This is a genomic window from Oricola sp., assembly GCF_022763245.1.
GTDB lineage: Bacteria > Pseudomonadota > Alphaproteobacteria > Rhizobiales > Rhizobiaceae > Oricola.
Genome location: NZ_JALEGV010000041.1, coordinates 1 through 56734 on the forward strand (window position 1 = coordinate 1; position 56734 = coordinate 56734).

The window sequence follows — 56734 nt, forward strand, 5'->3', positions numbered from 1 at the left end:
ATTCGATCGACAGCAGGCCGCTGCCCTTGTTGATCGCCTCGATGGCGCCGTCATAGCCGGTCACGTCGATCGTGTTGACGGTCAGGTCGCTGCCGTAATTCAGGGCATAGATGGCGTGGTTGCCCTCCACCGTCCCGGTCGTGGTGATGGACAGCGCCCCGCTGCCGTAATTGCGGGCATTGACGGCATAATCGTCGGCATAGAGCTCGTAGGCTTCGATGGTCAGGTCTTCGCCATCCGCCCCGTTGCTGGCGAAGATCGCGTCTTCGCGCTTGGCGGACACAAACCCCGTGCTCGTGACGCTCAGCGAGCCGCTGCCGTCGTTGGTGGCGTTGATGCCGGTGTCGTCGGCGTAGATTTGGGACACGTAGGCGTCGGTGAATGTGAGCCCGCCCGTGCCCGAAAGCGTGAGCGCGTCGCCGCCGCTCGATCGGGTGTCGATGCCGAAGCCGTCTATGGTGGTGATGACAAGCGGCGCGCCGGTGAGCACCTGGGTCACGTCGGTGGCCGCGTTTTCAGCGCTGGAGCACAGATAGGTACTCGTGACGGCGGAGTAGTAGCAGCCGCCGGCCATTGCCCTGCGAGACCCGTATCCGGAGAGGAAAACCCCCGTCAAAGCCGTCGTCACGGCAACATGTTTGCGAAAGGAAGTCCGCCCCCCGCGGGTCACCTTCACCATTCCTCACCCCGAAACCTGTCGCCCAGCCGAATCGAATATCCGGTCTTGAACAGGCATAAGGGCATGTAAATCTTGCCCTTTCAACTGCAGATAGGCGGAAAACGCTCAAAGAGCCGGCATTGCCCTTCCCCAAGGGAGCAGCCCTCTCGCTCTCCCCGGGGCAAGGCGCCACGGATCCCGGGCGACCTGCGCGGCTCAGAAGCTGTGCTTTCGCGCGAGAACCGACCGGACCATCCCGGCGTCATATGGCTCCCCCAGGAAATCGAACAGCCGCCGCGCGTAGTCGGGGTTTTCCATCCATGCGTCATAGCTGAACAGAAGGGAGCGCTCGGACTTCAGCGCCCTGTTCTCCAGACGCCGGCGCGCGTTGTAGAGCACCTTTTTCGCATGCTCGGGATTCTGTTTGCCCCACCAATTGCTCTTGGAGGCGTCATCGACCGAGCGGATGTTGAAGATGAAGGCCGCACCTGGAAAGACGCGTTCGACGAAGTCCATATAGGCCTCGAAGGCATCGTCCTTCATGTTCTGGATCGTGTGGCGAATCTCCTTGAACCCGCAGCACCGCGTTCCGGCCGGCACGTTCAGGACATCTTTGAAGAATGCGTCGACCAGGGTCCGCTCCAGTTCATGCGGCCGATATTGGTCGGCCCCGAACATGGGGTTGGTCGGAACCACCCCCGCCTTCGCCCAGACGCGGTGCACGCGCTCCACGCCGGAGGCCGCGCGGTGGAGATGAAACAGCGCGCCGTCGTTTTCCCCTCTGACGCAATATCCGTCGATCGCGTTGAGCATGCCCTGCAGCAATGTCGAGCCGCTGCGGCCGAACGTGACGATAAAGACGAACGGAAATCGGGCGAGGCCATCGCTTTCGAGGTAGCTTTGTATGGTCATGTGAAGAAAATATCGTATGGTCCGTACATGAACTTGGAGGCCCGGACAAAGCGTTCCGGCGGGAGACCATACTGGCCCGAAACTCTCCGGGTTGGGAAGTAAAGTCTGAATCTATTGGATGTGAACATGCCCGATCCGCATATGGTGCCAACTCATAGTGAAGGCGTCTACTCCGAGGTTCTGGATGACGAGGCAGTCGTGTATGATCGCCATCGCAAGCGCACGGTCTATCTCAGCGAGACCGCGACGCTGATCTGGCACCTGTGCGACGGCAAGAGGACGATTGAGGACATCCTGACGCTCCTGATCGCGGAATATCCCGAATTCGCCTCACAGATCGAAAGCGACATCGTCGACGCCATCGCGCATATGTCGAGCGCGCGGATCATTGTTCTGAAGGATCCGGCATCCCAACCATCGCAGGCTGACGCGCAAAACTGATCGCAGCCCCCGCGTGATCCGCGCTAGTCAGTGGCGTCGGCAAGCCTGTTCCTGGCCCTTGCGAGGAGCCTTTCCGCCAATTTCTCGCCGAGAAGCTCCTTGAAATGGTTCTCCATTTCGGCCGCAGGCAGGCCAAGTTCGGCATGGCCGGTCGCATAGTTGAAGACTCGGTCTTCCCAACGGTTCGGGTAGGGCGCGCCGGCCGGTCGTCCGAACCTGTGTACCCAGCCGAGATACGGCAGACACAATGCGCGTCCACCGGCCTGTCGGAACTTCTCATGCAGATAGCCCTCTTCGCCGCCGAAGCCGCGAAAAGCAGGATTGAAGCCCGGCCAGGCCGCTTTTCGGCATGAGAAAAGACCAAGCCCATGCATCCCGATTTCAAACGGTTGGCGGCCAAGGTCATCGCGTGGCTCCGGCTTGGACCATTGGCCAAACATTCCGCCGCTCCAGACAGGGTTGAAATGCGTCGCGACCTTGGCCAGATCGTCGTACACCAAGGGCCCCTGCAGGAGGTCAACGCTGTCCGGATGGTCGGCATAGTAGTCGAGAAGCCGGCGGATTCCGCCCGGCACGACCAGGACATGACTGTCCATGCACAGAACATAGGGGCAGGACGCCTGCTCGAAAACAATGCCCTTGACGAAACCGCCGGACCACTCGCCGAACGGCACGTAGCGGAAGTTGTCGATTGGGCCCTCCAGTTTCTTGAGGGCCTGGCTGTGGGGTCCGTCGGGATGGTTGTCGACGACCAGGAACTCGACCTCATCGACGATCTCGGGATGGTAGAGGCGAAGCGCCTGAAGCGTGAAATAGACGCCATCATAGTCGTCATAGGTGGCCATGCCGATCGTCAGCTTCCGGCCCTCGAAGCGCCGTTCGCTCGCCTTGGGGATCGGCCGGGGCGGCTTCGGCGGGTTCTTGGGGCCCGGCAAGGCGGGCGCGTCAGATCCGAGAGCAGAGATGAACTTCCGGCTCTCCGATGCCGACCAACCGCCCCCGACGACCACCCGGAGCAGCTGGTCGAGCGTGCCCGCCAATTGGTCGAAGCGACCGTAGCGCAGGCTGACCGCCGGCGTCGCGAGTGCCATCGCCTTGAGTTGCTCAAGGCCCGCGTGCTCCAGATTCCTGGAATTGAGATTGGCCTCCATCAGCTTGGCCGCGCATTGCGCGGCGCTGAGCGGGCGCATGGACAATTCGGCTTCGGCGACAAAGTTCACGAAGACGATGAAGCCGCATTGCCTCGCCTCACGCGATGGCGGTGAGAGCGACGGGGCCAGGAGGAGGTTGTCATTAGCCTCGATCGCGCCAGCAGATTCGCTGATTGCGAGAGCAGCGACATGATCCCGCGTGCCGGGCTTGACGACGAGCGGCCGGAAGAACGGCGCTACCTCTCCCGTCCCGTTCAGCCCGACAAGTTCGTCCGAAAGATAGTCGAAGCCGTTCGAGGCCAGCCAGGCGACGAGCGACGTCTTCCCCGCACCACTGCGGCCGGCCACGAGAATCGTCCTGTCCCGCAACCCCACGGCCCCGGCGTGAAGCGCGACACCGCTTTCGAGGTCAAAGACGAGCGCCCGAACGATCTCTTCCATAAGCCAGGTGAGCGCCTCGCCCCGCTTGAGATCATGACGCGGCGCGGCAAAGGGCGACGTCAGATGGTAGTTGCCCGGCACGCTTTCAGTCAGCACGACACGCGGGGTTCCAGCCCCGATCGCCGGACCAGCGCCTCGCCCGAAAAGCAACTCGATGTCCTGACCGAGGGACGCCGGGTATTCGACGCCGACCGAACGGTCGAGCAAGACGAAAGCCGTTGTGTTCCCGGTCGAGGACATCGGATGCATCGTGCCTTAGAGATCGATCTTGGAGCGGATCGATGAAACGGTCACATCAGACGGCATCGCCCTTACGGCGGCTCTGTCGTTGTCGTCGACTCCTCTGTCGTCGTCGGCTCTTCGGTCGTCGACGTCGTCGTTGTCGGATCCTCCGATGTCGTGGGGTTTGGCGTTGTCGGGCCAACCGGGGAAGCGTCGGCGTGCGCGGGAACGGCGATCAATTGGACAACGGGCTTCGTCCATGTCTCGGGCAGCGCGATCGTCACGGCAGCAGCGCCGGCAGCCCCGCCAAGCTTCAATACTCTACGACGTGTGGGATTGTTCTTGTCATTCATGATTTGACCGCCCGTGTCCTATCAGTGAACTGTTTCCCTGGCATGAACGCCAAGCTCTATCTGTAGTAATTCCCCTGGCCCGCAGCCAACAGATAGTATCAGGAACTCTAGAGAGCGCACCCGGGGACTTCAACCCGAATCTTGTCATGCAAGTAATTTCCCTGGGCGATTAATGGCGACAGGCTTCCGCGACCATCCAGCCAAATAAACACGCGCGCTGTGTTCAGTCGCCCTTGTAACGCATTCATGCGCGGGTCGCGGAATTTGCGGCGAAGGATCGATCCTTTTTCAGCATTTCCCGTAACACTGACCGGCGCCATGTGTGGATCGTCCGTGAGCGCTGCTGCATGGCGACCACCACCGTCCCGCTGATCAGCCTCGGGATCAGATTCCCGCGATCGATCGGCCCGAGGGCCTGCGCAATCTCATGGCATCGACGGTCTTCATAGATGTGTCCCGCAATGTTCAGCGCTGCCACGATCGCGAACCGGGTGCCCGTCTTCTCCGCGATGTCTTGCAGACGCCGTTCGTCGGCAGCATCGGTCAGGTGTCTTGCGGCCTGGACAATGTCGGTGACCTGGCGAAGCCGGTCGAACTGGTGCGCCGCGCCGTGAACCGCCGCCACAGTGAGGAGGGGCGCCGGCGCAGAGACTGAATCGGGATCGTCACCCTCGACAATGTCCGAATATGTCAGTCTTAGCTGCGTGCCCAGGCTCCGCGAATGAATGAGATCGCTATGCACCTCGATGGCCATGTGGGGGTAATCGGGACTGTAGAACTTCCACTCGCGCGCCGACGGGTCGATTTCGCCATCCGACCGGAGCCCCCGCGCGAGGAGGCCGTCGCGCACCCAGTCCAGCCCCGAACCGCGCGCCAGAAAATCGATGTCGGTATACGTCCTCAGGGACGGTTTCGCATAGAGATGCCGAGCGAAGACCGGGCCCTTGACGATGGTGGCGGGAACGCCGGCGGCGTTGACGCCGTCCATCACCGACACCGCCATTTGCCGCAGCATGAGACACAGGCCGATGGCGGCGTTGTGCCGGGACACCGCGGCGTCGAACATGGCCTGTGCCGCCGGTTCGTCAGGCCGTTGCAGATTGGCGAGAACCGGACCGAGCACGCCGTGCCTTTCGGCAAGCACAAGGAGGCGATTCAACCGTCCGGCACCCATGCCGACGCCCGGTGACGGGTCCTGCCTCTCGGGATCGGAAAGGAGGATCAGCCGATCCACGATCGATCCGTGCCTTCGATACTGTGCCATCAGCCACCCTTGACCATCGAATGCCGGCCATCCTGTCCGCAAGGGCCGCGAAATGCACGATCGGACCGCGCCGATCCAAAGGCAACCCTTTATCAGACGGGCGGAGTATAGCCGAAGATCTCGACATCCCTGCGATAGAGCCTCGCGACCGCGGCGCAAGTCTCCTCGTCATAATAGTCCTGGAACGTCGCCGGGCGCGGCGAGCTATGCTGTTTGCCTCGGCCAAGGGACAGCCATGTCCGCGAAGGCGCTCCGGACGTCTGGTCCCGGGAGGCGTTCACATGCGGCAGCTCATTCAGCGGCATGCCCAGCCTCTGGCAGACGCTGTTGAAATCGGCTTCAAGGTTCTCGAAGCGTCCGACAAAATCGACCATCGGGCGTCCCCCGGGATCGCAGATGAAATCGCTTTGCGGTGCCACGAACCAGTGCCTGTCGCGCCAGATCCGGCCCCTGAATTCGCGCAGGACGAATTCACGGAAGCTGATCCTCTTGTCGAAACCCAAATACCGATACATGGAGACCACGCGCGCCCATGGATCGCGCACGAAGGCGAATTTGAAATAGGCCTCGAACTGCTCCTGCGTCATGTGATTGCAGGACACATATTCATGCCATTTGAGATGCGCGAGCCGCGGCGGACCGCGATCCGGCCGGTCGTTGCGCCGCAGCAGCAGGGCCTCACGCGTCTTCCAGGTCAGACCGAGCTGCGTGAGAAAGACGTGCTCGATGCTCTGCCCGGCCGTCTTGGGAATGTGAATGAAGACGCATCTGTGATGGTGAGAGATCATGCCGCAGGAGCGTCACATCAAGAGCCCCGATCTCCCCTCTCTATCGCCACCGTCCGGATGGCGCGATTGATCATGGCAACCGTCCATCGGGCATAGGCGCTACTGGTTCATCTTGGTCAATCACGTTCGGTGCTCCTTCGAGTGTAACACCGCCGATCGAGGAACCGAACAAGTATCGAAGGAGGCGACCGGCCCGCCTCGTCAGGCGACCGTGTTCCTCAGGATGTGGATGGCGCAGGCCTGTGCGTCGTTTCCCTTGTTTCCGCCCATGATCTGGGCAAGCCCCGTCTCCGCCGACCGGATCTGGCGCTCTCCGGCCGTGCCCCGGAGCTGCTGGACGATCTCGTAGATCTGCGCCAGGCCGGACGCGCCGGGAGGATGACCGCGTGCGAGGAGACCGCCGCTCGGGTTGATCGGAATGCTTCCGGTCAGCGCGGTTTCTCCGCTGGCGGTGAAGGCGCCGCCTTCGCCCGCGGCGCAGAAGCCCAGCGTCTCGCAATGGACGATCTCTGAGATGGTGAAGGCGTCATGGACCTCGACGAGATCCACCTCGCGGGGCGAGATCCCCGCGGCCGCATAGGCCGATCGTGCGCAATGCCGTTCGCTTTCCCAGAAGGTCATGTCGCGCAGGGGCTCGTAGTCGCCGGAAGCCAGGACCGAGGCGGCAATCTCGACACCCTCGGCGCTGCGGGCCTTCAGCGAAGCGCGCGAACAGACAACGGCAGCAGCGGCGCCGTCGCTGTTGGGGCAGCACGAGAACAGCGTCAGCGGGTCGGCGATCATCGGCGAGGCGAGCACCTCGTCCAGCGTCACGGGCTTGTTGAACTGCGCCTTGGGGTTCAGGGCGCCATTGTCGTGATTCTTCACCGAAACCTGCGCCATCTGTTCCGGCGTGGTGCCGTAGGTCGTCATGTGGCGGTTGGCGATCAGTGCGAAGGTGCCCGGAAAGATGTCGCCGAGCTGGGCCTCGACCTGCGCGATGCCGGCTTCGAGCACGGTGCCCTTCGGCATGACGGCCTTGTCCACGCCGAAGGCGAGGACGACGTCGTGAATGCCCCAGGCGACGTCGCGCCAGGCGAGGTGCAGCGCGGTCGCGCCTGTGGCGCAGGCGTTCTCGACATTGACGACGGGTATGCGACCCATGCCGAGCTGCATGAGGACCGACTGGCCGACCCCCGTCTCCTTTTGCACCAACGCCGCCATGGCCGATCCGCAATAGGCCGCCTGAACGTCGCGCGGAACGACCCCGGCATCCGCCATCGCGTCCTGCACGGCTTCGACGCCGAGATCGATCAGGCTGCGGTCCGGATGCTTGCCGAAAGCCGTCATGCCGACGCCGGCGACGAAGGCGCTGCTGGGTGCGGAGCGCGTCATGAACGGCTCTCCTGCACAGCGAAGCCATAGCCGAGTGTGCCCGGTATCGCCTTGGCCGGGATTTCGAAGAAGACGAGACGGACGGCGTCGCCGACAGACACCGCTGGCCCCTTTTCGCCGACCAATGGCGCGAAGATGCGGGTGTCGTCCGCGGCCAGGTCCACGTAACCGTAGGAATATGGCGCCGGATGCCCGAGCGCCGAAGGCAGGCGGATCGTCGTGGCGGCATAGACCACGCCGTCGCCGGACAGGAGGTGATCCTCGACCGGCGTTCCGGGCGGACAATGCGGACAGCCGGCCCGGGCGGGAAAGGTCACGCGGCCGCAGCCGCTGCAGCGTCCCGCGACGAGACCCGTCGGCTCGCCATTCGCGTCGAGCCGGAACATGCCTGGCCGGAGCGGAGCGAGCCCCGCTAGCGAAGGTTTGTCGGTCATGTCAGATCGCCCTTTCCCGCTCTTGCCAGAAGGGGGCGCGCAGCACGGTCTTCATCACCTTGCCGGCGGCGTTGCGGGGGAGCGCATCCTGCGCAATGACGCGTTTGGGCTTCTTGTATCCGGCGAGCCTCTCGCCGCAATGCGCGATCAGGTCGGCCTCCCGAAGGTCGGCGCCTTCGACATAGACGACGGCCGCGCAGACGGCTTCGCCGTAGACCGGATCGGGGATTCCGAAGACCGCGGCCTCGGCGACCTGCGGATGCGCCGTCAGCACGTTCTCGATCTCGCGCGGATAGATGTTCTCCGCGCCGGAGATGATCATGTCGGTCTTCCGATCGACCAGCAGGAAATAGCCGTCGCCGAGATTGCGCGCCATGTCGCCGGTGTGGATCCAGCCGTCGCGCACTGTCTCGCGCGTCGCCTCGTCGTTGCCGAGATAGCCGAGCATGCCGAGAGGCGCCTGTTTGGAAATCAGTTCGCCGACGGCGCCATCGGGCACGTCGGCGCCAGATCCGTCCACGATCCGCAGCGTCGCAGGCGCCATCGCCTTGCCGGTGCCCTGCGGATGGATGGCGTGATCGTCGGGCGTCAGTACCGCGGTCATGCCGGTCTCGGTCATCCCGTAGAACTGGTAGAGCCTCGCGCCGAACGCTGCGCGCACGCGGGCGAACAACTCCGGCGCGATCGGCGAGGAACCGTACCAGATTCTTTGCAGGCTGCTTGCGTCGTGCCGCTCGGTCGCGCCCGCCTCCAGGATCATGGCGAGCATCGTCGGCACCCACATGGTCACCGTGATCCTGTGACGTTCGACCAGCGACATCACGTGGTCCGGATCGAAGCCGCGCGGCAGGATGACCGCCGGCGCGCCGCGGCTGAGCGCGGGCATGAGAAGCGCGATCAGTCCGCCATTGTGAAACAGCGGAAGCGAGACGAGAAGCCGGTCGTCGCCGGTCAGTTCGCCGGCATTGGCGATCGCCTCGACATTGGCCAGGTAGGCGGCATGCGAGATGAGCGCCCCCTTGGGAAACCCGGTGGTGCCGCTGGTGTACATGATCATCGCCGGCGCATCCCGGCTGTCGTCTGCGACGCGCGCCGGCGGCACGGACCCCGCCAGGAGGGCTTCGGCGCTTTCGAGCGCGACGATGCGCGTATCGGTCCTGAACCGGGCGGACGCCTGTTCGGCGCGCGCCTCATAATCCGGCGAGACCAGCAGCAGGCGCGGCGCGCTGTCATTGACGACATAGGCGACCTCGTCGGGGGAATAGCGGAAATTCACCGGCACGAAGACCGCGCCGATCAGCGACACGGCAAAGACCACGACGGGGTATTCCAGGCTGTTCTCGTCCAGAAGCGCCACCCGGTCGCCCGGGCGCAAGCCGGATGCGCGCAACGCGGCGGCCATGATCCGGCTGGCGAGCAGAAGCTGCTCATAAGTGAGTTTCCGATCGCGGAAGATCACCGCCACACGGTCGGCGTGGCGGGCGACCCCGCCGGTCAGGATGTCATGCAGATGCGTCATCATTCATCCCGGTGAGAAATGCCGAGCGCTTGGCGAGGCTGCGGCGCATGTAGCCGTCCGTCGCCATTTCCAGCGTGGAGGCCCCGTCGATCGGATGCGTCACGCCGTTGATCCGCTGGGCGGCCGGGCTGCACAGGAAGGCGACCAGCGCCGCGATGTCCGCCGGGTCCACAAGTTCGCCGTCCGGCGTGCCCTCCAGCGCGGTCGAAATGAAGCGGCTGCCGCTTTCCGCCAGTTCGCGATTGACCCTCGTGCCGACCATGCTCGGAGCGACGGCGTTCGCGGTGATCCCGTAAGGGGCCAGTTCCTTGGCCGCGGTCATGGTGAGGTTCATCATGCCAGCCTTGGCCGCGCCGTATTCGGCGCTTCCGACCGTGCCGCGCATGCCGGCGACGGAGGCGACGCTGACGATCCGGCCCGACCTGCGGGTGACCATGCGTCGCGCGGCCGCCCGGATCAGGTAGAACGACCCGGTCAGATGCACGCGCAGCGTCCGGTCCCAGACGTCGTCGTCCAGATCGACGAGAAGCGAGAACGGCCCCGGCACGCCGGCATTGTTGACGAGAACGCCAAGCGGGCCGAAGTCGCGTTCGATCTCGTCCACCATCGCATCGACGGCGCCACGGTCCGAAATGTCGGAGGTGAAAGCGCGCGCGCCATGGCCCAGATCGGTCAGCGCCGTCACGGTGCGTGCGGCCGCTGCCGGATCGATGTCGTTGACGGCGATGGCGAAGCCGGTCTTCGCCAGCGCCTCGCACACATGGCTGCCGATGCTGCCACCGGCCCCGGTCACCAGGGCGACTTTGTTCGTCATGCGGCTTCTCCACCAAGATATAGTTTGCGCACCTTGTCCGTCTCCCAGAGCTCCAGCGCCTTGCCGCTCATCGTCACCCGACCGAGTTCGAGGACATAGGCGCGGTCGGCGATCTTGAGCGTGGCGGCGGCGTTCTGTTCGGCCAGCAACACGGTGATGCCGTGCTCCCGCATTCGCTTGATCGCGCCGAAGATCAGCGACACGATCTTCGGGGCAAGCCCGATGGAGGGTTCGTCCATGAGAACGAGTTTAGGGCGGCTCATCAGCGCCCGGCCGATCGCCAGCATCTGCTGCTCGCCGCCCGACATCGTCATGGCGCGCTGGCTTTGCCGTTCCTCAAGGCGCGGGAACAGTTCGAAGACCTCGGCGAGATCTTCCGCGATCGCCTTGCGATCGTGGCGTTGGCTGTAGGCGCCCAGTTGCAGGTTGTCGCGCACCGACATTTCGCCGAAGAGCCGGCGGTTTTCCGGCACCACCGCCATGCCCAGCGCGGCGCGCCTGCGCGGCGCCTCGCGCAGCAGGTTGGTGCCGCCGAGATGGATCTCTCCGGCCGTCGGCCGCACCAGCCCGGCGCAGGCCTTGATCAGCGTCGATTTTCCCGCCCCGTTCGACCCGATCAGGGCGACGATCTCGCCCGGCTCGACCTTGAGCGACACGCCCTTCAGGGCACTGATGTTGCCGTAGGAAACGGACAGGTTCACAAGTTCAAGCATCGTCGTCGGTCCCCAGATAGGCGTCGATGACCACTTGCGAATTCTGGATCTCGTGCGGCGTGCCTTCGGCCAGCCGTTCGCCGAAATTCAGCACCAGGACCTCGTCGGCGAGGCTCATCACGAAATCCATGTGGTGATCGATCAGGAGGACGGTCGTCCCGCTCTCGCTGATCGCGCGGACCATGTCACCGAGCTCGCGGGTTTCGGTGTCGTCCAGTCCCGCCGCCGGTTCGTCCATCAGGATCAGCTTGCTTCCCGTCGCCATCGCGCGGGCGATCTCGACATAGCGCTGCTGGCCAAGCGGCAGTTCGCTGGCATTGCGGTGGGCGATGTCCCCGATGCCGGCGAATTCGAGCCATTTCTCCGCCCGCTCGCGCAGCTTCTCTTCCTCGCGTCGCGTGTGTCTCAGACCGAGGCCGCAGGAGAGGAAGTCGCCGCGATGATAACGGTGGCCGCCCAGCATGGCGTTTTCCAGGATCGTCAGCGAGGTGAAGACCTGGGGCTGCTGGAAGGTGCGGGCGATGCCAGCCATGCCGATCCTGGAGGAGGGCAGGCCCGCGATCGCTTCGCCGTCCAGCCGGATGTCGCCCGCCGTCGGCCTCAGCGTGCCGGCGATCAGGTTGAAGAGGGTGGTCTTGCCGGCTCCGTTCGGGCCGATCACGGCCTTGATCTGGCCCTGCGTGACCGAGAAATGCACATCCTTCAGGGCCGTCAGGCCGCCGAAGCGTTTTTCAAGCGACGACACTTTGAGCATCACGCGGCCCTCGCGATGCGGCGATGGCGGGCGAGATCGATCAGGCCGGGCAGCAGGCCGCGCGGGAAGACCAGCATCACGGCGATCAGCGTGACGCCCAGGATGATCTTCTTGTAGTCGGCGAAACCGAGCGCGTATTCGTTGAGGAGGGTGATCAGCGCCACGCCGATCAGCGCGCCCCAGAGCCGGTCGAAACCGCCCAGCGCCAGCACCATGATGATCTCGATGGCGAACATGATCGACCCCGTGGCCGGCGTGACGAAGCCGACGAAATGGGCGTAGAGCGCGCCGCCGATCCCGGCGAAGACCGACGAGACGACATAGATCCCGGTCTTGTAGCCGGCAGTGTGAATGCCGAGCGAACTGACGATGGGTTCGCCCTCTCGGATCGCGCGCAGGGCCCGTCCGATCCGCGACGAGGCGAGGTTCAGGGCGAAGAGCAGCATCAGCGCGGTGATCGGCCAGTAGACATAGTAGAACTGCACGTCGCTGGAGGCCTCGTATCCGAAGAGGCCCATGGGCGGGATGCCGAGCATCCCCTGCATGCCGCCGGTCATGCCGCGCCATTCCTCGATGACGAGCTCGACGATGATGGCGAAACTCAGCGTCGCGATCGCCAGGTAGTGGGAGCGCAGGCGCAGCACGACCGCGCCGATTCCCGCCGCGATCACCGCCACGAGGATCTGGGCGAGAAGCGTGGACAGAACCGGGCTCAAGCCGGCCCGGGCGGAGAGGATCGCGGAACCGTAGGCCCCGATGGCGAAGAAGGCGCCATGCGAGATCGCGAGCTGGCCGGCAAGCCCGCTCAGAAGCGAAAGGCCGAGCGCCGGCAGGGCGAGAATGGCGATGAAGATCATCATGTTGAGGTAGTAACCGGTGCCGAAAACCACCGGCACGAGCAGCATGGCGATCAGGAACAGGCCGACCTGAGCCGTGTTCCTGCGGACGGGGTTCTTGTTCAACGTGGCGACGACAGACATGGGGCGGGCTCCTTTCACGCAGCGGGCGGTCACGTGCGAGTCAGGTCATCATGATGAAGACCCGTCTCGTGACGTCCGCCGACAAGGCCGCGCGGCAGAAGGAGAAGCACAAGGATGATGATCGTGAAGGTGGGCAGTTCCTTGTAGGCGCCGGAGGCGAACGTCACGGTGGTGGTCTCCACCAGCGCGATCAGCAGCGCGCCGAGCAACGCGCCGGGGATGCTGCCCATGCCGCCGAGCATCGCGGCGGTGAACCCCTTGATCGCCAGCAGCATGCCGCCATTGGCGTCAATCGTGGTCAGCGGGGTGGTCACGATTCCGCCCGCCGCACCAAGCAGGCCGGACAGCACGAAGGACAGGAGAATGGTGGTGCGCACGGGAATGCCCACCATGGTCGCCGCGGCCTTGTCGAGCGCGCATGCGCGCATCGCCTTGCCGGTGATGGTGGATCGCATGAACCAGATCAGCCCGGCGATGCAGATCGCGCTGACGCCGATGATCCAGAGCGCCTGCGGCGTGATCGTCGCGTCGAGGATGCGGATCGGGTCGTCCCCGGAAAAGGGCGGGAAGCGATGCGTGTCGCTGTCCCAGATCCGGGCGGCGGCGCCCTGGGTGGCGATGGACGCGCCGATCGTGATGATGAGCACGCCGATCAGCGAGATCCGCGCCGCAAACGCGCTGGTGATCGCCATGAGCAGCGCCGCGTAGAGCACGACGACGACGAGAGCGGCGGCGACAGCCGCCGGCAGCGGCCAGCCCAGCGTGCCGTAAAGGCTCGCCACGGTCATCCCGCTCAGCATGACGAATTCGCCCTGCGCGAAGTTGATAACCCCCGTTGCATTGTAGATCAGCGACACGCCGACGGCGACGAGCGCATACATGCTGCCCACCGTCAGCGTGGTCATGACGATCTGGATCAGATCAACGAGGATCATCGAAGACATGCTTGGACCCTTCGCCTAGCGGGTGACTTGCCAGTTGCCGCCCGACACCGTGTAGACGACGACAGAATCGGTCCCCAGCCCGGCGTGGTCGTCATCGGCGTAGCTGTAGATGCCGCCGAGCCCGACATAACCGTCGGTCGCCTCGATCGCGCTGCAGACCGCGTCGGCGTCCGTACCGTCCGCCGCGTCGATGGCGGCGGTCAGCACCTTGAAGGCGTCATAGGCGCCGGCGCCGAACTGGTTCGGCGCGTCACCGAACTTGGCCTCATAGGCCGTGCGGTATTGCTGGATGACCGGTTTCTGCGGGTCGTCGTCGGAGAGGCTGTCTCCTGCCTCGAACTTGGCGCCGGCCGCGAACATGCCTTCGCCGTTCTCGCCGGTCCCCTTCAGCACCGCCGGCGAAAGAGCCGCATGGCTGTGGATGAGCGGGATCTCCATGCCGACCTGGCGATAGGTGTTGGTGACGATGACCGGCGCGCGTGACGAGGACCAGTTGATCAGCGCCTGCGCGTCGCTGCGCTTGACCTTGTTGAGAAGCGGCGCAAGGTCGGTTTCCTCCATCGAGAACTGCTCGTCGAAGACGATCTCGATCCCGGCAGCCTCGGCCTGGCCGACGAGTTCCCGGTGGCCGCCGTCGCCGAAACCGTCCTGGCTCGAAATGACCGCGACCTTCGTCCAGCCCTGCGCCTTGGCATATTCGTAGAGGCGGGCCACCACGATGGCGTCGTCGACAGGCAGCTTGAACATGCAGTCGGACTGCGGATCGACGGAGGCGCGGGTGGCGGACAGCATCAGCGTCGGCACACCGGCCCGCTCCAGGGCCTGCTTGACGGCCACGGCCTCCCAGCTCGCGATCGGTCCGAGGACGGCATCGACGCGGTCGCTCTTCACCAGCCGGTTGACGACGCGCACGGCCACGTCCGGCTTGCCCTCGGTGTCGTAATAGACCATCTCGACCGGCCGGCCGTCGATACCGCCGGCGGCGTTGACGTCTTCGACCAGCATGTCGAGCGTGCGCTTGCTGGCCTCGCCGGCGAACGCGCCGGGTCCGCTGAGGATCAGCGGCGCGCCCAGCTTGATCGGGTCGCCGTCCTGCGCGAGAGCGCTCCCGGCGATCAGCGCCGCCGTGCTCGTCGCGGCAAGCGCGGCTACTATCCTTGCAGATTTCATGTCACTTCTCCTCCCTGTTGTGAAAACCCCGCTGCCGGGGCCTAGGAACCGGTCAGGCCCCCGATGGCGAACGCGGCGGTCTGGTCGGCGATGTCCTCAAGCGACATGCGGCCGTCCTGCCGGTACCAGTTGAAGACGTAATTGATCATGCTGAGCGTGTTGAACGCGCACACGGCGGGATCGCGCCCGGTGATGCCGTTCGCCGCGATGATCTCGGCCATGCGATCGCGATAGAGACCGAAGATCGTGCGCTCGTTCAGCCGAAGCTCTTCGGCGTGGCTTTCGCTGAGATGCCGCTTGTCCTCGCTGATCAGCTTGAACTCGCGATAATGCGAGCGGCCGAGGAGAATGTGCGCGCGGATCGTTCCGCGAAGTCCCTCGGCCGGGTCGCCCGACGCGGACATCGCCCCGGTGATGACGGCCAGAAGCTGGTCGTTGAACCCCTTGATCAGGGCGAACAGCATCTCTTCCTTGTTGGCGAAATGGTAATACATCGCCGCCTGCGTCACGCCGACCGCGTTGGCGATGTCGCGCATCGACGCCGAGGCATAGCCCTTCTCGTAGATCAGCTCGCAAGCGGTTTCGAGCATCAGGTCACGCCGGTTCGCACCGCGTTCATTCTGATCGTCATCCTCGGAAATCCGGCTCTTCAACGCAGCAGCCACCCTAGCCTCCCCAGCGTGCTTAACGGTCGTTCAGTAATCTACTAAACGCGCGTTAAGCTGGAGTCAAGCGGACAATCCGACAGGACGTCATCGAGACGCGACGTGACGATTCAAGGGCGTGCTTCCCGGTCCGGAAAGAACGACCGATCAGGGGAATGAAAGTCGGAGGCAAGAGGCGGAATTGACCGCACCGCGTGATGCCACGCAGTCATTCGCACCGATCAGGTGCTTGAACTCTGTGAATCGCCCGTGATCGTCGGGCACCGTACCGCCCTGCCGGCGCTCACAGGCTGTGACGCCATCTCCGCGCATACGCGTCCAAGCCGGGTCGGCCTCTGCTGGATGTGCCGCCTCGGTCCGGGCCGGAACCTCCGCCGGTCGTCAGCAAAGCGGCGCCGATGCTGGTGCCGGTTCCCGCGACCGCGCTCACCGGCAGGCCCGTCGCAACCGCCAGCATGTCGAGATAGATCGCATTGTCGGCAAAAGGCCCCTCGACCAGCACCTCGCCTTGCGCGCCGGTCATCTCGAGCCCGGTCGCCGTCATCAGCGCCAGATAGAAGGAGACCGCGACGAATCGCTGGCCGTCGGTCAGCGAGGCTTCCTCGACCGTCCAGCGATGCGCCCGCCCCGGGAACGGGCCGGAGCGCGTCTCCACCGACGGCAGAAGCATCACGCCCCGCTGCAGCACGGCCGCGACATCCGCCTCGTCAGGCCCATGCGCAAAGCCGGCGGTCATGCGGTCGAATTCGCGGCCGCCCATGAAGCGGGCCGAAGGAACCGGATCGCCCAGCGCGTTGACGTTGATCAGCGTGTCACGGGCCGGATCAAGTTCGACTTCCCGGCCGCCGATCGCCATCGCGATCACCCATGTGCCCGTCGAGACGACCGCGAAGGGCGCCGCGCGCGACACCAAATGCGCATAGAGCGATGCGTTGGAATCGTGGATGCCGCAATAGACGGGCGTGTCGGCGCCAAGGCCCGCTGCTGCCGCGACATCGGGCTTCACAGGACCGAGACTGTCGGCAGCGCGCGCCAGCGGCGCCATCAGTCCGCCCCAGCCGGCCTTGTCCACGAGCGACGAAAACCGATTCTCGCGCGGGCACCAGAGATCGGTATGGCAGCCGAGCGAAGTGACCTCGTTGACTGCCCTGCCCGTCAGCCGGAAGGCCCAATACTGCGGATAGGTGACGACAGTCTTCGTCTTGCGGCGGATTTCAGGAAAGGTCTCGAACTGCCAGTAGAGCTGCGCGCCGAGATTGAGGCCCATCGGCAAACGCGGCGACCCCGTTTCGGCGAAATCCGGACGGACCGCGTCGTATTGCTCCGAAAGCGCGTCCGGCCCGTCATGCTCGTAGTCCAGAACCGGGGCTGCGAGATCTCCCTCGCCGTCCAGCAGCGCGGCGGACGCGCCGTGGGTCGTCACCGTGATGGCGTCGATTGCATGGGTGCGCCGCAAATCCGCCAGCCCCGAAACGATGAAGTCCCAGAGGCCGTCGGTGTCGTAATGCGGATAAGGCGGTCCGGCGAGCACCGTGTTCGGACGCTTGCGGACGTCGATCTCCTTCAGGTCCTCAAGATCGACGATCGCCAGCTTGGCGTTGGTCTTGCCGATGTCGATGACGGCGACGTGCCGCGGCTCTGTCATGCGTCAGTCCATGTGGAAGACGAGCCGCAGATCCTCGGCCAGCGGCTCGTTCTTCTCGTTCGTCGCCATGATGTCGGCCATATGCGCCCACCACCGCTGCATGACCGGATGGTTCGGGAGGTCGGCCATCGTGTGGTCCTTGCGGCGCCACAGCACGCCGAACAGCGTGTTGGTGTCCTCGTCGAGAAAGATCGAGTAGTCGCTGACGCCGGCCTCGCGCAGCAATTCGGCGAGTTCCGGCCAGATCGCGTCATGACGGCGCTTGTATTCCGCCGCCATGCCCGGATTGAGCGTCATCTTGAAGCCGTGTTTCTCCAATGCGCTCATGCCCGTCGCTCCCTGATCATCCGAAACACGATCGGCAGCGCGATGACGAAGATCAGCAGCGCGCCGATGAAGATCGACATGACGATGCCGGGCACGTTGAGCAGGCCGAGACCGAAGGTGACCAGCCCCATGATGAAGGCGGCGATCACGACGCCGGGGATGCTGCCGGAGCCGCCGAGGATCGAGACGCCGCCGAGCACCACCATGGTCACGACCTCCAGTTCCCAGCCGAGCGCGATGGATGGACGGGTCGATGCCAGCCGCGAGGTCAGCAGAACCGCCGCGATGCCCGACATCAGCCCGGTCAGGCAAAACAGGATGAACTTCACCCGCTCGACACGGACGCCCGAGAACCGCGCCGCCATCGGATTGTTGCCGATCACGAAGACATGCCGCCCGAAATTCGTCCGGTGCAGCAGCACGTAGAACAGGACGGCGCAGACGAGAAACAGGACGAATTCGAAGGAAACGACCCACCAGACATAGCCCTGGCCGAAGAAGCCGAATGCGGGCGGATAGCCCTTGAAGGCCTGGTCGCCGAGCACGATGAAGGAGATGCCGCGAAAGAAGCTCATCGTGCCGATGGTCACGACGATCGACGGCAGGCCGAGGCGCGTCACGAGGAAGCCGTTGAACATGCCGCAGAACAGGCCCGTCAGGATGCCGATCACGACCAGCCCCGGCGTGCCGACGCCGAATTGCAGCGCCAGCCCCATCATGGTCGAGGCGAGCGCGATGATCGCCGCTACCGACAGGTCGATCTCTCCGGAAATGATCAGGAGCGCCATCGCCAGCGCGATGATCGCCTTCTCGGTGAAGTTGAACGTCGCGTCGGACAGGGACCAGGGCGACAGGAAATAGGGCGAGAGGAACGAGTTCGCGACGAACAGGCCCACCGCGACGACCAGGAGCAGGGCCGGCCAGGACAGGATGGCGGCGCGCAGCGGACTGTCGAGCCTGTCGGGGATGTGGCGGGCTTCGGGAGTAACGTCGGTCATGATGCGGTCTCCGTTTGCCGGAGGATGAGACGGCCGCCCCGCTTGTCACCGCGTGCGTTCAGGGCCACCGCGAGGATGATCGCCGCGCCCGAAATCGCCATCTGCCAGAAGGGCGAGATGTTGATGACCGGCAGGGCGACATTGATGACGCCGAGGAACAGCGCCCCGAGCAATGCGCCGGCCACCGTCCCGACGCCGCCGGCGATCGAGATCCCGCCGATGACGCAGGCCGCGACGATGGTCAGTTCGTAGCCCTTGGCGACTTCCACAGATCCGATCACGTAGCGCGACACCCAGAGATAGCCGCAGAAGCCGGCCAGCATTCCCGAGATGCAGAAGGCGAGAAACGTCGTCCGGCCCACGTCGATGCCGGCATAGACCGAGGCGGTGGGGTTGATCCCGACGGCATAGATCGCCCGGCCGAGCGACGTACGGGTCATCATCACGAAGAAGGCGGCCGCGATCACGATCGCATACCAGGTCAGAAGCGGCAGCCCGAGCACCTCGATGCGCGTATATTGCACGAAGCCAGTGCTCATCGCGTCGGCGTTCACCCACTTGCCGCCGGCGATCAGGAAGATGATGCCGCGGAAGATCGTCAGCGTCCCCAGCGTCACCACGATGGCGGGAATGCCGAGAAGCCAGACGAGCGCGCCGTTGAAGGCGCCGAGCAGAAGACCGCAGAGTGCGGCGATGACCATCAGCACGGGCACCGGGATCGCCGGATAGGCGGCGTTGATCAGAGCGACGATCATCCCGGTCAGGGCCAGGTTCGATGCCATGGACAGATCGATCGAGCGCGTCAGGATCACCGCCATCTGGCCGAGCGCCAGGATCATCAACATGGCCGTGTCGTTGAAAATGCCGGCGAGGTTCGCGGGCGATGCAAAGCCAGGCGAGCGGAAGTTCGTCGCGGCGATCATCGCCACGACGATCACGGCGAGCCAGAATTCGCGGGTGCGCAATATGCCCTTCATGCGGCTTTCTCCGTGATGCCGGCGGCGGCGCGGACGAGCACTTCGGCTTTCAGGTCGTCATTGTTGTCGAGAACGGTGGCGATGCGCCCCTCGCGCATCACGACGATGCGGTCGCTCATGCCCATGATTTCCGGAAGTTCCGAGGAAATCATGATCACCGCGAGACCCTGCGCCGCCAATTCGCTCATGAAGGCGTGCACCGCGGCCTTCGAGCCGATGTCGATGCCCTTGGTGGGCTCGTCGAGGATGATGACACGCGGCTGGGTGGCCAGCCATTTGGCGATCACGACCTTCTGCTGGTTGCCGCCCGAAAGCGTGCCGGCATGCTGGCTGAGCGAAGCGGCGCGCAGATCGAGCCGGGTCGCATATTCCCGCGCCAGGGCGAATTCCTCCACAAGGCGCAGGAAGCCCCTGCGGTTCGAGGTCCGGTCGAGCGACGGCAGCGAAATGTTCTGGACGATCGGCAGGTCGGTCACCACGCCCTGCTTGCCCCGTTCTTCGGGCACATAGACGATGCCCTTCTCGATCGCGTCCGCCGGGCCGCGGATGATCGCCACCTCCCCGGAGATCCTGACGGCGCCCTTCGACGGCCGTGTGATCCCGAACAGCGCCTGCATCACTTCGCTGCGGCCCGCGCCGACAAGCCCGTAGAAACCGAGGATCTCGCCCTTGTGGAGCGAGAAATCGATGTCGGCGAACTCCGTCGGGTGGCAGTAGCCGCTCACCTTGAGGATTTCCTCGCCGATTGCGACCTGTGTCTTCGGGAAGACCTGATCGACCGATCGGCCGACCATCAGACGCACGATCTCGTCCTGGCTGGTGTCGCTGATCAGGCCCTTGCCGACCATCTCGCCGTCGCGGAACACGGTGTAGCGGTCGGCGATGCGATAGATCTCGTCGAATTTGTGCGAGATGAAGAGGATCGCCTTGCCGTTCTTCTTCAACAGGTCGATGAGGTCGAAAAGGTCCTGGATTTCCTTGAACGACAGGGCTGCCGTCGGTTCGTCCATGATGACGATGTCGGCATCCACCGACAGGGCTCGCGCCACCGCCACCAGGTGCTTGTTGGCGATGCTGAGATCCTTCAGCCGCTCGTCGGGTGCGATGTGGCCGGCGCCGATCTCGCCCAGCAGTTCGCGGGCCTTGTCGCGCATGGCGCGCCAGTCGACCGTCTTGAAGCGGGTCTTCGGCGCATGGCCGAGAAAGATGTTTTCGGCGACGCTCATCTCGTCGAACAGCACGGTCTCCTGGTGGATCGCCGTGATGCCGCGCTGGAAGGCGGCATGCGGAGACGGAAGGCTGACCGCCTCGCCATTGACCGCGATCTCGCCCTCGTCCGGCTGGTAGATGCCCGTCATCGTCTTGACCAACGTCGACTTGCCCGCGCCGTTCTCGCCGATCAGCGCGGTGACCTCGCCCGGATAGAGTTCCAGGGCCACCTTGTGCAGCGCGCGCACGCCGGGAAACGTCTTCGTGATTCCGGATAGCGTGATGATGGGCTTGCTCATGGGCAGTGTCATGGGAGCGTCGCTTCGTCGGTTTGCGGGTTCAGCTTCAAGCTGGCCGGGCGAATGCGCGGATGCGCCGGCGGACACGTGCCGGCGTCCGCAGAAACGACCGGCGGCACCGTGGCGCCGCCGGCAGGCTTGGGAGATCCTAGTAGATCTTGGAGAATTCCTCGATGTTCGACTTGTCGAACTGGAAGGGTGCGGCCATGGCGGCCGAGTTGGTGTCGTCGAGCGTGATCTCGCCGACCTTGCCGATGGAGAAGGTCGCGCCCGGCGCGGCTTCCTTGCCTTCGATCAGCTGGTGCGCCAGCTGGACGGCCGAGTAGCCGAGATCGATCGGGTTCCACAGCGCGACGGCCTGCGAGGCGCCATTGTCGATGAACTGCTTGAACTCGGACGGCAGTGCGAGGCCGGTCACGTTGATCTTGCCGATCAGGTCTTCGTCGGTCACCACCTGCGCGGCGGCGACGACGCCGACGGTCGTCGGTGCGATGATGGCGTCGAGATCGGGATAGGACGCGATCAGGCCCTTCGCCTCGTTGGTGCTCTTCACGGAATCATCGTCGCCATAGACGACGGAGACCAGATTGATGTTCGGGAACTTCTCCGGCATCACCTTCTTGGCGGCGTCGATCCAGGCGTTCTGGTTGGTTGCCGTCGAGGAGGCGGACAGGATCGCCACGTCACCGCCGTCCGGCAGGTAGTCGGCGGCGAGCTTGATGATCGTTTCACCGATCAGGTCGGTGTCGGACGGGTTGAGATGCAGCTGCCGGCCTTCCGCGGCGACGCCCGAATCCCACGACAGGACCTTGATGCCGCGCTGCATGGCCTTCTTCAGCGCCGGGACGAGCGCGTCCGGATCGTTGGCGGAGATCGCAATCGCATCGACATTCTGCGCGATCAGCGAATTGACGATCTCGATCTGGCCTTCGGCGGTCGCCGAGGTCGGGCCGGTATAGATGACTTCGATGCCGCCGATTTCGGCGGCCGCTTCTTCCGCGCCCTTGGCGGCGGCGTCGAAGAAGCCGTTTCCGAGCGTCTTGACGACGAGGGCGATGCGCTCCTGCGCCATCGCCGGAGCCGCAAGCAGGGTCGCGGCGACTGCGGTGCTCAATGCGAGTGATTTCAACAGTTTCATTGTGGGTTCCTCCCGTTCAGATTTTCCTCTCGTGGCATCAGGCCACGGAGGAGGACTGCTGACTTGCAGCTCTATCCGCGACGATGAGACCGACGCCGGCTTGCTCCAGCATCTGGCGGTCTTCGTCGCGAATTCCGTTGTCGGTAATGACCGTGGTGATCCGCTCCAGCGGGCAAAGGATCAGGCTGGAGCGCTTCTTGAATTTCGAGGAGTCGACCAGCACCACCAGTTCGTCGGCCTGGTCGATCAGCTTCTGCTCCGCCTGGATAAGCAGCGGATCCGCTTCCATCAGCCCGAGATGGCCGAGGCCTTGGGCGCCCATGAACATGCGCTTGGCGTAGAAGTTGCGCGTCACGTCATTGTCGAAGGGGCTGAGGATGATGTTCTGCTCGCGATAGATCGCGCCGCCCGAGAGCATGATCGTGTTCTTCGAATGCTTCAGCAGGTGCTCGGCGATCGGAAACGAGTTGGTGAAGACCTGGCAGCGTTTGGTGGCCAGCGGATGCACCATCTGGAACGTCGTCGTGCCGCCATTGATGATGATCGGGTCGCCGTCCTCGCACAATTCGACCGCCTTGAGCGCGATCGCGCGCTTTTGAGCGATGTTGATCGTTTCGTTGACGCTGAAGGGGCGGCCCGCGAGACCGACGAATTGCGGAGGGCTGATGGATTCCGCGCCGCCGCGAACCCGGCGAAGCTTCTTCTGCACATGCAACGTCGCAATGTCCCTGCGGATCGTCGCTTCCGACGAATCCGTCAGTTCCACCATCTCCTGCACGGTCACGACAGGCTTTTCCTGGACCGCCGACAGAATGATGCGATGACGTTCTTTCTCGTGCATGAATTTCCTCCCTTGCAAAACACTTCCACCGAAAACGCGCAGTGTCAATCATAAACGATCAAAAAACGTCATATTGCAGCGCAATATGATTGATCTTGATCGTTTATGATTGACTTTCAGGCGACGCTGGCGCATCGATAAGGAAGTCTACATACCGCCGAAGTGCGCATGGGAGGAGCGTCATGCTGAACAAACAGGCCGGCTCACGGCTGGAAAACCTGTGGGACAAGGACAAGGCCGCCGGCATGAGCGAGTCCGAGCTCCTGCTCTATCGCTCCAATCTTCTCGGCTCCGACAAGCGCGTCACCAACTATGGCGGCGGCAACACCTCCGCGAAGGTCATGGAAAAGGACCCGCTGACCGGCGACATGGTCGAAGTACTCTGGGTCAAGGGATCCGGCGGCGATGTCGGCACCATCAAGATGGACGGTTTCGCCACCCTCTACATGGACAAGTTGAACGCCCTGAAGGGCCTCTATCGCGGCGTCGAGTTCGAAGACGAGATGGTGGGCTACCTGCCCCACTGCACCTTCAACCTCAATGCGCGCGCGGCCTCCATCGACACGCCGCTGCATGCCTATGTGCCCAGGAAGCATGTTGACCACATGCATCCCGATGCGATCATCGCCATCGCCGCATCCGAGAACTCCAGGGACCTGACGCAGAAGATCTTCGGCGGCCAAATCGGCTGGCTGCCCTGGAAACGGCCCGGCTATGAACTCGGCCTGTGGCTGGAGACGTTCTGCCTGGAGAACCCCGAGGCCAAGGGCGTCGTCCTGGAAAGCCATGGCCTGTTCACCTGGGCCGACACGGCGGAGGACTGCTACGATCTGACGATCGACGTCATCAACCGGGCGATTGAATGGTTCGAGGGCGAGACGGCCGGCAAGACGGTCTTCGGCGGCCAGAAACACACGCCGCTCGACCCCGCCGAACGCCGCCGCGTCGCCGCCGCGCTCATGCCCGCCATTCGCGGCATGATCTCCGAACAGGTCCGCATGGTCGGCCACTTCGACGATTCGGATGCCGTTCTCCAGTTCGTCTCCTCGCAGGACATGCAGCCGCTGGCCGCGCTCGGCACCAGCTGTCCCGACCACTTCCTGCGCACCAAGATCCGCCCGCTGGTCGTCGAATTCGACCCTGCCAATCCCGACATCGACGCCACGCTCGAAAAACTCGCCGGCATGGTCGCCGCCTATCGCGACGACTACGCGGCCTATTACGAGCGCTGCAGGCACGATGACAGCCCGGCCATGCGCGACCCCAACGCGGTCGTCTATCTGGTCCCGGGCGTCGGCATGATCACCTTCGCCAAGGACAAGGCCACCGCGCGCATATCCGGCGAGTTCTACACCAACGCCATCAACGTCATGCGCGGCGCCTCCACCGTGTCGACCTATGTCGGCCTTCCTGAACAGGAAGCCTTCGACATCGAGTACTGGCTGCTCGAAGAGGCGAAGCTGCAGCGCATGCCGAAGCCGAAAAGCCTGGCTGGCCGCATCGCGATCGTGACCGGAGGCGCCGGAGGCATCGGTTCTGCGACGGCGGAGCGCTTGCTGTCGGAAGGCGCCTGCGTGGTCCTCGCCGACATCGATGCGGATGCGCTCGACCGGACCCGCGACAACCTTGCCGCACGCTACTCGAAGGACGTCGTCCGTTCCGTCCTGATGAACGTCACGGAGGAAGAGGCCGTCTTCGACGCCTATGCCGACATGGCCGTCGAGTTCGGCGGCGTTGACATCGTCGTCTCCAACGCCGGCATCGCCTCCTCCGCGCCGGTCGAGGAGACGACGCTCGACCTCTGGAACCGCAACATGTCGATCCTGTCGACCGGCTATTTCCTGGTCGCACGCGAAGCCTTCAAGATGCTGAAGGCGCAGGACATCGGCGGCTCGATCGTCTTCATCGGCTCCAAGAACGCGCTCGCCGCCTCGCCCGGCGCGTCGGCCTATTGCACCGCCAAGGCGTCCGAACTTCATCTCGCCCGCTGCCTGGCGCTCGAAGGCGCGCCGCATGGCATACGCGTCAATGTCGTCAATCCCGACGCTGTGCTGCGCGGCTCGAAGATCTGGTCGGGCGAATGGCTGGACCAGCGCGCCTCGACCTACGGCACCGACAAGGAGGGGCTCGAGGAGATGTACCGCCAGCGCTCGCTGCTGAAGCGCTCCGTCCTGCCCGAGGACATCGCCGAGGCGACCTATTTCTTCGCGTCCGAAGCCTCGTCCAAATCGACCGGCAACATCGTCAATGTCGATGCCGGCAACGTGCAGGCATTCACGCGCTAGCAGGCCATGTGGCGCGGCGACGGCACGGCCGACCGTCGCGCAGGGAGGAACCATGATCGAAGAATCCGTCATCGCGCAAGCGAATGAGAAGGCTCTTGCCGGCCTGCGCGCCGATTACGACGCCCTTGGCGAAAACCTGTCGCGGCGCGGCATCGACATCGACGCCGTCAAGGCGAAGGTCGGCGCCTATGGCGTGGCGATCCCGTCCTGGGGCGTCGGCACCGGCGGAACCCGCTTCGCGCGCTTCCCCGGCGGCGGAGAGCCCCGCGACATTTTCGACAAGATGGACGACTGCGCCATCATCCACCAATTGACCGGCGCGACGCCGTCGGTGTCGCTGCACATCCCCTGGGACAAGGCCGATCCGGCGGCGCTCAAGGCCAAAGCCGAGGAGACGGGCCTGTCCTTCGACGCGATGAATTCCAACACCTTCCAGGACCAGCCCGGCCAGGCCCGATCCTACAAGTTCGGCTCGCTCTCCCACACCGATGCGGCGACCCGCCAGCAGGCGATCGACCACAACATCGAATGCATCGAGCTCGGCAAGGCGATCGGTTCGAAGGCTCTGACGGTCTGGATCGGCGACGGCTCCAATTTCCCCGGTCAGGCGAACTTCACGCGCCAGTTCGAGCGCTATCTCGACGCAATGAAAAGCGTCTATGCCGCCTTGCCCGCCGATTGGCGGATCTTCACCGAGCACAAGATGTACGAGCCGGCCTTCTACTCGACCGTCGTGCAGGACTGGGGCACCAACTACCTGATCGCGACCGAGCTTGGCCCGCAGGCCTTCTGCCTCGTCGATCTCGGCCACCATGCGCCCAATGTGAACATCGAGATGATCGTCGCCCGCCTGATCCAGTTCGGAAAGCTCGGCGGCTTCCACTTCAACGATTCCAAATATGGCGACGACGACCTCGATACCGGCTCGATCGACCCCTACCGCCTGTTCCTAGTCTTCAACGAACTGGTCGATGCCGAAAACCGAAAGCCGGCCGGCTTCGATCCTGGGCATATGCTCGATCAGTCGCACAATGTCACCGATCCGATCGAGAGCCTGATGGTCTCTGCGATGGAGGTGCAGCGCGCCCATGCCCAGGCACTGCTGGTGGACCGTGAGGCGCTCGAGGCCCACCAGGAGGAAAACGATGCGTTGATGGCGACCACGACGCTCAAGAAGGCGTTTCGTACCGACGTCGAACCGATCCTCGCCATGGCGCGTCTGGAAAAGGGTGCTTCTGTCGGCCCGGTGGCTGCCTATCGGTCCTCCGGCTATCGCGGCATGGTGGCGACCCAACGCCCCGCCGCGTCGGGAGCCGGCGGCGGTATCGTGTAACGCCGCGCCGACAGGCCCGAACGATCCCGGCAAGTCCGAGAATCTCAACTTGCGTCAATTTTCGGATGGCGCATCCGCGCGAAAACACGCGTAAGGACTCAGACGATTGAAACCAGCCATGGCTGTTCCGTTGCCCTCACGGGGCGCACGGACGGGCGTCGCGACGGCATGGACGGATCGACATGAGCCAGCGCATTTTCGAACCCGGACCGGGCATGGCGGAAGGCCTGCGTCACCTTCCAGGCCACCTCAACATGAACACGGTTTCCGCCGGGCTGGTGGCCGCGATCTTCGGCTGTTCGGGCCCGGCACTCATCGTGCTGGACGGCGCCAACAAGGCCGCGCTCAGCGAAGGCCAGTCGGTCGCCTGGCTTCTCAGCATCTATGGCATCGGCGGGCTCATCGGCGTTGTCCTCGCCCTGCATTACAGGCAGCCGATCAACGGAGCTTATTCCATACCGGGCGCTGCGCTGGTCGCAGGATCGCTCTCTGCCTTTCCCTTCGAACAGGCGGTCGGCGCCTTCGTCATGTCCGGCCTGCTCGTCTTTCTGATCGGTGCGACGGGCCTGATCGGGCGGATCATGCGCTGGTTGCCAATGCCGGTCGTCATGGCCATGATCGCCGGCGCGTTGATGCGCTTCGCGGTGGCGACCCTTGGCGCGATCGAAGCCGCTCCGTGGATCGCCGGCGCCGGCATTGTCGGCTTCTTCCTCGCCATGCGCGTTCCGATCGGGGTCCCGCCGGTCCTCGCAGCGTTGGTCGCCGGCCTCGTGGCGACGCTGGCGACGGGGTCCGCGAGCATCGATCTGGCAGCGGTGAGCTACGTCCTGCCCACCTTCACCGCACCCGTATTCGATCTGGACGCGTTTCTTGCCATTTCCGTTCCGCTCGCCCTTCTTGTGATCGGCGCGGAAAACGCCCAGGCGACGGGCGTGCTTATGGCCGAGGGCTATCGTCCGCCGGTCAACGTCATGACACTGGTTTCCGGCATTGGCGGGGTCGTCGCCGGGCTGCTCGGCGGTCACAACGCCAACATAGCCGGTCCGATGACAGCGATCTGCTCGTCGGAACAGGCCGGAGAAGACCGGCAGGGCCGCTATGCCGCGACCGTGGTCAACGGCGTCCTCTTTGCCGGCTTCGGTCTCGCGGCAGGCAGCGCGGTGCCCCTGATGATGGCGCTCCCCAAGGCGCTGATCGCGACCGTCGCGGGTCTGGCGATGATCGGCGTGCTGCAGACCGCGTTCCAGGGCGCCTTCTCGAAGGATGCCGGGCACCAGACAGGCGCGCTGGTGGCGCTCGTCGTCGCCCTGTCGAACATAACCCTGTTCGGAATCAGCGCGCCATTCTGGTCGCTTGCCGCCGGCAGCCTGATCTCGGTCCTCGTGGATCGGAAGGCTGAGTAGCGTCACGCGGCGCTAAGTCCTCTCGGTCCTATTCTGCGGCAACCAGCAGGCGACGCAGGATCTTTCCGACCGGCGATTTCGGCAGCTCTTCCACGAAGACATAGTCGCGCGGGCGTTTGAAATCGGCCAGATCGGACTGGCGACACCAGGCGTCAAGCTCCTGCGGACTGACCGTCCCGGCCGCCGTGACATAAGCCGCGACCCGTTGGCCGAGCCGCTCGTCAGGTTGACCAACAACAACGACGTCCAACACCCCCGGATGCAACGAGATCACGGATTCGATCTCGGTGGGCAGGATATTCTCGCCGCCCGAAATGATCATGTCATCGATCCGGCCGGTAACGAAAAGATTACCCTCGGCATCGAGATAGCCGACATCGCCGGTAAGGTACCATCCGTCCCTGATCGCCTTGGCGTCGGCGTCCGGACGATACCAATATCCGCTGAACGCCTCGTCGCTCGAAAGCCGCGCGACGATCTGGCCCGGTTCGCCTATTGCCACATCATCATCGACGCCGTCCGCGTCCAAGGGAACCAGCCTGATCTCCGAATTGATCCCAGCCCGACCCGCGGAGGGGGGGGTTTTGGGGGCGTGTCGGTTGGTGGTGAAGGTGTAGATCTCGGTCGAGCCGTAGTGGTTGACGAAGAGGTCGGGCGAGAACGCCGCGTCGAGCCGGGCGAGCAGGCTGGCGGTCATCGGCGCGCCGGCGAAGCCGAGCTTGCGCACGCTGGTGATGTCGGTGGCGGCGAAGGAGGGATGCGCGAGCATGTCGTGATAGAGCGTCGGCACGAGGTAGAGCGCCGTCAGCCGGTGCCGCGCGATCAGCTCGAGCGACTGGCCGGCGTCGAACTTGTGCTGGCAGACGAAGAGCCCGTTGGTCAGCGCCATGGCGAGAAGCGAGCGCACGCCCATCGTGTGGTAGAGCGGCATGATGCCGAGCGTCGCCTCGCCGGAAAGATAGGCGTTCTGCGCGACATGGGCGAGCCCCGCCGCCCGTTCGGCTTGGTGGCTGCGCGGCACGCCCTTGCCCGGCCCGGTCGTGCCCGACGTGTAGAGCAGGACCGACAGCCTGTCGGCGCTGGCGCGCGGCAGCCCGGCAGCCGGCGGCAGGGCGGACACCCGGTCGAGAAAGGCCTCGCCCTGGTCGATGGCGACGGTCGGCAGGCCGCCGGCCAGTTCGCTCGCCGCGACCGCATCGGCCGCCGCGCCGCAATGGATGATGGCGCGCGCGCCGCTGTCGCGGAGGAAGAAGTCCAGCTCGCCGGGCTTCACCCGCCAGTTGACCGGTGTGAAGATGACGTCGGCGAGCTGCGTCGCCCAATAGGCGAGCGCGGTCTCGATGCGGTTCTGCATGACGACGAGCAGCCGGTCGCCGGCCTGCAGGCCCAGCCCGTCGAGCAGCGTCACCGCCCGCGTGGCCAGCTCCGCCAGTTCGCCATAGGTAAGCGTCTGCTCACCATCGACCAGCGCCAGGGATGAACGGTCGCGCGCCGCCGCGGCCAGAAGCGTCCGCCCGATGTCAAACATGGAACCACCTCTCCGATTGAAACCCGTCGCCCCGACCCATGCGTTTCGTTGCCGCCATCACAGCGACCCCAGATAGGCGGCGAGGAGCGCCGGATAGGAGGCGAGATCGTCGACATGCACCAGCTCGGTCGCGGTGTGCAGATGCTTGACCGGGCAACTGAGAACGATGGTGCGCACGCCGCCGCGCGCCCGCTGGATCAGCGCCCCGTCCTGGCCGCCGCCGAGCATGAGGCTGCGCTGGCACTTGATGCCCTGCTGCTGCGCGACGCGCTCCATGTCGCGCACCAGGCCCATGTCGCTCAGCGTCGAGGAATCGGCCACCTGCAGCGCGACACCCTTGCCGGCCTCCGTGACGTGGTTTTCCTCCTCCACGCCCGGCACCTCGCAGCACACGGTCGTGTCGCAGGAAATGCCGATGTCGGCCTCCGCGGCGAAGGCCACCGGCCCCGCTCCGCGCGAGCCGAGCTCCTCCTGCGCGGTCCAGGCGCAATTGATCTCGCAATCGTGGTACTGCAACGCCTCCATGGCGCGCAGCAGCGCCCAGCAGCCGACGCGATTGTCGAGCCCGCCTCCGGCGACATAGCGGCCGAGCCGATGGAACGGACCATCCAGGACCACCATGTCCCCCTTGGCGATCCGGGCCCTCGCCTCGTCCGGCGCAAGCCCGGTATCGACATAGAAGGTCTCTAGCTCCGGGATCTTCTTCAGGTCTTCCGGCGGCGCGGTGTGGATCGGCCGTCCGGGCGGGTTCATCACGCCGGGGATCGTCTCGCCGCCCGCCGTCACCACCTGGACGCGATGCGCGAACAGGGTGCGCGGGTCGAAGGCGCCGACGGGGTGAAGCCGCAGATAGCCTTCCTTTGAGACATGCGAGACCAGGAAGCCGATCTGGTCCATGTGGGCGGCCAGCAGCACGCGCCGGGGCGTTGCGACGGTGCCGCCGTCGCGCGGCCGCGGCCGGCGGATGCAGACCAGCGAGCCGAGCGTGTCGGTCGCGATCTCGTCGAAGACCCCGGCCTGGCGCGCATGCGCCTCGATGACGTCGCGGATCGCGCCTTCCCGGCCAGGCACGCCCGGCGTGTTCACAAGTCTTTCCAAGAGATCCATGGTTTCACCTGCCGATCCGGCGTTTCCCTCGTTACCTGGCGGTCATCCCGGCGCGCGGCAGATAGGCCCGGCCTTCCTCCGCTTCCGGCACGGTGACGCCGATCAGTTGCCGCGCCTTCAGCACGGGCGCCCGCATGCTCAGGTCGTTGCACAGCACGACGATGACCCAACCCTGCGGATCGAGCGTCATGTCGAGGTTGGAACTGGCGCCGATCAGCCCGCCGCTGTGGCCGTAGAGCGCCCGCTCAGGATGGATGGCGAAGCCGTATCCGTAATCCGGCGAATTGAGTTCGGGCTTCGCGGTCGTCATCAGCTCGGCCATGGCCGGGCTGACGAGTTGTCCCGCCTTGAAGGCCTCGGCAAAGCGGAAAATGTCGCGCGCCGGCGCATAGCCGCAACCCGCCGGCCCGCCGCGCACGGCGCCCTCGAAGAGGCTGTTATACATGCGCGGCCCCTTCGCGCTCCACACCTTGTGGTAGCCGACGGCGGTGTTCTCGTTGACGTAGTCGAGCTCGAAGAAGCCGGAGGCGTCCATCCCGGCGCGGCGCAGAACTGCGTCCTCGACATGCTCGAAATAGTCGCGCCCGGTGACGATCTCGATGATCCTGCCGAGCAGCACCATGCCGACATTGGAGTATTTCCAGCGCTCGCCGGGCGCGAAGGAAGGCTTGTAGGCGCGGCAGAGTTCCAGATAGTCCTCGACCGTGCGCATGTCGCGCCGCGACGTGCGGTCGAATTCCGGCACGAAATAATCGCCCAGCCCCGACGTGTGGCTCAACAGGTGCTTGATCGTGATGCGGCCGGCGGCCTCCGCGTCGGGATAGTCGAGATAGGCGCTGACGGGATCGTCGAACGACACCCGCCCCGCCTCGACGAGCTGGCAGATGGCCACCGCCGTCCAGGATTTGGTCAGCGACGCGACGTTGAAGCGCGTGTCGATCCTGTTGCCGATCTCGAAATCGCGATTGGCAAGGCCGAACGCGCCCTGCGCGAGGATTTCGCCATGCCGGGCGGCGAGCACGCAGCCGGAGAAGAGGTCGGCCTCGGCGAGCGTGCGGGCGTAGGCCACGATCGCCTCGGCCGCGACCCGGTCTTCGCCGGCATCGTCGATCACGGGCAGCGCCGCCCTGCCCAGGAGCACGGCCTCGACAGGGTGATCGTCCGCGTCGGCGATTTCGATGGCGAGCTTCCAGCGCTCGTCCGAACGGGGCTGCCGCGCCACGGTCTCGAGCGTCAGGGGATGGCTCTCCGTGATCTCGAGGATTTCGAACCCGCCGCGGGCCTTCCAGTCCATAAAGGTGGCGATGCGCTTCTCGACGGGTTCGCGCCCGGCGTTTTCCGGCGTGTAGTTCGCAGCAACGAACGCGATCACCGTCTCCGGCGTCGCCGTTTCGACGGCTACAAGAAATTCGGAGAGCCGGCGGCCGGCCGGCGTGTCCGGAAGGACGGTCCCATGCCTCATGGCGAATACTCCGGGCGCAAGCCGCTTGCGCGGCTGCGGGTCAGGCCGATGCCGGGCTGCATCCGGTCAAACAACCCGTCCCAGTGGCGCGAGGCGCAGAAACCCGGGCTCGTGGCGATCACCCAGCGCTCGACCTTTCGTCCTGCCGCTTCCAGGGCGGAGAAGAACGCCGTCGCCTTCGCCACGATCTCCGGCGCGCGCGCAGTGTCGCGCGGAAGCGGGGATTGGGCCGGATTGCCGTTGAAATCATTGATGAAATAATCGAAATCGACATGCACGACGAGGCGGCCGGCCGGCAGGTCCGACAACACTCTGTCGGGATCCGTGCTGGCGAAATAGGTGCCCCTGGAGCGGCGCGCCGGCACGTCCCACGCGACGGCGGCGAAATCGGTATCGGGCATCAGGGCGTGCGAGACGCTGCCCGGCCCGATGGGCGCCGGTGCGTCGTCGTCGCGGCTGTTGTTGAGGTGGCGAATGTGCACGGTCCGGCCGGCATGCAAGAGCGGCGTGACGAAGCTGCCGATGCCGATCGCGCCGGACAGGATCGGCGACTGCCAGTCCCCGGCTTCGCACGGGTCGAATGTCCGGCCGGTGGAGGGATCGACGAGCCCGCCTGCCCGCCGCGCCAGGAATGTCGGCATCATGTCGGCATGATCGTCGAGATGAACGAGGACGAGGGCGTCGTCCGGGCCGGTGCGGCGCAGCGTGTCCGCGATGAAGGCGCCGCTCCAGCAATCCTCGAGGCAGATGCCGCACGTGCCGGTTGCGACGCGATACAGGCCCGCCCCGGCGAGCCCGCCGCCAATGCCGAGCCTGCCCAGATGGGCCGGCAGGTCCGGATCGAGACGATGATAATAGAGATCGGGGCCCTTCAGCCGCAGGCGCGACCGGTCGTCGAACAGCTCGAAACGGGTGTTTCGGAAGAACGTCCGCAGCTCCGCCTCGACCCCGTCGCCGAGCTCGCGCGCCCGCTCGGCGTCCAGCGGAATGCCCGCCCCCGCCTGGCGGGGATGCCGGGAGGCCTGCTCACCCGGGCGAATGCGCAAATCATGCGTCTCCATCAATCCGGCCGCCGGTAGCATCCGGTGATGGCGGTCACTGTCTCGCCCGGCTTCAGCCTCGGCCTTTCGTGCCAGAAGCGGGAGCCGGCACCAAGCACCAGAGATCCCGCGACCGTCGGGATCCGCAGCCGCGCATGGCCGACGCTTTCGGGTTCCTCGCCATAGACGTTGAGCACAAGCCCCGTGTCCGGCGCGTCCCGGTCCGGCGAGGTCGCGTGCAGATAGACGATGATCGTCACCTGGCATTGCTCGGCCGGCGAATCCTGGTGCGCGCCGAGATGGTCGTCGCTGTTGTAGAAGGTGTAGCAGGAGATGTTCTCCGACAGCGTGAAGCGCTGCCCGAAGACGCCTTCCAGAAGCGCCGTCATTTCGGGGCCCTTCAGGAGCGACAACGCGTAATCGCCAAGCCCGGCGACACGGGCCCGGTAGCGAAGCGGCGCCTCGTCCCCGGATTCGGCGTGGACCGCGCCGCCGAACTGGGTCTCCGCCTCGGCGCGCAGCCCGGCCAGCACGTCGCCATGCAGCGACCGCGGCAATTCGCCGAAACCGTAGCGCGTGACGGACGCCTTCATGGCCGCGACCGCGTCGTCCCCCGTCACGAGAACCGGCGGCGTCGCCGCGGCGTTCGTCAGGGGCCCGGGCGCGCCGGTGTGTGCGTGTGCGTGGGACATCAGGCGTAGGCGGCTTGTCTGGAGGTCTTTACGAGATGGTCGTCGACGTCGTCGAGCAGCGCGTCGGTCAGCGCCTTGACGTGGATGACGCATTCCGCGGTCTCGCCCGCTTCGAAGGAGCCGCCGCCGAGCCGCTGGGTGATCTCGAACCCGCCGCTGCACACGCCGGCGTATTCGCATGTCCGCAGGCAGTGCGCCGTGCTGCTTTCAAAGTCGCCGATGATCCTGCGCAGCTTGTCGGAGCGCGCCATCTCGACCAGCGAGGTGTCCTTGATGTTGCCGATGGAAAGGCCGAGCCCGTCGCCATAGGCGTCGGGCAGCGTGTCGATGGCGAGCCCGGCATAGCAGGTCGTCACGTAACCGTTCACGTCGACGTTGAGCGCCTTCAAGGGGGCGCTCGTTTCCTCCATGTAGCGGCTGCCGGCATCGCCCGCGCGCAGGATGCGGCCGAGCCCCTGCGTGAAGTTCTGGATGCCGAGCCCGTCCGCCTCCGCCGCGTAGGCGAGCAGCGTGCGGTAGAAGTCATAGTAGCGCTGGCGGTCGGCGGACCCGTAGGAGAGGTCCGGGCTTTCGCCGTCGCCGCTTGCCAGGATGTTGAAGTGGAAGCCCGAGAGTTCGGCCCGGCGGGCGTTGAAGAAATCGTAGAACGCGCGCGGATCGGCGAGCGCCTTGTCCGTCACCACGGCGATCACCTTGTAGGGGATGCCGTGGGCGGCCAAGAGGTCCATGCCGCGCACGACCTTGGCGTGGCTCGCCTTGCCGCCCCAATTGGTGCGGTAGGCGTCGTGCATCTGTTCGGGGCCGTCGCAGCTGACGCCGATCTTCATGTGACGGGCGTGGCGGCGAAACAGGTCGCACCACGCCGCGTCGATCAACACGGCATTGGTCTGGATGTCGTAGCGCATCGACACGGCGTCGCCGACAAGCGCCGTGCGGAGCGCCTCGATCTGCGTGATCGCGCGGTCGTAATAGTCGGGCGGCAGCGTCAGCGGCTCGCCGGAATGCCAGACGACCGTGACCTCCCCGGCGGCCAGACCGCTGGTGAAGAGTTCGGTGAAGACGCGCTCGATCAGCTCGGGTTCCATGACCTGCCTGATCCGGCGGCTGGCGGCGCTGAGATCGCAATAGGTGCAGTTGAGATTGCAGAAGGGCGTGCCCTGGAGAATGACAAGTTCGATTGGTGCAAGGTCGTTCATCGCGGCGTCTCGTCATCTTCGAAATGCGGAAACCGGAGCGCAAGTTCGGTCGCGCCCCGGCGGGACCGATCGGTCAGCGGCGCATGGCCGGACCCCAGGCGCTTTCGGTCTTCATGGCGCCCTCACCGGCGCTTTTCGTCGCCGCATGGGCGGCGAGCGCGCCGCCCTCGGCGGCAATGCGGACCGTCTCGATGCGGTCCGCTATGCTGGTCGTGCGGTTCATGACAGGTCTCCTTTGCGTTGATGTCAGGCAGGCTGTCTGTCGGCGCGTCAGACGCGCATCGCCGGACCCCAGGCACTCGCCGGTTTCGGATCGGCCTCGGCCGCGCGATTGGTCGTCGTGTGGTCCGACAGATCGCCGCTCATGACAGCGGCCCGAACGGTATTGATGCGTTCATTCAGCTTGGTATTTGCTCGATCCATTTTCAGTTCCTCTGTTGTCGCGAGTGCGAATGCAGTTGAAACGCTAAAGGCGCATGAAGTCGTGTCAAGGCAAAAAGGCCGGGCCAAGAAACTGCCGTAACGGCAACTTCAAACCCCGTCCGGCATCACCTCAAACGACCAGTCCCGGACCCGTCGCGCATGTCGAATGTCTCCGTCGAGGACGCGTCGAGCCGGGGCGATGAGGCGGAAACAGGGGCTCGTTTCTGTATCATGTCGCGGTCTCCATCGGCGCCTTCGTGGCGGTGACACGGACATCGATAACCGGGTTCGGCCGCGATGGCCCGTGGCGAAGCCTGACGGTTCTTGACGGGGCGGCGCAAAACCGCGTCAATTCCTGTCCGTCGCACCGTTTCGCCGCTGTGATACGACCCTCCCGGGCGCCGGCGCCGATCCGCCGGCTTCAGCCAGACGATGGAAACTCCATGACTGCAATGGCCAACGTCCTCTCATCGGCATACGCGCTCGCCGCCCCGTTCTGGGATATGCGCAAGCGCCCGGTGGCGTTCCTGCTGCTCGCCGTGATCATCGCGCTCGATCTCGGGCTGGTGGCGATCGCCGTGCTGCTCACCTACTGGCAGCGCGCTTTCTTCAACTCGCTGGAGGATCGCGACTGGGACGCGTTCATCAACCTCCTGACCACATGGGACGCGTCGGGCGACGCATGGATGCCCGGCTTCGGCCCGATCCTCGTCTTCTACGTGCTCTTCACCGTCTACCTGCTCTACCTGAAACAGGCGCTGCAGATCCGCTGGCGGCAATGGATGACGCATGACTTCGTCGACCGCTGGATGGCCGACCGGCATTATTACGTCAGCGGCCTGGGCATCGGCCGCACCGAGAATGCCGACCAGCGGATCGCCGAGGACATCGACCTCTTCATCGACGGCACGCTGACCCTCGGCCTCGGCCTGTTGAGCTCACTCGTCTCGGTCGTCTCCTTCATCGTCCTGCTGTGGTCGCTGTCGGAGACGATCGTGGTGTTCGGCGTCGCCGTTCCCGGCTACCTGGTGTGGCTCGCGCTCCTCTATGCGGGCGCCGGAACCCTCGGGACCCATCTCTTCGGCCGCCGGCTGATCGGCCTGAATTTCGATCGCCAGAAGGCGGAGGCCGATTTCCGCTACGGCCTGATCCAGGTGCGGGACAACGCCGAAAGCGTCGCCTTTAGTGCCGGCGAGGACAACGAGAAGCGCAACCTGTCCGGGCTGTTCGGCGTGGTGACGGCCAATTGGCGGAACATCATGACGGTGACGAAGCGGATGACCTTCTTCACCTCGGCCTACAACCAGGCCGCGCTGGTCTTTCCGCTCGCGATCTCGGCGCCCGCCTATTTCGCCGGACGCATTCCGCTCGGCGGGATCTTCCAGACCGCCGGCGCCTTCGTGCAGGTGCAGGTGGCGCTGTCCTGGTTCGTCGACAATTACGCGAAGATCGCCGAATGGACCGCCACGATCCGGCGGCTGCGCGGCTTCGTCGAGGCCCAGCGCGAGGCCGCGCGCCACACCGACGGCATCGACCTGGAGCGCGGCGGCACCGGGCTGGAGGCGGCGGCCCTGTCGGTCCGGCTGCCACAGGGCCGCCCGGTCGTCGACGAGGCGGACATCCGCGTCGATCCCGGCGACAAGGTCCTGATCACGGGCCCGTCCGGCGTCGGAAAATCGGTGTTCCTGCGGGCGATCGCCGGCATCTGGCCGCACGCCTCCGGGCGCATGCGCAAGCCGGACGGGCGCTTCATGATCCTGCCCCAGAAGCCCTACATGCCGACGGGCACGCTCGCCCGCGCGATCGCCTATCCCGACGCGGAGACGACGTTTTCGGCAGACGCGATCCGCCACGCGCTGGAAACCGTCGGGCTCGGCCATCTCGGCGACGAACTCGACCGCGCGGACACATGGCGCGACCGCCTGTCAGGCGGCGAGCTGCAGAGGCTGGCGCTCGCCAAGGCGATCCTGCAGCAACCGGACTGGCTGATCCTCGACGAGGCGACGGCCCATCTCGACGACGCCTGGGAACAGCGCGTCTACGAGATCATCGAAACCGAGCTCGAGCGGACGACGATCATAACCGTCGCCCACCGCCAGGCGGCCATTCCCCGCCACACGCGGTTCTTCACGCTCGACGACCGGCGGATCGTCGAAACGGCGTCGCCGCCCGGATCGTCGCAGGGCTGAACGTCAGGGCGATTTGCGCCGCCAGAGCGGCGGCTTCGGCAGACCGGCGGCCAGCGGGCGCGAGGTCGGTTCTCCGGCAATCTGGGCGAGCTGGTGGAAGACGCCGCGCACGAAACCGCCCGGATTGGGTTCGCGCGGCGCGCCGCTGGCCGGCGAGGGCGTGGCTGCGGTCGCGTTCATCAGGATCGACATGGTGACGCCCGTCCCCGGGTGGTGGGCGGAGAAACCGCAGAACCCGTCATAGACGCACAGATGGCCGAAACAGGCGTCGCCATCGGCGACCGGCCCCACGGCGAAGCGCGCGACACCCATCGCGTAGGCGTCGCCTCTCGCCGCGGCCCCGAGCGGCGTGCGTGCCTGAAACAGCCTGTTGGTGGAGGCCGGCGACAGCAAGCGCCCGCCAAGCAGCAGATGCATGAAATGCGTCAGCGCATCGACCGTCGCGAGCGCGCCGAAGGCGGGTTCGAGGACGCCGAGAGGGCGCGGAGACGCCGGACCGGCGGGCAGGCCCGGCGCGGCATGACCACGCAGCACGCGCCCGGCGCGATCCGGACCGAGCGCGTCGATGGTCGGATACATGCCGGCGACACCGCCCCGCCGCAGGACCTCGCGGGTCGCGAATGTGGCGTAGTCGCAACGGGAGGCGCGCGCGATGGCCAGCGCGATGATCGCGATGCCGAAATCGGAATAGTCGAACACCCGCCTGCCCCGTCCCGCGCCATTGACCTTGCCGCGCCGCATCCGGGTGAAGAGCTGCGCCTCGCTCATGCGCTGGATCGGCGAACGGTGCCGACCGTCGGGCCGTCTCAGGGCCGTCAGTTCGAGCTGGGCCATGGTGCTGCGATGCGCGGCAAGGTCCGCCAGCGTCGTGGCCGCCAGAGGGCTCGTCTCCGCAAACCGCAATTCGGGGACATGGCGCGTGAGCGGGACGTGGAGATCGATCAAGCCGCGCTGCGCCGCAGCGAGGAGCGACGCCACGGCCAGGACCTTCGACAGGGAACCGATGCGGAACAGCGGCGCGGCGCCCTGCCCGTGCCGGTCGAGCGTGTCGTCGCCATGGATGCGCGTGAACACGCTGCCGGAGGCCGAGCGCAGCGCGATCCCGACGGTCTCGACGCCGCTCCCCCGCCACGCGCCGGACATCCAGGCGTCGAGGTCGCCCAGATAGGCCGCGAGGGTCTCGTCGCGAAGCCGGCTCACCCGCGCAACTGCCGGCGGGCGGCGCGGGATGCCGGGTCCGCCGCCTCACATGCACGAGCGGATCGCATCATAGACCTGCCTGAAGCCATCGTCCTGCGGGGGCTTCGTCGGCTCGGCATCCGGCGTCGGCATCCGCGCCCGCGAGCGGCGGATGGCGCCGCCCTGCCGACGGTGCAGCGGATTGGCGTCATAGAGACCCGCCAGGGCCGGGTCCGTGCGATAGTCGATCCTGTCGGCGAATGTCCCCGTCCCCTGCTCGAAGATCAACATGCCGTCCGGACCGTCGCAGTCGACGCCGTGGCTCTCCTGCTCGATCGACAGGCCGAGCGTTTCGGCGGCGGCGGCCGAGCGCGGCCCGAACACCTGCACGATACCACAATTCTTGACGAGCGACCGCCAGTCCTGCGGATAGACCTGCATGAGCTGGCTCGGATCCTGCCAGAAGCTCCAGGTCTGCAGCCCGTAGCCGCGCAGCAGCGTGACCGCAGTCCGGAGCGGCGGAAATTGGCCGAGCTGCGCCGCCTCGTCGAGCAGCAGCAGCGTCGCATGGTCCGGCCGGCCCGAGCGGCGCATGATCGCTCCGAACAGCGTGCCCAGCCAGAGGCGCAGGATCGTGCCATGCGAGGGGATGAGATGCGGCGGCAGGACGAGATAGAGCGTCAACGGCGCGCCTTCGGTCACGTCGTCCAGCATGAAATCGCTGCGCGCCAGCGACTGCTCGACCAGCGGCCCGCGCACGAAACCCACGCCTTCCAGCGCCGTGTGGAGCATGCCGCCGACCGTCTCGATCGAACCGAGATCGAACAGTTCGTTCAGCCGCGCCACCTCGGGATTGCGCGATTTCAGTGCGAGTTGCGCCATCAGCTTGGCGTTTCCCGGATCGGACTGGTTCTTCGAGGCGCGCCGGCTCATCTGGTGAACGGCGTCGCGAACGGTCACCATGCTGCGGTGATCGGGATAGAAATCCGTCACCGCATGCAGGATCGCCACGGTGAGGAAATGCATCGCGCGGTTGCGCCAGAAGACGTCGCGGCTGCCGAACCGCGTCGGCATCAGCATCTCGGCGATGAACCGCGCATCGTCCGCCGCCTCGGCCGTGTCGGGCTCGACGAAATCAAGCGGATTGAACCGGGCGGCGGGCAGGCCGCTCACGCCGAACGGATCGACGACGAGGACCTCCTGGCCCATCTCGCGGCGCCTGCGCGCCGTCACGGCGGCATGTTCGCCCTTCGGGTCGAACACGATGACCGGCCCCGGATATTGCAGGAGCGTCGGGATCACGCAGTTGACGCCCTTGCCCGCGCCGGTGGGCGCGACCGTCATCAGATGCGTGTCGTCGGGCAGCGCCAGGGGGGCCGCCGCCGGCGCACCCGCCCCGCCGGCGGCGCTGAAGCCGATCGGCATGCGCGCCTGGGTCCGGCGGCGGGCAAGAAGGGTCGGCGCCAGCGGCTGCGTGCGCTGTTCGAACATGGTGTGATCGAGGTGTTTCAATGTCTCGTGCTCCCCTGGTTTGCGCGGCTTTTCGCCCCGGCGGGCGTCTTCGGCACGCGCCAGCACCCGTCATAGGTCGTCGGATCGGCGATCGTGTCCTGCGAGACCGGCGTGTCGTCCACCATCTCCACCATGCCGGTCCGGTCGATCCGGAAGGTCGCAGTGAACAGGCTGCCCCCGTAGAGCACGGTGGCGACGCGCCAGTATCCGACGCCCTTGCGCCTTGGCCGGCGAATGGGAGCGACGGTTTCGTGCACGGCGGGCCTCGCCTTGTCGGAGACCGAAAAGTCCCGCTCCACCTCGACGGGATCCTCGACGATCCAGAACGGCCCGGCCTCGCCGCGCACCGCGCCCGAGAAGAAGCGCAGATACTGGTCGACCCGGCGCGTCTGCCCGTCGAGATCGAGCGCGCGGTGGCTGGTCATGTGGATGGCTGGGCTGGTGCCGTTGAGAAGAACATATTCGTTCGGACCCAGCAGCATCGCGAAGACGCCCAGGCGATCCGTCGAATAGGGCGCGAGGCCTTCGACGAGGAACCAGCCCGGATAGAAAATCAGCGCCAGCGCCCGCATCCGCAGGATCGGGCTCGGCAATGGCGCCGCGCCGCGGTCCTCGTCGCGTGCCGACTGCGATTGCAGCGCGGCGATGACGGTGGGCGGCACGTCCTGCCACCGGCCCTTCATCTGCGGACCGCAGGGCCATTCCGGCGCGATGCCCGCGCCGACGGTGTGGACGGGTCTGAAATCGGGCATGGGGGCGACCTCCTTTTCAAGGCGCGCGTTGAGGTTTTCGCCCCACCCGGCCGGTGCGGCGCTTCGCATTGCGTGTTTCTCGGAGTTGGCCCGGACGGGGCCGGCGTCAGACCGGCTTGCGGACCTCGTAATCGGCCATGGCGACCATGACCGCGCCCGCCTTGTCGGCAAGGGCCCTGGCGCAGGCGGCGAACTCGATCAGCTCCACCTGGGACAGCACCCGCGGCTCGTCGTCGCCCGGCGCGCCCCGCATCAGCGAAAGGTCGGGCTTGCTGGCGAACCAGACGGCGCAAAGCCAGTAGCTGGCGGCCGGTTCGCCGACGGGAAACCGCGGAAACTCGTCGCAGGTCGGAACGACCACCCGCCCGCCGCGCACCGCGATCTCCGGCGCGTAACAGGACGGCATCAGGCAGGACGCCTCCTTGCCGCGCTCGCCGTTCAGGAGGAACAGGAAGCCGTCCGCCGCCACCTCGGTGCGCACCGTCACCTCGTCGCCGACATGCAGCACGACGAGATTGTTTCCCGACGGTTTGGTGCCGATGCCGCCGCGCAAGGCCCTGCGCGCCTGGTCGATCCGCAGCGTGCCGCCATTCGGGCCCGTCGCCAGTTCGTAGAGATCGAGCCATGCCTGGTTGGGCTTGGCGTCGGCGAGGGCGAGGCGCCCGACATCCGCCATGCGCTGCTCGAAGGACGGCAGTTCCTCGGCGAACATACCCGCCTCGAACCCGTAGCGCGCGAGATCGAAATACTCCGTCAGGACGCTCCAGTCGGCGTCGGTGACGCGGCGTTCGCCCTTCTTCTTGCGGCTCATGGTCTCCGGCGTCGTGTGCAGGAGCGTCGCCAGAAAGGTGTTGCGGAAGTCGGCCGGCGGGAAACGGAAGCCGACGGCCTGCTCCATCGCCAGGAGCTTCTTGCCAAAATCCTTGTCGTGCAGCGGCATCGTTCCGTTCCTTCCCGCGCCATGCGGCTTTTTGAAATGCCTAGCACCACGCCCGGCGGGCGGACATTGACCATGCTGCGCGGTTCTTGACATTCATGACGGATTGACCGGCCTTGACCATTCCCGCAGCCCCTATCGGGTGAAGGCGGCGAAACCCGCCCACTCTCCCGGATCGGGCAGGCTCCGGCGCGCGCCGATGCCGCCGCCGCACGGTCCGCGCCCCGGAACGCCGCGCATCGCATCGATGCGAATCCGCTGCGCCCGAGCGAGCGCCAGCACGGGGTCCGTTTCCTGTCCCGACAACAGGAGATCGTAGAAATCCGCCATCAGCCGCCGCGCGCCGTCGTCGCTGATCCGCCAGAGCGTCGCGATGACCTGCCGCGCGCCCTTGGCCTGCAGCAGGCCGGCCAGTCCTTCCAGCCCGAGATCCAGCGCATCCGAAATGCCGGTCTCGCAGCCCGACAGGACCAGCAGGTCGAGGCCCGAGAAATCGAAGGCTTCGCCGGCGATCTCGGCCAGCGACAGCCAGTTGCCGTCGCCGAAGAGCAGGCGCGAATGATGCGGCCTGCCGGGCTGGTAAGTGAAATGCGTCGCGACGTGCAAGAGGTTGATCCCGCTCGCGAGCGCCGCCTTCAGGGCCGCGGGCGTGAAATCCTGCTCGATGAAGGCCGCGTTGCCGCTCAGAACGGCGATCGCCTGCGCTTCGGGAACCGTGCCCGGAACCTCGTTGTCCGCCGTCGTTGCGAACGCCGCCGTTTTCCAGGCGCCCGACACGCGTTCCGGCCGGCGGACCGGCGGCTGCCCTGTCCGCAAGGCGGTGGCGACCGTTTCGACCAGGAAGCGACGGCCGTCATGCAGCGCCGGGAACGGCACGTAGCCGATCATGCCGGACGCGACGATGTCGATGCGCGGATAGTCGGCGATGCGGTCCGCCACCGGCGCGATCATGGCGTCGTGGAGCGCGCGCGACGGCGCCTTCCAGGCGGATGACGCGCTGTCGAAGGCATGCCGCAAGGACCGGATCGCCCCGGCGATCTCGTCCGCGGACGCCGCGATATCGAACGGCGTCTCGCCGTCCGGCGACAACAGCACGCCCCGCAACCGGTCGTCGTCGCAGGGAAGGTAGGTGAGGAGCGGATGGGCGCCGGGCCGCACCGTCTCAGGCTGCGTCGACGGGGCCGCGGCGACGCGATCGAAGCGCTCCTCGAAAATGTCTTCGAGAAACGCGCGGACGCGTTCGCTCCGGTCCGGCGTTCCGGCGGGCAAGACAGGCGGCGGGCGGGGGCGAAGCTCTTCGGCCAGCGTCTGGTAGCGCGCCCACAACCGGGCCTCGCCCGGGCGAAACGGGATGTCCTCGAGCGCCACGCCGCTCGCGCTGCGCCGCGAGGCGAGATCGAAGGACAGTTCCTGCGTGCGCCGCAGCTGCAGCCGGACGGCCTCCGGATCGCGGCCCGCCCGTGTCAGCCGGTTGAGGATCTTGGTGTAGGTCGCCATGCGGGGCCGCAGCCAGCCGTCGAGTTCCGGCGTGTCGAGCCCGCGCGCCGACCGGCGCAGATGGATCAGCGCGAACTTGCCGAGGAGGATCGACGCGCGCGGCTTGCCCGCGGCCTGGGCGGCGTCGGCGAGAAGCGAGAACAGCCACCATTTGCGCTCCTGCCGGACATCTCCGATGTCGAAGTCCATCGCCTCGAACAGCAGCGCGCGGGCGGCATCGTGCGCGCCCTGCGACAGGTCCAGATGCGCCAGTTCGACCATCAGCGCCAGATGGTCGGCGGTGCGTTTGCCGGGCAGCGGCATGTGGTCGCCGATCAGGCGGATCGCCTCCGCCGGCCGGCCGCCCAGCCTGAGCAGCATCGCCCGCGTGGCGATCCGGTCCGCCGGCACGCGATCGCCCATCGCCGCGCGGATGCGGCCCTCGTTGGAAAGCGCCACGCCGACCGCCGCGTCGAAGCGCCGGCGGCCGGTCAGAAAAACGATGCGGCTGTCGGCGAGCGCCAGCTGCGAGGCGAGCTTGCGGTCGGTGCGGCAGACATGGCGCAGACGGCGCATCTGCGCGGCCGCTTCGCGCTCCTGGCCGAGCTCCAGCCGGGCCGCGATGGCGTTTCCGAGCGCGGCGGCGAGGCCCTCGGCGGCCTGGACGGTGTCGAGGATGTCGATGACGGCGTCGAACCAGCGCGCCGAGCCGGCGACGTCGCCCTTGTCCTCGGCGACCAGCGCCATGGCGTTCGTCCAGCCGATCCGGTCTTCGACGGAATCCGTGTCCTCCGGCCGGCTCTGGCGGTAAAGCGACTCGGCTTCCTCCAGATAACCGAAGGACTGGCACGACTGGGCGAGACGGCGGCGCACGCGGCGCAGCGTTTGCGGATCGGTGGCCGGCCGCGATTCCGCCAGGCGGCAGGCCTCGCGCCGCAACTCGAGCGCCGAGCCCGCGAAGCCGCAATAGTAGCGGGCAATCGCCAGGTCATCGAGCGCGGCGACCAGGCCTTGCACTGATCGGGGATCCTCGCGCCGGCGATGCTCGACCGCACGGTCGAATTGCCGCTCGGCCTCCGTCAGGTCGCCTGCGGTCCAGCCGATCATGGCCAGGCACCGATAGGCGATGTGCCATCCGTCGCCGGACGTGTCGTCCCGGAGGGCGAGCGCCCGGCGGGCGAGATCCGCCGCCTGGCCGGCATCCCCCGCCGACCGCGCCTCTTCGGCGCGCGTCGCGAGGTCTTCGGATGTCGATGTGTCTGTCAATGATCGCGAGACCAGCAATGTCGTCGTTATGCCGGCACGATATCGCCACTCACGGTTGCGCGAAACCGCCGGGTCGCATCGCCGCCACATGAGTGGCCCTCCGCAAAGTGGGGAGCCGCCGGAGGCTTGCAAAATGCCGCTAACGCGATCATCGCCTCCCGGTGCGGCTTTCCGGGGTCGCTCCCCCGCTGCGACAAAAATGGCCGAAGGCTGAGGACCGCGCGCCGATTCTGTGCATAATGCGAGGCACCAATTCTTCCGGAAGAGGCAGGCGAATGCGCGTTTCAGTGTCCCGAGTGTTGATGGTTCTTGCCGCCGCGATCGCGGTTGTCCTGAGCGGACAGCTCCAGGCGAACGCGGCCAGGCGGGTGGCTCTGGTGGTCGGAAACGCCGCCTATCAGAGCGTCTCACGCCTCGCCAATCCGGAAAACGACGCCTATCTGATGGCCGACACGCTCGGCCGGCTGGGCTTTGAACTGGTCGGGGGCGGCGCGCAGGTCAATCTCGGCAAATCCCGGTTCGAACAGCTCGTGCAGCAATTCGGCAACGCCTCCGTCGGCGCCGACGTCGCGCTGTTCTATTACGCCGGCCACGGCATGGAACTGGGCGGCCAGAACTACCTCGTGCCGATCGACGCCAATCCGGGCAAGTCGGCCGACGTGCCGCTGCAGATGCTGAACGCGCAGACGGTCCTCGCGCAGATGTCGGATGTTCAAAGCCGGCTGAACATCATGATCCTCGACGCGTGCCGCAACAATCCGTTTCCAAACAGCACACGGGCCTCGCCCAGCGGGCTGGCGCAGATGCGGGCGCCGAGGGGCACGCTGATTTCGTTCGCCACCCAGCCCGGCAATGTCGCGCTGGACGGGCACGGAAAGAACAGCCCGTTCACCAGCGCCCTTGCCGAGAGCATCCAGACGCCCGGCCTCAACCTCTTCGACACCTTCAACCGGGTGGGCGTGCAGGTGGCGAAAGTGACCGGCTACGAACAGCAGCCCTGGACGTCGAGCTCGCCGATAGAGGGCCAGTTCCATTTCGTGCCGGCGAACCTTCCGAGCACCCCGTCGGCCGCCAATCTCGCGGTCGAGACCGCGCGGCGCTTCTACGGCGCGCTGTCGCTCGCCGACGGCTACGCGGCCAGTTCCCTCGTCGTGCCCGAAAAGCGCACGCTGGCCGCCTACAGCCCGGAGGGCATTTCAGGGTTCTACCGCAGCCTGAGTTCGCCCCTGCAGGTCCTCGACATCAGCCCGGTCAGTTCGACCATCGTCAGCGTGCACTATCGATACGGCCGGCCGGGTGGCGGCGTCTGCGAGACGACGGCCAACGTGACGATGCGCATCATCGGCGGACAGGCCTATGTCGAGAAGATCCAGGCCGGCTGCTGACGACCGATCACGCTCCTATCGGGTGACGCACAGGCGCGCCTTCGCCGGGCCGCTCAGCACCTTGAGGTCCGGCCCGGTCTCCGCCGTTTCGCCGGGCAGCGTGACCGCCCCGATCAGCTTGGAGAAGGGAAACGCCGCGCCCGGATCGGGCCGCCGCGGATAGGTCTTGCCGGCGCATTCGCAGGTGCGCTGGTCGAGCACGGCATGGGTGACGACATTGCGCAGCGCGATCGTCGGATTCCGCTCCCTGATCTTGCGCACCAGGTCGATCACCGCATCGACCTGCGCCTGCGGAAATGCCTCCTCGCCACTGCCGGAATTGACCATCTCGATGCCGATCGTGTCGTCATTGTTGCCGACCACGTGAAAGGCGATCTCGTCCTCGGCGATCAGCGATGAGACGGTTCCGCTTCTGCCGACCACGTAATGCACGTCGGCGCTTTTCCCGCGCGCCAGGATGCCGCGCCAGAATTCGGCGTCGTCCGGGCGCTTCTGGATGGTCTGGTAATGCACCTTGCCCTTGACGCAGGCCGGACCGCCGATCGAGTGCAGCACGATGCCCCGGATCGTGGCGGGATCGCGTTTGGCGCCGACCTCGCGCGACCAGGCGGTCGCAGGAACGAGAAGCGCAGCCAGTCCGGCCAAGAGCACGAGGTCGCGGGTGAAGGTCCGGCGCATCTTGTCTCCCCATTGATCGTCGCTTCGGCCCCGACACGACACCACGCGACAATGACCGGGATGTGGCAGCCTCTTACGCCACCGGAACGACGTCGACGGCCTGCGAGCTGGAATGGGCGCCCGCCGTGCGCAACACGCCCTTGACCGGCGCGACGTCGGAATAGTCGCGCGCCCGCGCGACGACGATGTGATCCTCGCCGGCCAGAACGGCGTTGGTCGGGTCGAACTCGACCCAGCCGGTTTCCGATCCGCACCATGCCCGGACCCAGGCATGCATCGCGTCGGCGCCTTCCAGCCGTTCCTCGCCTTCCGGCGGGATCGTGCGCAGGAAGCCGCTGACATAGCCGGCCGGAACGCCGATACCGCGCAGGCAGGCGATCATCACATGCGAGAAATCCTGGCAGACGCCGTGCCGCCGCTCGAAGGCCTCCAGCATCGGCGTGTCCACCGTCGTCGCGTCGGGATCGAACCGCATGTCGCGATGCAGCGCGCGATTGATCGCGGTGACGTTTTCCAGCGTGCTCGCCTTGGCGTCGATGACGCTTCTGGCATAGCCGGTCGTGCGGCGGTCGATCGGCGCCCGGTCCGACGGGCCGGTGAAATGATGCGGCGAATCCGGGCCCACGTTGCGATAGGCCCAGATCTCGTCCGCCAGGCCGGTGAGCGACGGCGACATGTCGAATTGCGGGCCGGGCGTCAGGCATTCGACCCGGGCCTGCACCTCGAACACGACCGATTCATGCGGCTGGTCGAAAAACAGCTCTGTGACGCGGTTGCCGAAGAAGTCGATCCTGTCGATGCGCTCCTGCGGCTGCGGCCGGACGCTCATCACGCCGGCGATCGCGCGCTGCTCGCCCGGCAGGTCCGCCGGCATCAGCCGGACCAGGTGCCGGCCGACATCGGCCATGTCGGGATAGTCGTAGCCGATCTTCAAGGTGACGTCGTACAGCATCGGCGCCCCCTACCGGAAATAGGTGCGGTCGAGTTCGCCCGACAAGGCGGCGATGTCCGCGCCGACTTCGCGCAGCGCGTCCGTGTCGAGTGTTTCGGCCGTGTGGGTGGCGAGCGCCGCATGGGTCTTCAGCATGACGCGCTGCAACTCGGTGGTCGGACGATGACGCTCGGCCCCCGGCAGGTAGCCGAAATGCTCGCGCAGTTGGTCGAACTGGTGGACGATGGAGCGCGGATTGAGCGGATCGATGGCGAGGAGGTCGATGATCGTCTCGCGATTGGTCGCCACCGCGTAGCGCCTGCGATGCGACATCGCACTGTCGCCAACCTCAAGCGCCAGATCGAAGGCGCCGTCGGGCGCCGCCGGATCGGCGTATCGGGCGAGCAGGTTCGTCATGGCGATGGCACGCTCCAGCGCCCGGCCGATGCTGAGGAAGCGCCAACCGGTGAACCGGTACATGTTCTCGTGCACGAGGCCCGAAAAGCCCGACAGTTTGCGCAGCAGCACGCCCATGCCGCGCGCCAGGTCGTCGCCCGGCGTGGCGGTGCTGGCGATGCGATGGATCGTCTTGTCGATATCGGTAAGCGCAAGCCAACCATCAAGCGAGAACCGGTCGCGCACATTGCTCGCCGATGTGGAGGCGGAATCGAGCGCCGTTCGGATGCTCTCGGTGAAACTGCCGTCGGGCTCGTTTCCGAACAGGACCAGATAGCCGGCCAGATCGCTCAACAGCGGCGCGTCCGGCCACGCCGTCTCGGCCAGCCGGACATGGTAGGCACGCGTCAGCCGGATCATGGTCTCGGAGCGTTCCACGTAGCGGCCGAGCCAGAACAGGTTGTCGGCCGACCGGCTTGGCAGGACGCCGGGCTGGCTGCGCACGAAAGGCGCGACCGGCTGCGTTAGCATTGTGTCCTGATCGACCGGCCCGGACTTGACCATCCAGACGTCGGCGACAGACCCGCCGCGCTGCATGGCCAGTTCCGGCGTGTCGGTGGAATGGCCGATCCGGGCGAACCCGCCCGGCATGATCCGCCAGCCGTCGTGGGTGCGCGCGAGGAACAGGCGGAGGCTCATCGGGCGCGGCACGAGCATGCCGTCGACGAAGGCCGGCGCGGTCGACAAGGTAACCGCTTCCTGACCGACGAGGCGGGTGGCATTGGCGTCGATCCACGCTTCGACCGCGCCTTTCCCCTCGCCCGACATCGCGCCGCCGACCACGGAGAGTTCGTCGAGATCGAACGGAAGCCCGGTGGCGAACGCGTCGCCGATCGTCATGCGCGCGGCATTCGCCTTCACGTGCTCGCGCTCGCGCGACTGGCCGCACCACCATGTGGCGATGTTGGGAAGCTTCAGCCTTTCGCCCGTCAGCGCCTCGCTGATGCGCGGCAGGAAGGCGAGCAGCGCCCGCGTTTCCAGGACGCCCGAGCCGAGCGCGTTGACCATCGTCACCGAGCCGCTGCGGATGGCTCCGACCATGCCGGGCGTGCCGAGCCGCGACGCCTCGTTCAGTTCCAGCGGATCCGACCAATTCGCGTCGAGCCGCCGCAGCAGCACGCTGACCGGCGACAGGCCGGCGACGGTGCGCACCATCAGCCGGCCGTCGCGCACCGTCAGGTCCTCGCCCTCCAGCAGCATGAAGCCGAGATAGCGGGCGATATAGGCGTGCTCGAAATAGGTGTCGTTGTGCAGGCCCGGCGTCAGGATCGCGACGCGGCTGTCGTCGCTCTGGCGCAGATCGAGCAGCGTGTCGCGAAAATCGCGGAAGAACCCGGCCAGCCTCTCGACGTTCAGCCGGCTGAAGATGTCGGAATAGATGCGTGCCGTCGCGATCCGGTTCTCCAGCGCGAAGCCCGCGCCCGACGGCGCCTGCGTGCGGTCGCCGAGAACCCACCAGTCGCCGTCCGGACCGCGACCGATGTCGAAGGCGAGGAAGTGCAGGAAATGGCCGGAGCGCGGCGTCACCCCGACCAGCGGGCGCAGCCACTCCTTGTTGCCGGCGACCAACGGCGCGGGCAGGTGGCCGTCGGCAACAAGCCTGTTCGGCCCGTAGAGATCGGCGACGACCTGTTCCAGGAGGTCGGCGCGCTGGATCAGCCCCTCGGCGATGCCGTTCCACTCGTTCTCGTCGATCAGCAGCGGCATGTGGCTCAGCGGCCAGTCGCGCTCCACCGTGTCCTGCGGTCCGTAGTGGCGGTAGAAGACGCCGGCGTCGCGCAGATACTGGTCGCCGCGCGCCATGCGGGCCGACAATTCGTCGGTCTCCATGTCGGCGAGCGCCCCGATGAGATCGGTCCATACGGGACGGATCGCGCCGTCGGAGCCGATCAGCTCGTCCGGCACGTCTTCCAGCCGCCGGTACCCGGCGAGCAGGCGCTCGACGGAACTCTCAGCGGCGCGTTCGCCCTGCATGGTCATGGCTTCGGATCAGCCCTAGGTTCCCGGAAGCCGCCTGAGATCCAGCGTCATCGGGAATTCGGGATGAGGCGTTTCCGGCGGCGGCGCGTATACGCCGCCAGTATGGCCGTGCGCTTCGAAGCGCGCAAGACGGCGCGCCTCGGCCTCGTAGCCGTTGACCGGGAAGGTGTCGTAGCTGCGGCCGCCCGGATGCGCGACATGATAGACGCAGCCGCCCAGCGCGCGGCCGGTCCAGGTGTCGAAGATGTCGAGCGTGAGCGGCGTGTGCACGGGAACGACCGGATGCAGCGCCATGGCCGGCTGCCAGGCCTTGTAGCGCACCGCGCCCACCGCGACGCCGCCGGTGTCGGTCTTCTGCAGCGGCACGCGGCGCCGGTTGCAGGTGACGATGTAGCGGTCGGGATCGGTCGTCACCAGCTTGACCTGCAGGCGTTCGGTCGAACTGTCGGTGTAGCGCACCGTACCGCCGATCGCGCCGGTCTCGCCCAGCACGTGCCAGGGTTCGAGCGCCTGGCGCAATTCCATGTGCACGCCCTCGTAATCGACCGCGCCGCAGAAGGGGAACCGGAATTCGGCCTGCGCCTCGAACCATTCGGGCCGCAGATCGAAACCGTGCTCGCGCAGGTCGCGCAGGACGTCGAGGAAATCGTCCCAGACGAAATGCGGCAGCATGAAGCGGTCATGCAGCACCGTGCCCCAGCGCGTCAGGTTGCCGCCCACCGGGCTGTGCCACATCCGCGCGATCAGGGCGCGGATCAGCACCTGCTGGGCGAGGCTCATGCGCGCATTGGGCGGCATCTCGAAGCCGCGGAACTCCACCAGCCCCAGCCGGCCGGTCGGGCCGTCGGGCGAATAGAGCTTGTCGATGCAGATCTCGGCGCGATGGGTGTTGCCGGTCACGTCGGTCAGCATGTTGCGCAGGAGCCGGTCGGTGAGCCAGGGCAGCGGCGGCACGCCGGCGCCCGGATGCGGGATCTGCGCCAGCGCGATTTCCAATTCGTACAAGGCGTCGTGACGCGCCTCGTCGATGCGCGGCGCCTGGCTGGTCGGGCCGATGAACAGGCCGGAGAACAGGTAGGAGAGGCTCGGATGGCGCTGCCAGTGCAGGATCAGGCTGCGCAACAGGTCCGGCCGGCGCAGGAACGGGCTGTCCATCGTGGTCGCCCCGCCGACGACGACGTGGTTGCCGCCGCCCGTGCAGGTGTGCTTGCCGTCGATCATGAACTTGTCGGCGCCGAGCCGCGTCTGGCGGGCCTCCTCGTAGATCGTCTCGGTGGTGGCGACGCATTCCTCCCAGTTCGCCGCCGGATGGATGTTGACCTCCAGCACGCCCGGATCGGGCGCGACGCGGATGACGTTCATGCGCGAATCCGTCGGCGGCGCGTAGCCTTCGATATGGACCGGAAGCTTGAGCCGTTTCGCCGCCTTTTCGGCCGCTGCGACCAGTTCCAGATAATCCTCGATGCGTTCGACCGGCGGCATGAAGACGCAGAGACGGCCGTCGCGCGGCTCGATCGCCAGCGCGGTGCGGATCGCCCCGCCGATCTCGCCGATGTCCTGCGCGATGACGTTCTGCACGTTGCTGCGGGAGGTGAACGACGCGACCGGCTGCGCGTGGCCGCCCTGTTGCGCGGCGATCTCGTCGGAGGCGGCCAGATCCGGCAGCGGTCCGCGCGGTTCCGTCGGATCGGCGACGTTGACGTAAGGATATTGAGACGGCGGAATATAGGGCAGCGAGCCGAGCGGCAGGCGGTAGCCGACCGGGCTGTCGCCCGGCACGAGGAAGATCTTGCCGCGCCGCGTGCGCCATTTCTCCGACCGCCAGCGCGCATCGACCGAGCGAGACTGCCAGCTCTGGATCGGCAGGATGAAGCCCGACGGCTCGGTCAGGCCGCGTTCGAAGACGCGGGCGATGCGGTGGCGTTCCTCCGCGTCCTCCAGCTTGGAATTCTCCGGCGTCACATTGTCGGGCAGGTTGGCCTCGCGCAGGATCCACTCCGCCGTGTCCTCATAGGCCGGCGCGATGTGGCCGGTCTCGACGCCCAGCTCCTCGGCCATGGCGGCGAGCAGCGCCTCGGCCTGCTTCGGCGTGGCCTTGCCCTTGCCCTCTTCCCTGGCGATCAGGTCGGCGTCGCGCCAGATCGGCTTGCCGTCGCGCCGCCAGTAGAGCGAGAACGTCCAGCGCGGCAGCGTTTCGCCGGGATACCACTTGCCCTGCCCGTAATGCAGGAACCCGCCCGGCGCGAAACGGTCGCGCAGCCGGCGGATCAGCTGGTCGGCGAGCGCCCGCTTGTGCGGCCCGACGGCGTCGGTGTTCCATTCCTCCGATTCGAAATCGTCGATGGAGACGAAGGTCGGCTCGCCGCCCATGGTGAGCCGGACATCGCCCGCGGCCAGCGACGCATCCACCTTGCGCCCGAGATCGTCGAGCGCGGTCCACGCCTCGTCGGAGAACGGCTTGGTGATGCGCGGATGTTCGGCCGTGCGCCTGACCGTCATGTCGAAGGAGAAATCGACCTCGGCATAGGTCGCGGTGCCGGAGATCGGCGCGGCGTTGCGGTAATGCGGCGTCGCCGCCAGCGGGATGTGGCTTTCGCCCGTCAACAGGCCGGAGGTCGGATCGAGCCCGATCCAGCCCGCGCCCGGCAGATAGACCTCTACCCAGGCATGCAGGTCGGTGAAATCGTGATCCGTGCCCGCCGGCCCGTCGAGCGCGACGAGATCCGGCTTCAGCTGGATCAGGTAACCGGAGACGAAGCGCGCGGCGAGGCCCAGGTGGCGCAGCGTCTGGACCAAGAGCCAGGAGGTGTCGCGGCACGACCCCTTGCCGATCTTCAGCGTCTCCTCCGGCGTGTTGACGCCCGGCTCCATGCGGATGATGTAGTCGATCTCGTTGGAAAGCCGCGTGTTGAGTTCGACGATGAAGTCGATCGTGCGCCGCGGGGTCCGGTCGATCGAGGCGATGAACTTCTTCAGGAGCGGGCCGGCCGGTTCCGGCGAGCGGTAGATGACCAGGTCGGGGCGCAGGTCGTCGTCATACTCGAAGGGGAAGTCCTCCGCCTTTTCCTCGATGAAGAAATCGAACGGGTTGTAGACCGTCATGTCGGCGACGAGATCGACCTCGATCTTAAGTTCGCGCACCGGCTTCGGAAAGACGAAGCGCGCCAGCCAGTTGCCGTAGGGATCCTGCTGGTGGTTCACGAAATGCTCGGCGGGGCCGACCTTCAGCGAATGCGAGATGACCCGGGTGCGGCTGTGCGGCGCCGGGCGCAGGCGAATGATCTGCGGGCCGAGCGACACCGGACGATCGTAGCGATAGTGGGTGAGATGGTGAATGGCGGCCTTGATCGACATAAATCCGACGGTTCCCCTGTTTGCGGCCCCCAAGCGTTTCACAAATCGCTGCGACGCACAAATCGAATCATGCCGTTGAAAGGCCTCGAAAGCCTGATCCGACGTCCCCCTCGCGCCAATTTCAAAGACGCTATATAGAGGGCGCGAAACGACGACGAAGACACCATGGACCGCACCGACCAGAGCGGCGACTGGGCCAACCGGCTCTCGCCCGATCTCGCCACCATCGAATCCATCGCCCGGACGGCCTACGCCCACCTGCCGGGGGAATTCCGCGCGCTCACGTCCGACGTGCAGATCCTCGTCGCCGATTTCCCGACCGACGAGATCAGCGACGATCTCGGGCTGGAAACGCCGTTCGACCTGCTCGGCCTGTTCGAGGGCCGCGGCGTGGCGGAACGCTGGACGCCGGGAACCGGCGAGCATCCCAATCGCATCACCCTCTACCGCCGCGCCATTCTCGACTACTGGTCGGAGAACGAGGAAACGCTCAACGACATCATCACCCATGTGCTGATCCACGAGCTCGGCCATCATTTCGGCCTGTCGGATGCCGACATGGAGCGCATCGAGGAAGCCGCCGAGTAGGCGCCGCAACCGCGAAACCGCTATTTCGACAGGTAGCTCAGCGCGGAGCCGTTGATCTCGCGCAGCAACTTGCGCTTCATCGCCGCTTCGTAATCGTCGAAATCGCGCGCCACCTCGACAAAGGAGCCCGGCCCGCGAATGACCTGCTCGCGGTAATAGGCGACCGGATCGGGCCTTTCCCCGGCAATGACCAGCCCGTTCACCGTCACGCCCGCGAATTCGAAATTCGCGTAGGCGCTGGACGGCTCGAAGCCCTCGTTGTTGACGCCGTCGCCGGACACGTCGACGACCTTGCGCGCGCAGCGCAGCGGGGCATGCGCGAAGCGGACCGCCGCATGGCCGAGCGCGTAGCCGAGCGCCGTCGGAAACTCGTCATGGCCGCGCGCATGCGATTCGATCAGGCTGGCGAAGGCGAAGACGTCGATCTCGGTCGACAGAAGCGTCCACGGGACGATCTCGACCTGCTGGTACCTGCCGCTCCATTCGAAGGCCATGGCCTGCACGCCGCCCGACCCGACGATCGCGCCGATGATCGACGGATCGCGCAGCGCCCGCGCCAGCCCGCGCATCTGCAGGTCGAATTCGGATGCATTGACGCTGGAGGAAACGTCGATCGCCAGAACCAGCGAAACGGTGCAGGACGTCTGGGCCGCGGCGGACCGAGGAAGGCCGGCCAGCAGGAGAAAGGCGATGAGTGCGGCGGCCCGGATAGCCTTGCCCTACTGTTCGCCGAGTTTCATCAGCGGGTGATACTCCTTGCCCTCCACGGTCTTCACCACCGCCTGCGCGCAGCGCATGGCATGGGTGTCGGCATCGAAGGAATAGGAGGGCGAACCGTGCAGCGACCAGCCCTTGTTCAAGGCGTCGGTCACCCTGTGGCAGAAGGTTGCGTCATCGGGGCCGGTCAACAGGCGATAAAGCTGCATCGACGTCGTGTCCTCTCAATCTGCGCGCTGCATCGCGGCAAGCGCGAGCGTGCGGCGCGCGTCCTCCAGATGCAAGCGCTCGACCATGCGTCCGTCAAGCCCGATCACGCCGGCGTCGCGGTTTTCCGGCAGGTCGAAGGCCGCGACGATGGACTGGGCGACCGCCTCCCGCTCGGGAGAAACGCCGAAGGTGCGGTTGGCCACCTCGATCTGCAGCGGATGGATCAGTGTCTTGCCGTCGAAGCCCATCCCGGCCGCCTCGGCGCATTCGGCGGCAAAGCCCGCCTCGTCGCGAAACGCGTTGAAGACGGCGTCGATGATGTCGAGCCCGAAGGCGCGCGCGGCGACGACGAGCTGCGTCATCAACGGCCGCAGCACGGCTCGGTCGGCCGCGCCGGGCAGGCGCAGATCCTTGGCGAGGTCGTTGGCGCCGACGACGAGACAGTCGAGCCGGGAGCCCGGCGTCTCGCCCCATTCGGCGATCTTGGCGGCGTTGAGGATCGCCTTCGGCGTCTCCATCATCGCCCAGAGCCGGATGGTGTCGGCGGCGTCGGTCTCCGCCAGCATGTCGGCGACGTCGCCGATGTCGCGCGGCACGTCGATCTTGGGAATGAGGATCGCGTCCGGCTTGCAGGCCCGCGCCGCCAGCAGATCCTCCGGCCCGGCCTCGCTCGAAAGCGCATTGATGCGGATGACCCGTTCCTGCCGCGCCTCGCGATGCGCCTTGAAGTGGTCGCGCAGCCGCTCGCGCGCCTCTTCCTTGGCCGCCGGCGCGACGGAATCCTCCAGGTCGTAGATCACCGTGTCGCAGGCCAGCGTTCCGGACTTGGCGACCGCCTTCTCGTTGACGGCGGGCACGTAGAGGACGGAGCGGCGGGGGCGGAGCGGACGGGCTGACATGGGAAGCGTTTGACAACATCGCGCCCGAACCCGCAAGTGTCATGGATCGGAGATTGGCGGCATGGCGGACCGAAAAGGCACGGTGGCGATCATCGGCGGCGCGCTGGCCGGCGCGGCGACGGCGTGGCATCTCGCCCGGCTTGGCCATGAGGGGCCGATACTGCTCGTCGAGCGCGATCCCGGCTTCGCGCGGGCGGCGACCGCCCTTTCCGCCTCGGGCATACGCCAGCAATTCTCGCTCGCCGAAAACATCGCCCTGTCGATGCGCACGCTGGATTTCCTGCGCACCGCGTCGGCCCGTTTCGGCGCGCCGACCGACATCGGCTTTCGCGAGAACGGCTACCTGCTGCTGGCAAGCGAGGCCGGCCGCGAAACGCTTGCGGCCAACCATGCCGTCCAGAAGGCCTGCAACGCCGATGTCGCGCTGCTCGATCCGGCGGCGCTGGCGGAGCGCTTCCGCTGGCTCGACACCGAAGGCGTCGCGGCCGGATCGCTCGGTCTTTCCAACGAGGGCTGGTTCGACGCCATGGCGTTGCTCGCCGCCTTCCGGAGCGCCCTGAAGGACGATCCGCGCGTCACCCTCGTCCGGGGCGATGTCTCCGGCATCGCCACCCGGAGCGGCAAGGTGACAGGCATCGAACTCGCCGATGGCATCCGTCATGCTTGCGACAGCGTCGTCATCGCCGCCGGTCCGTCCTCCGGGGCGGTGGCGCGCATGGCAGGCT

51 protein-coding genes (1 of these 51 cut by a window edge) are annotated in these 56734 nt (G+C 66.2%); 8 read left to right on the forward strand and 43 right to left on the reverse strand.

The window, feature by feature from the left end:
- Positions 1-616, reverse strand: a 616-nt coding sequence (locus MRY80_RS20605) for a hypothetical protein (protein ID WP_293293070.1), incomplete at its 3' end; no start/stop codon positions are given.
- A 258-nt stretch (positions 617-874) separates the two neighbouring features.
- Positions 875-1570, reverse strand: a complete 696-nt coding sequence (locus MRY80_RS20610) for a sulfotransferase (RefSeq protein ID WP_293293072.1) — start codon at positions 1568-1570, stop codon at positions 875-877.
- Between the two features lie 126 nt (positions 1571-1696).
- On the opposite strand from MRY80_RS20610, the gene MRY80_RS20615 reads away from it, so the two are divergent.
- Positions 1697-2011 carry a PqqD family protein gene (locus MRY80_RS20615; protein WP_293293073.1) on the forward strand — a complete coding sequence of 105 codons (315 nt, stop codon included), beginning with the start codon at positions 1697-1699 and terminating at the stop codon, positions 2009-2011.
- Positions 2012-2034: 23 nt separating this feature from the next.
- Here MRY80_RS20615 and MRY80_RS20620 read toward each other — a convergent pair whose 3' ends face one another.
- The 21 genes from MRY80_RS20620 to MRY80_RS20720 all read right to left on the reverse strand — a co-directional run bounded on the left by MRY80_RS20620 (position 2035) and on the right by MRY80_RS20720 (position 23031).
- A complete protein-coding gene (locus tag MRY80_RS20620; RefSeq protein WP_293293075.1) occupies positions 2035-3843 on the reverse strand; it encodes a glycosyltransferase in 1809 nt (602 codons plus the stop codon).
- Between the two features lie 71 nt (positions 3844-3914).
- Positions 3915-4178, reverse strand: a complete 264-nt coding sequence (locus tag MRY80_RS20625) for a twin-arginine translocation signal domain-containing protein (RefSeq protein WP_293293076.1) — start codon at positions 4176-4178, stop codon at positions 3915-3917.
- Positions 4179-4422: 244 nt separating this feature from the next.
- Positions 4423-5442 (reverse strand): nucleotidyltransferase family protein, encoded by a 1020-nt coding sequence (locus MRY80_RS20630; RefSeq protein WP_346433419.1) that lies wholly within the window; start codon positions 5440-5442, stop codon positions 4423-4425.
- Positions 5443-5534: 92 nt separating this feature from the next.
- The gene (locus MRY80_RS20635) at positions 5535-6230 is read right to left on the reverse strand and encodes a sulfotransferase family protein (RefSeq protein WP_293293077.1); all 696 of its coding nucleotides are present in this window, start codon (positions 6228-6230) and stop codon (positions 5535-5537) included.
- Positions 6231-6431: 201 nt separating this feature from the next.
- Positions 6432-7604 carry a thiolase family protein gene (locus MRY80_RS20640; protein ID WP_293293079.1) on the reverse strand — a complete coding sequence of 391 codons (1173 nt, stop codon included), beginning with the start codon at positions 7602-7604 and terminating at the stop codon, positions 6432-6434.
- On the reverse strand, positions 7601-8038 hold the full coding sequence (locus tag MRY80_RS20645; RefSeq protein ID WP_293293080.1) for an OB-fold domain-containing protein: 438 nt from the start codon (positions 8036-8038) through the stop codon (positions 7601-7603). Before MRY80_RS20645 ends, MRY80_RS20640 begins: the two co-directional genes overlap by 4 nt.
- Before the next feature lies 1 nt (position 8039).
- The gene (locus MRY80_RS20650; RefSeq protein WP_293293082.1) at positions 8040-9557 is read right to left on the reverse strand and encodes an AMP-binding protein; all 1518 of its coding nucleotides are present in this window, start codon (positions 9555-9557) and stop codon (positions 8040-8042) included.
- Positions 9541-10371, reverse strand: coding sequence for an SDR family oxidoreductase (locus MRY80_RS20655; protein ID WP_293293084.1), 831 nt, complete (start codon positions 10369-10371; stop codon positions 9541-9543). Before MRY80_RS20655 ends, MRY80_RS20650 begins: the two co-directional genes overlap by 17 nt.
- Complete coding sequence (locus MRY80_RS20660; RefSeq protein WP_293293086.1) at positions 10368-11084, reverse strand: ABC transporter ATP-binding protein; 717 nt, start codon at positions 11082-11084, stop codon at positions 10368-10370. The genes MRY80_RS20655 and MRY80_RS20660 overlap by 4 nt, the downstream gene beginning before the upstream one ends.
- Positions 11077-11838, reverse strand: coding sequence for an ABC transporter ATP-binding protein (locus MRY80_RS20665; RefSeq protein ID WP_293294168.1), 762 nt, complete (start codon positions 11836-11838; stop codon positions 11077-11079). Before MRY80_RS20665 ends, MRY80_RS20660 begins: the two co-directional genes overlap by 8 nt.
- Positions 11838-12818, reverse strand: a complete 981-nt coding sequence (locus tag MRY80_RS20670; protein ID WP_293293087.1) for a branched-chain amino acid ABC transporter permease — start codon at positions 12816-12818, stop codon at positions 11838-11840. The genes MRY80_RS20665 and MRY80_RS20670 overlap by 1 nt, the downstream gene beginning before the upstream one ends.
- A 29-nt stretch (positions 12819-12847) precedes the next feature.
- Positions 12848-13762 (reverse strand): branched-chain amino acid ABC transporter permease, encoded by a 915-nt coding sequence (locus tag MRY80_RS20675; protein ID WP_293293089.1) that lies wholly within the window; start codon positions 13760-13762, stop codon positions 12848-12850.
- 15 nt (positions 13763-13777) lie between these two features.
- Complete coding sequence (locus MRY80_RS20680; RefSeq protein ID WP_293293090.1) at positions 13778-14932, reverse strand: ABC transporter substrate-binding protein; 1155 nt, start codon at positions 14930-14932, stop codon at positions 13778-13780.
- Between the two features lie 41 nt (positions 14933-14973).
- Positions 14974-15597 carry a TetR/AcrR family transcriptional regulator gene (locus MRY80_RS20685; protein WP_293293091.1) on the reverse strand — a complete coding sequence of 208 codons (624 nt, stop codon included), beginning with the start codon at positions 15595-15597 and terminating at the stop codon, positions 14974-14976.
- A gap of 283 nt (positions 15598-15880) precedes the next feature.
- Complete coding sequence (locus MRY80_RS20690) at positions 15881-17242, reverse strand: FGGY-family carbohydrate kinase (protein ID WP_293293093.1); 1362 nt, start codon at positions 17240-17242, stop codon at positions 15881-15883.
- Positions 17243-17245: 3 nt separating this feature from the next.
- Positions 17246-17560 (reverse strand): L-rhamnose mutarotase, encoded by a 315-nt coding sequence (gene rhaM / locus MRY80_RS20695; protein ID WP_293294170.1) that lies wholly within the window; start codon positions 17558-17560, stop codon positions 17246-17248.
- Positions 17561-17565: 5 nt separating this feature from the next.
- Positions 17566-18567 (reverse strand): ABC transporter permease, encoded by a 1002-nt coding sequence (locus MRY80_RS20700; RefSeq protein ID WP_293293094.1) that lies wholly within the window; start codon positions 18565-18567, stop codon positions 17566-17568.
- Positions 18564-19544 carry an ABC transporter permease gene (locus MRY80_RS20705; protein ID WP_293293096.1) on the reverse strand — a complete coding sequence of 327 codons (981 nt, stop codon included), beginning with the start codon at positions 19542-19544 and terminating at the stop codon, positions 18564-18566. Before MRY80_RS20705 ends, MRY80_RS20700 begins: the two co-directional genes overlap by 4 nt.
- Positions 19541-21052 carry a sugar ABC transporter ATP-binding protein gene (locus MRY80_RS20710; protein ID WP_293293098.1) on the reverse strand — a complete coding sequence of 504 codons (1512 nt, stop codon included), beginning with the start codon at positions 21050-21052 and terminating at the stop codon, positions 19541-19543. The genes MRY80_RS20705 and MRY80_RS20710 overlap by 4 nt, the downstream gene beginning before the upstream one ends.
- Positions 21053-21200: 148 nt before the next feature.
- Positions 21201-22190, reverse strand: coding sequence for a rhamnose ABC transporter substrate-binding protein (rhaS, locus tag MRY80_RS20715; protein ID WP_293293100.1), 990 nt, complete (start codon positions 22188-22190; stop codon positions 21201-21203).
- A gap of 37 nt (positions 22191-22227) precedes the next feature.
- Positions 22228-23031, reverse strand: coding sequence for a DeoR/GlpR family DNA-binding transcription regulator (locus MRY80_RS20720; protein WP_293293101.1), 804 nt, complete (start codon positions 23029-23031; stop codon positions 22228-22230).
- A gap of 182 nt (positions 23032-23213) precedes the next feature.
- On the opposite strand from MRY80_RS20720, the gene MRY80_RS20725 reads away from it, so the two are divergent.
- From MRY80_RS20725 to MRY80_RS20735, 3 genes are all read left to right on the forward strand, one after another.
- Complete coding sequence (locus tag MRY80_RS20725) at positions 23214-25316, forward strand: bifunctional rhamnulose-1-phosphate aldolase/short-chain dehydrogenase (protein ID WP_293293102.1); 2103 nt, start codon at positions 23214-23216, stop codon at positions 25314-25316.
- Positions 25317-25368: 52 nt separating this feature from the next.
- Positions 25369-26649: an L-rhamnose catabolism isomerase gene (rhaI, locus tag MRY80_RS20730; protein ID WP_293293103.1), complete on the forward strand. Its 1281-nt coding sequence runs from the start codon at positions 25369-25371 to the stop codon at positions 26647-26649.
- Positions 26650-26831: 182 nt separating this feature from the next.
- On the forward strand, positions 26832-28052 hold the full coding sequence (locus tag MRY80_RS20735) for a benzoate/H(+) symporter BenE family transporter (protein ID WP_293293105.1): 1221 nt from the start codon (positions 26832-26834) through the stop codon (positions 28050-28052).
- 28 nt (positions 28053-28080) lie between these two features.
- Here the strand turns inward: MRY80_RS20735 and MRY80_RS20740 are convergent, their stop codons facing one another.
- The 8 genes from MRY80_RS20740 to MRY80_RS20775 all read right to left on the reverse strand — a co-directional run bounded on the left by MRY80_RS20740 (position 28081) and on the right by MRY80_RS20775 (position 35500).
- Complete coding sequence (locus MRY80_RS20740) at positions 28081-29580, reverse strand: AMP-binding protein (RefSeq protein ID WP_293293107.1); 1500 nt, start codon at positions 29578-29580, stop codon at positions 28081-28083.
- Positions 29581-29637: 57 nt separating this feature from the next.
- Positions 29638-30687, reverse strand: a complete 1050-nt coding sequence (locus tag MRY80_RS20745; protein ID WP_293293108.1) for a M20/M25/M40 family metallo-hydrolase — start codon at positions 30685-30687, stop codon at positions 29638-29640.
- Between the two features lie 31 nt (positions 30688-30718).
- Positions 30719-32149, reverse strand: a complete 1431-nt coding sequence (locus MRY80_RS20750) for a serine hydrolase domain-containing protein (RefSeq protein ID WP_293293111.1) — start codon at positions 32147-32149, stop codon at positions 30719-30721.
- A complete protein-coding gene (locus MRY80_RS20755) occupies positions 32146-33210 on the reverse strand; it encodes a hypothetical protein (protein WP_293293113.1) in 1065 nt (354 codons plus the stop codon). The genes MRY80_RS20750 and MRY80_RS20755 overlap by 4 nt, the downstream gene beginning before the upstream one ends.
- Positions 33210-33881, reverse strand: a complete 672-nt coding sequence (locus tag MRY80_RS20760; RefSeq protein WP_293293115.1) for a hypothetical protein — start codon at positions 33879-33881, stop codon at positions 33210-33212. Before MRY80_RS20760 ends, MRY80_RS20755 begins: the two co-directional genes overlap by 1 nt.
- Positions 33881-35077, reverse strand: a complete 1197-nt coding sequence (locus tag MRY80_RS20765; RefSeq protein ID WP_293293117.1) for a radical SAM protein — start codon at positions 35075-35077, stop codon at positions 33881-33883. The genes MRY80_RS20760 and MRY80_RS20765 overlap by 1 nt, the downstream gene beginning before the upstream one ends.
- Positions 35078-35150: 73 nt before the next feature.
- A complete protein-coding gene (locus MRY80_RS20770; protein WP_293293119.1) occupies positions 35151-35300 on the reverse strand; it encodes a hypothetical protein in 150 nt (49 codons plus the stop codon).
- Positions 35301-35347: 47 nt separating this feature from the next.
- The gene (locus MRY80_RS20775) at positions 35348-35500 is read right to left on the reverse strand and encodes a hypothetical protein (RefSeq protein ID WP_293293121.1); all 153 of its coding nucleotides are present in this window, start codon (positions 35498-35500) and stop codon (positions 35348-35350) included.
- A 443-nt stretch (positions 35501-35943) separates the two neighbouring features.
- Here MRY80_RS20775 and MRY80_RS20780 point away from each other — a divergent pair, with 443 nt between their 5' ends.
- Positions 35944-37689 carry an ABC transporter ATP-binding protein/permease gene (locus tag MRY80_RS20780; protein ID WP_293293123.1) on the forward strand — a complete coding sequence of 582 codons (1746 nt, stop codon included), beginning with the start codon at positions 35944-35946 and terminating at the stop codon, positions 37687-37689.
- A 3-nt stretch (positions 37690-37692) separates the two neighbouring features.
- Here the strand turns inward: MRY80_RS20780 and MRY80_RS20785 are convergent, their stop codons facing one another.
- The 5 genes from MRY80_RS20785 to MRY80_RS20805 all read right to left on the reverse strand — a co-directional run bounded on the left by MRY80_RS20785 (position 37693) and on the right by MRY80_RS20805 (position 44811).
- Positions 37693-38889 (reverse strand): serine hydrolase, encoded by a 1197-nt coding sequence (locus MRY80_RS20785; protein ID WP_293293124.1) that lies wholly within the window; start codon positions 38887-38889, stop codon positions 37693-37695.
- A 45-nt stretch (positions 38890-38934) separates the two neighbouring features.
- Entirely contained in the window at positions 38935-40380 is a 1446-nt protein-coding gene (locus MRY80_RS20790; RefSeq protein ID WP_293293126.1) for a type IV secretory system conjugative DNA transfer family protein, read from the reverse strand.
- Positions 40377-41132: a hypothetical protein gene (locus tag MRY80_RS20795; protein WP_293293127.1), complete on the reverse strand. Its 756-nt coding sequence runs from the start codon at positions 41130-41132 to the stop codon at positions 40377-40379. Before MRY80_RS20795 ends, MRY80_RS20790 begins: the two co-directional genes overlap by 4 nt.
- 106 nt (positions 41133-41238) lie before the next feature.
- Positions 41239-42072 carry a hypothetical protein gene (locus MRY80_RS20800; protein ID WP_293293128.1) on the reverse strand — a complete coding sequence of 278 codons (834 nt, stop codon included), beginning with the start codon at positions 42070-42072 and terminating at the stop codon, positions 41239-41241.
- Between the two features lie 132 nt (positions 42073-42204).
- Positions 42205-44811 (reverse strand): CHAT domain-containing protein, encoded by a 2607-nt coding sequence (locus tag MRY80_RS20805; RefSeq protein WP_293293130.1) that lies wholly within the window; start codon positions 44809-44811, stop codon positions 42205-42207.
- Between the two features lie 302 nt (positions 44812-45113).
- Here MRY80_RS20805 and MRY80_RS20810 point away from each other — a divergent pair, with 302 nt between their 5' ends.
- Positions 45114-46196 (forward strand): caspase family protein, encoded by a 1083-nt coding sequence (locus MRY80_RS20810; protein ID WP_293293131.1) that lies wholly within the window; start codon positions 45114-45116, stop codon positions 46194-46196.
- Positions 46197-46211: 15 nt separating this feature from the next.
- Here MRY80_RS20810 and MRY80_RS20815 read toward each other — a convergent pair whose 3' ends face one another.
- The 4 genes from MRY80_RS20815 to MRY80_RS20830 form a co-directional block, all read right to left on the reverse strand.
- On the reverse strand, positions 46212-46874 hold the full coding sequence (locus tag MRY80_RS20815) for a peptidoglycan recognition family protein (RefSeq protein WP_293293133.1): 663 nt from the start codon (positions 46872-46874) through the stop codon (positions 46212-46214).
- 73 nt (positions 46875-46947) lie between these two features.
- The gene (locus MRY80_RS20820) at positions 46948-47826 is read right to left on the reverse strand and encodes a transglutaminase family protein (protein ID WP_293293135.1); all 879 of its coding nucleotides are present in this window, start codon (positions 47824-47826) and stop codon (positions 46948-46950) included.
- 9 nt (positions 47827-47835) lie between these two features.
- Positions 47836-50235 carry a circularly permuted type 2 ATP-grasp protein gene (locus tag MRY80_RS20825; protein WP_293293136.1) on the reverse strand — a complete coding sequence of 800 codons (2400 nt, stop codon included), beginning with the start codon at positions 50233-50235 and terminating at the stop codon, positions 47836-47838.
- A 21-nt stretch (positions 50236-50256) separates the two neighbouring features.
- Positions 50257-53595, reverse strand: coding sequence for a transglutaminase family protein (locus MRY80_RS20830; protein WP_293293137.1), 3339 nt, complete (start codon positions 53593-53595; stop codon positions 50257-50259).
- A gap of 165 nt (positions 53596-53760) precedes the next feature.
- On the opposite strand from MRY80_RS20830, the gene MRY80_RS20835 reads away from it, so the two are divergent.
- Positions 53761-54183 (forward strand): metallopeptidase family protein, encoded by a 423-nt coding sequence (locus MRY80_RS20835; protein WP_293293138.1) that lies wholly within the window; start codon positions 53761-53763, stop codon positions 54181-54183.
- 20 nt (positions 54184-54203) lie between these two features.
- Here the strand turns inward: MRY80_RS20835 and MRY80_RS20840 are convergent, their stop codons facing one another.
- From MRY80_RS20840 to MRY80_RS20850, 3 genes are read right to left on the reverse strand one after another with little or no spacing between them, the layout of a single operon-like run.
- Positions 54204-54875 (reverse strand): DUF1194 domain-containing protein, encoded by a 672-nt coding sequence (locus MRY80_RS20840; protein WP_346433420.1) that lies wholly within the window; start codon positions 54873-54875, stop codon positions 54204-54206.
- Between the two features lie 27 nt (positions 54876-54902).
- A complete protein-coding gene (locus tag MRY80_RS20845; protein WP_293293140.1) occupies positions 54903-55109 on the reverse strand; it encodes a DUF1737 domain-containing protein in 207 nt (68 codons plus the stop codon).
- Between the two features lie 15 nt (positions 55110-55124).
- Positions 55125-56009, reverse strand: coding sequence for a CoA ester lyase (locus MRY80_RS20850; protein ID WP_293293142.1), 885 nt, complete (start codon positions 56007-56009; stop codon positions 55125-55127).
- Positions 56010-56070: 61 nt separating this feature from the next.
- Here MRY80_RS20850 and MRY80_RS20855 point away from each other — a divergent pair, with 61 nt between their 5' ends.
- Positions 56071-56734: the 5' portion of an FAD-binding oxidoreductase gene (locus MRY80_RS20855; protein ID WP_293293143.1), read on the forward strand. The gene runs 515 nt beyond the window's last position; only the first 664 of its 1179 coding nucleotides appear in the window; it begins with the start codon at positions 56071-56073; its stop codon lies beyond the right edge, outside the window.

Excerpts from the sequence above, each read along its gene's own strand:
- MRY80_RS20665 (WP_293294168.1), bottom strand. The coding sequence starts at position 11,838 with ATGCTCAAAGTGTCGTCGCTTGAAAAACGCTTCGGCGGCCTGACGGCC.
- MRY80_RS20620 (WP_293293075.1), bottom strand. The coding sequence starts at position 3,843 with ATGTCCTCGACCGGGAACACAACGGCTTTCGTCTTGCTCGACCGTTCG.
- MRY80_RS20830 (WP_293293137.1), bottom strand. The coding sequence starts at position 53,595 with ATGTCGATCAAGGCCGCCATTCACCATCTCACCCACTATCGCTACGAT.
- MRY80_RS20845 (WP_293293140.1), bottom strand. The coding sequence starts at position 55,109 with ATGCAGCTTTATCGCCTGTTGACCGGCCCCGATGACGCAACCTTCTGC.
- MRY80_RS20765 (WP_293293117.1), bottom strand. The coding sequence starts at position 35,077 with ATGAACGACCTTGCACCAATCGAACTTGTCATTCTCCAGGGCACGCCC.
- MRY80_RS20815 (WP_293293133.1), bottom strand. The coding sequence starts at position 46,874 with ATGCGCCGGACCTTCACCCGCGACCTCGTGCTCTTGGCCGGACTGGCT.
- MRY80_RS20705 (WP_293293096.1), bottom strand. The coding sequence starts at position 19,544 with ATGAAGGGCATATTGCGCACCCGCGAATTCTGGCTCGCCGTGATCGTC.
- MRY80_RS20820 (WP_293293135.1), bottom strand. The coding sequence starts at position 47,826 with ATGCTGTACGACGTCACCTTGAAGATCGGCTACGACTATCCCGACATG.
- MRY80_RS20800 (WP_293293128.1), bottom strand. The coding sequence starts at position 42,072 with ATGCCGCTGCACGACAAGGATTTTGGCAAGAAGCTCCTGGCGATGGAG.
- MRY80_RS20610 (WP_293293072.1), bottom strand. The coding sequence starts at position 1,570 with ATGACCATACAAAGCTACCTCGAAAGCGATGGCCTCGCCCGATTTCCG.
- MRY80_RS20700 (WP_293293094.1), bottom strand. The coding sequence starts at position 18,567 with ATGACCGACGTTACTCCCGAAGCCCGCCACATCCCCGACAGGCTCGAC.
- MRY80_RS20810 (WP_293293131.1), top strand. The coding sequence starts at position 45,114 with ATGGTTCTTGCCGCCGCGATCGCGGTTGTCCTGAGCGGACAGCTCCAG.
- MRY80_RS20650 (WP_293293082.1), bottom strand. The coding sequence starts at position 9,557 with ATGACGCATCTGCATGACATCCTGACCGGCGGGGTCGCCCGCCACGCC.
- MRY80_RS20825 (WP_293293136.1), bottom strand. The coding sequence starts at position 50,235 with ATGCAGGGCGAACGCGCCGCTGAGAGTTCCGTCGAGCGCCTGCTCGCC.
- MRY80_RS20835 (WP_293293138.1), top strand. The coding sequence starts at position 53,761 with ATGGACCGCACCGACCAGAGCGGCGACTGGGCCAACCGGCTCTCGCCC.
- MRY80_RS20775 (WP_293293121.1), bottom strand. The coding sequence starts at position 35,500 with ATGGATCGAGCAAATACCAAGCTGAATGAACGCATCAATACCGTTCGG.
- MRY80_RS20625 (WP_293293076.1), bottom strand. The coding sequence starts at position 4,178 with ATGAATGACAAGAACAATCCCACACGTCGTAGAGTATTGAAGCTTGGC.
- MRY80_RS20630 (WP_346433419.1), bottom strand. The coding sequence starts at position 5,442 with ATGGCACAGTATCGAAGGCACGGATCGATCGTGGATCGGCTGATCCTC.
- MRY80_RS20735 (WP_293293105.1), top strand. The coding sequence starts at position 26,832 with ATGAGCCAGCGCATTTTCGAACCCGGACCGGGCATGGCGGAAGGCCTG.
- MRY80_RS20645 (WP_293293080.1), bottom strand. The coding sequence starts at position 8,038 with ATGACCGACAAACCTTCGCTAGCGGGGCTCGCTCCGCTCCGGCCAGGC.
- rhaI (WP_293293103.1), top strand. The coding sequence starts at position 25,369 with ATGATCGAAGAATCCGTCATCGCGCAAGCGAATGAGAAGGCTCTTGCC.
- MRY80_RS20670 (WP_293293087.1), bottom strand. The coding sequence starts at position 12,818 with ATGTCTGTCGTCGCCACGTTGAACAAGAACCCCGTCCGCAGGAACACG.
- MRY80_RS20795 (WP_293293127.1), bottom strand. The coding sequence starts at position 41,132 with ATGCCCGATTTCAGACCCGTCCACACCGTCGGCGCGGGCATCGCGCCG.
- MRY80_RS20770 (WP_293293119.1), bottom strand. The coding sequence starts at position 35,300 with ATGAACCGCACGACCAGCATAGCGGACCGCATCGAGACGGTCCGCATT.
- MRY80_RS20740 (WP_293293107.1), bottom strand. The coding sequence starts at position 29,580 with ATGTTTGACATCGGGCGGACGCTTCTGGCCGCGGCGGCGCGCGACCGT.
- MRY80_RS20755 (WP_293293113.1), bottom strand. The coding sequence starts at position 33,210 with ATGGAGACGCATGATTTGCGCATTCGCCCGGGTGAGCAGGCCTCCCGG.
- MRY80_RS20675 (WP_293293089.1), bottom strand. The coding sequence starts at position 13,762 with ATGTCTTCGATGATCCTCGTTGATCTGATCCAGATCGTCATGACCACG.
- MRY80_RS20760 (WP_293293115.1), bottom strand. The coding sequence starts at position 33,881 with ATGTCCCACGCACACGCACACACCGGCGCGCCCGGGCCCCTGACGAAC.
- rhaS (WP_293293100.1), bottom strand. The coding sequence starts at position 22,190 with ATGAAACTGTTGAAATCACTCGCATTGAGCACCGCAGTCGCCGCGACC.
- MRY80_RS20745 (WP_293293108.1), bottom strand. The coding sequence starts at position 30,687 with ATGGATCTCTTGGAAAGACTTGTGAACACGCCGGGCGTGCCTGGCCGG.
- MRY80_RS20640 (WP_293293079.1), bottom strand. The coding sequence starts at position 7,604 with ATGACGCGCTCCGCACCCAGCAGCGCCTTCGTCGCCGGCGTCGGCATG.
- MRY80_RS20750 (WP_293293111.1), bottom strand. The coding sequence starts at position 32,149 with ATGAGGCATGGGACCGTCCTTCCGGACACGCCGGCCGGCCGCCGGCTC.
- MRY80_RS20690 (WP_293293093.1), bottom strand. The coding sequence starts at position 17,242 with ATGACAGAGCCGCGGCACGTCGCCGTCATCGACATCGGCAAGACCAAC.
- MRY80_RS20850 (WP_293293142.1), bottom strand. The coding sequence starts at position 56,009 with ATGTCAGCCCGTCCGCTCCGCCCCCGCCGCTCCGTCCTCTACGTGCCC.
- MRY80_RS20780 (WP_293293123.1), top strand. The coding sequence starts at position 35,944 with ATGACTGCAATGGCCAACGTCCTCTCATCGGCATACGCGCTCGCCGCC.
- MRY80_RS20615 (WP_293293073.1), top strand. The coding sequence starts at position 1,697 with ATGCCCGATCCGCATATGGTGCCAACTCATAGTGAAGGCGTCTACTCC.
- MRY80_RS20720 (WP_293293101.1), bottom strand. The coding sequence starts at position 23,031 with ATGCACGAGAAAGAACGTCATCGCATCATTCTGTCGGCGGTCCAGGAA.
- MRY80_RS20710 (WP_293293098.1), bottom strand. The coding sequence starts at position 21,052 with ATGAGCAAGCCCATCATCACGCTATCCGGAATCACGAAGACGTTTCCC.
- MRY80_RS20680 (WP_293293090.1), bottom strand. The coding sequence starts at position 14,932 with ATGAAATCTGCAAGGATAGTAGCCGCGCTTGCCGCGACGAGCACGGCG.
- MRY80_RS20660 (WP_293293086.1), bottom strand. The coding sequence starts at position 11,084 with ATGCTTGAACTTGTGAACCTGTCCGTTTCCTACGGCAACATCAGTGCC.
- MRY80_RS20655 (WP_293293084.1), bottom strand. The coding sequence starts at position 10,371 with ATGACGAACAAAGTCGCCCTGGTGACCGGGGCCGGTGGCAGCATCGGC.
- MRY80_RS20725 (WP_293293102.1), top strand. The coding sequence starts at position 23,214 with ATGCTGAACAAACAGGCCGGCTCACGGCTGGAAAACCTGTGGGACAAG.
- MRY80_RS20635 (WP_293293077.1), bottom strand. The coding sequence starts at position 6,230 with ATGATCTCTCACCATCACAGATGCGTCTTCATTCACATTCCCAAGACG.